The following is a 57671-nucleotide window of genomic DNA, read 5'->3' on the forward strand; positions in this document are numbered from 1 at the left end:
ACACTCCTGGAATTATGTTTCCTAGTCCTAAAAGTGAAGTTAGTGGTTATAGAATTGCAAGTATAGGCTCTATTCGTGATACAGCTATGGACTACGAAGGTACAGCCTATTATCTTATAGACTTTCTCAAACAGAAGAATACAAAAAAATTCTTATCGCGATATAATTTCATATCTGAGCAAGATTTTTTAGAAAAACATCCTCAAGAAATAATTAAAGATATTTCAGCTACAAAAACCAACTATAATGTAAAACAAGCAGCCAAAAATATTGTTCATGACTTTAGAGCCGGGCATTTCGGTAAAATTTCTCTGGAAGATCCTCAAATTATACAACAAGAAAAAGAACAATTTATTATGAACCAACTTGAGCAAGAAGATAATCTCTAATTGTCTTAAAATCAATATAAAGCTATCATATAGCATAGTTAGATACTTTTATTTAGAAACTATAATTAATGTCTGAATTAGAAAACACTTCAACAAAACCAAAAAAAATTGGCCACATTAAGGCTACTAGAAAAAATATTCTTAGTGCTCTACTGATTGTAGCTATGATCAGTGGTGGTGTCTACGGTATAAATAGCTACTTAGATTATAAACATAATAAATTTCTAAAAGAGTATAATGCTGCTATCAAGGATATCAAAAATCATAATAGCAATGGTTATAATAATGCTTTTAGCATTCTCAAAGAGATTGTTGAAGATAACGAGGCTACTGCTCAAGACTTTTTTTATTTAGGGTACTCATATCAATATGGATTTGGTACTGAAAAAAATTACTTTGATGCTTACAAGTACTACAAGAAATCAGCTTCTTTAAATTATCCTCAAGCTTTTTATCAAATAGGTGTTCTTTATGAAGATGGCTTAGGTGTTAATAAAGATAATACAAAGGCTATGGATTACTTCAAAAAATCATATGACTTAGGTTACAAAAATTCAATAGTCGATTTAGCAAATATAATTAGTTCTAATAACAATCTAATATCAACCACCGATCCAGAAATCTTATATGAAATATATCTAGCTTACAAAGATGGTAAACTACCTAATGAAAATGATAAAACCATAGATAAATACATTATAACAGCTGCGGCTAATGGTTATGAACCAGCCATAATTGTTCAAGCACGTAACTTTACAGACAAAGGTGATAACTATAGAGCTCTAATGCTATGGCAAACACTATTATACAGCTCAGATCCTAAGGTAGCTGAACTAGCTAAAAAGGAAACAGTAGAAGTTGAAAATCTAGTTAAACAAGAAAGATTGAAAACTCTAGAAAAAGAAAGACTAAAACGCATTGAAATACAGCAAAATTTGCGTAAAAAACAACTGGATGATACTAGAAGAATCGAACAAGTACAGAAAAAAATTGAATTTGCATTATCAACACCAAAACAAGAAATAACTAATCTAGATGGATTAATTTATTTAAATCTCTCAAGAGTAAATAAAGGTCAATTACAACAGTTTTATTCAGATATACTAAAAGCATCTATCGACATAAAATTATTAAATACCGACAATAATCTGGATTATAGTTATATTGATGATTTCTTAATCTTATCGAAATATATAGACATAAGATCATCTTTACGATTTGACTTCGGCGAAAAAGCTAATAATAACAAGTATGAGGGCATTGTTTATCTTTTCTATAATTATGAGAACAAAATGGTCAAACAAAGTGCCATAGCAGCTCTTAAAAATATAAAGGCTAAAGAGTCATCATTAACTCCAAAGTTAGCTAATGCTCAGGAACAGCCTTTAGATTACTCAAATAAACCTATAAAAGAAAAAGTAAAACAAACAGAAAAATCTAAAACGAATGTTGATAAAGTCCAACTAACCTATGAAGAAAAAATCCAAAGAATGCAAGTATTTGCTCAAAAAGGAGATTTTAGACAATTATATAAGCTAGAGCAGGTAGCAAAAGATGGTGACGTTTATGCCATGTACTATGCTGGGGAATATTACTACAATGTAAAGGAGTATAAAACAGCTCTCGATTACTTCAATGAAGCTGCTGATAAAGGATATGGTCCTGCTTATTATAAGCTAGCATCTTTATATTATAATGAAGAGCAAAACGGAGTACCTTACGATAAAGAAAAAGCTATGTATTACTATAAAAAAGCGGCTCAACTAGGCGTAAGAAATGCTCAACATATATTAATGCTTATTGAATAATAAATTCATACTCAATCATTCCTACATGATTATTGATACTCACCTTTTTTCCAATGTTTACGACAAACTGAAACATATCGAGTATCGATATCTTTTAAAGAATCATCATCAACAACTATTGGATTACCCTCTTTTATAGCTTTACCATTTTGCACCATCATATTAAAACTAGCTTTTTTACCACAGTGACAGATAGTTTTGACCTCTTCTAAAGTGTCTGCAATTGCAAGCAATAAAGCTGCTGTTTCAAAAGGTTGACCTAAATAGTTAGTACGTAGTCCATAACAGATAACAGGTATATCTAACTGATCCGCAATATCAGAAAGTTGCCAAACTTGGGCTTGGGTAAAAAAGTGTATCTCATCAATTAAAACACAATCTACCTTATGTTTTTCGTTATAATCTTTGACAAATTCAAAGATGTTATCTTGATCTGTTAATGAATAAGCATCTTGATCTATACCTATTCGTGATTTAACTTTATTTAAACCCGCTCTTTTATCTATTGCTGAAGTTAAAACTAAAGGTTTTCTGCCTCTATCTTCATAATTATAAGCTACTTTTAAGAGATCCAATGTTTTACCCGCATCCATTGCTGAATATCTAAAATATAATTTTGCCACTATTAAAACCCTTTATATTTTTTTCCTAATAATATTAATCCCATGACGAATAGGTAAAACTAATGTTTCCAGATCATCTCTTTGATTTACATATTTATTAAAATCATCTAATGCTTTTGCTCGTTTATCTTGTGGATCTATCACCTCACCACGCCAAAGTATATCATCTACTATGATAACTCCTTTATCAGATAGCTTCTTAATTAAAATATCAAAATATTGTTGAGTTTGTTTTTTATCGGCATCAATAAATGCAATATCTATATAATTAGGTAAAGTTGGTAATATATCAATAGCATTACCTTGACAATACTCAATATTAGGATACTTAGCTATAAACTCTTTAGCTATCACTTCGCCCGATTGATTAGCTCTATCAATAGTATACACCTTTGTATTAACTGATACTTCTGCCATCGCAATAGCTGACATTCCAGTAAATGTGCCAACATCTACACAAATTTTCGCTTGAGTTGTAAATACAAAAAACTGTAACAATTTAGCTACTATCTTTTCTGATAGCATCTGAGCACCATGAACAGACTCTTTTGTAGAATTATTTAAAAGATTTAGATTAGCTGATAAATCACTCGTATGCTCAATACAGTATTGCCAAATACTATCTTCAGTAAACTGATTTTGTTTCATAACAAATGAGAATATAAAATAATTGACTCCAGGTATTTTGCATTAATGATAATCATTAGTCTAGAGACTTGCCGTGCTTTTAGTTAAATTTTATGATAGAATTTGCGAGCATTTTACTATAAACAACTTTTTAGTATTTAGAGAATAAATTAAATAACAGCATAAAATTATAAAGGTTTCAGATCAATGAAAGAACAAAAAAAAGTTTTTATAAAAACTTTAGGTTGCCAAATGAATGAATATGACTCTCAAAAAATGCATGAGGTATTAGATGAGCATTTTCATACCGTTAAAACTGATGACTACAAAGAAGCAGATATAATATTAATAAATACATGTTCTATTCGAGAAAAAGCCCAAGAAAAAGTATTCCATGAGTTAGGAAGATGGAAAAATCTTAAAAAGAAAAAAGAAGATTTAGTAATCGGTGTTGGTGGTTGTGTTGCATCTCAAGAAGGTGAAAACATTATCAAAAGAGCTCCATTTGTAGATCTAGTATTTGGTCCTCAAACTATTCATAGATTACCTGAGATGATTAAGAGAAAACAAAGCACTCAAGAATCTCAAGTTGATATATCTTTCCCAGAAGTTGAGAAATTTGACTTTTTACCTGAGCCAAAAGCTGAAGGTGCTAAAGCATACGTATCAATTATGGAAGGATGTGATAAGTACTGCTCATACTGTGTAGTACCATATACTCGTGGTCCAGAAGTTAACAGACCATTTGAAGATGTACTTGGAGAATGTGCAGCTCTAGCAGAACAAGGTGTTAAAGAAATTACTTTATTAGGACAAAATGTAAATCACTACTTAGGTCCAATGGAAAATGGCGAAACTGCAGATTTAGCCTTACTAATTCACTTCATAGCTGAAATAGATGGTATCGAAAGAATTAGATTTACAACTTCTCATCCTGTTGAGTTCTCACAAAACCTGATCGATGCTTACGGTAGCGTACCTGAACTAGCTAATCATTTACACTTACCTGTACAACATGGCTCAGATAGAGTTCTAATAAATATGAAAAGAAATCATACAATTCTAGAATTCAAACAAAAGATAAGAAAGTTAAGAGCAATAAGACCAGATATTACTATTTCATCTGATTTCATTGTTGGTTTTCCAGGTGAAACTGAAGAAGATTTCCAAAAGCTTATGGATCTAGTAAAAGATGTGAATTTTGATCAGTCATTTAGCTTCATATATAGTAAGCGTCCTGGTACTCCAGCTGCTGACTTACCTGATGATACTCCAATAGAAGTTAAGAAAGATAGACTAAAAAGACTACAAGATTTATTAAATAGTAATGCGCAAATTATTTCTAGACAAATGGTAGGTACAGAGCAAAGAATCTTAGTTGAAGGTACATCTAAAAAAGATGATAATGTTCTGGCTGGTAGAACAGAAAATAATAGAATTGTTAATTTCATAGGCGATAAGTCTTTGATTGGTCAGTTTGCTATGGTTAAAATAACAGAAAGCTTACCAAACTCTCTTAGAGGAGAACTTATTTAATTTATGAATAAAACTCAATTTGTTCTAGAGCCCTATAATTACGATGCCATGATGCTACTTTGTGGTAACCTTGATGAAAATATTCGCGCGATTGAAAATTATTTTGATGTTGAAATTAAACACCGTACGGATGAATTTGAGATAACAAGTGAATCAAGCGCCAATAATACTCAAGCAAAAAGATTTATCAAATCATGTTATGCTGAAATTTTAGCTGGAAATACTGAGCTTGACCTAGAGCAAATCACAACGATCCTAAATGCTACCGCAAAAGAAAAAGTAGCATCAAGTAATAAAGCTCAAAAAAAAGTTGAAGAAGCTGAAGTTCAATTACGAAGTAAAAAACTAAAAGCACGTACACAAAACCAAGCTATTTACCTTAATAATATCAAAAATAATTTTGTTACATTTGGTGTTGGTCCGGCAGGTACTGGTAAGACATATATGGCAATCGCTTGTGCTGTATCTGCTTATGAAAGAGGTGAAGTTAGAAGAATAGTACTTGTTCGCCCTGCTGTTGAAGCTGGAGAAAAATTGGGTTTCTTACCTGGTGATTTAGCTCAAAAAATTGATCCATACTTACGTCCAATGTATGATGCTTTGTTTGACTTTATGGGTGTCGAAAAAGTTACAAAACTAATAGAAAAACAAGCCATCGAGATAGCGCCTTTGGCATATATGCGTGGTAGAACCATTAATGACTCTTTTATAGTTCTTGATGAAAGTCAAAACACTACTAAGGAACAAATGAAGATGTTTTTAACAAGAATTGGTTTTAATACTACTGCTGTCATAACAGGAGATATAACTCAGGTTGACTTACCTAAGAATGTAACTTCTGGCTTAAGACATGCTCTATCAATTCTTGACAATATTGATGGTGTAGCTATTAGTTATTTAAAATCAGTAGACATTGTACGCCACCAAATAGTTCAAAAAATTGTAAATGCTTATGACAGGCATGAAGAGAACACTAAAAATGGATAGTCTAAATTTAAATGTCATCAACGATGACGAACACCCCATACCTAATCAAGATTTACTAGAAAAATGTTTTGCTCTCGTAGCTGATAAGCATAATATTTCACAAGCTGAAGTTAATCTGAGTATTGTATCAAATCAAGAAATACAGCAAATTAACAAGCAATTCCGTCACAAAGACAAACCGACAAATATTATCTCTTTTGAATTTGAAAAACCTGAAGGGTTACCAGAAGATATAGCTGACAATTTTTGGGGAGATATTGTTATAGCTCCAGAAGTACTCAAGAAAGAAGCCAAAGAGCAAAATAAAAATTTAGATGACCATTGGCAACATATTTTTATCCATGGGTTATTACATTTACTAGGCTATGATCATATTGATGATATAGAAGCTGAGGAAATGGAGAATTTAGAGATTGAGTTACTAGCTGAACTAGGAATTGCTAATCCGTATATTGAACAAGAGAATTAGAATGGCCGAAAATAATCATTTTATAAAAAAACTTACATCAAGCATTTTTAATATTAAAAGTGAAAATGCCCTTATTGATGCTATTAATAGAGCTGCTGATAATGAGGTTATTGATAAAACATCACAGAATATGCTAATTGGTGCTATGAAAATATCATCTTTAGATGTCGGTGACATTATGATTTCTCATACAAAAATAGTTGCTATAGATATGTCAATGTCAATCAGTGAAATCCTAAAAAAGACTATAAACTCAAGCCATACGCGCTTGCCAGTTTATTGTAGAGATAAGTCAGAGGTACTAGGTATTCTGCATTCAAAAGATCTATTAAAACTAATTTTTGAAAAAGAAATTGAATCTTCTGATGATGAAGAACTAAAAGCAGAGGATATAAAGACTATACTTCGCCCTGCTATTTTCATTCCAGAAACAAAAAAACTTAATGCAATGTTAAAAGACTTTAAAAATAGTCAAAATCATATTGCTATTGTTGTTGACGAGTATGGTGCAATTTCTGGACTAATAACTATCGAAGATGTCTTAGAAGAAATTGTTGGTGATATAGAAGATGAGTTTGATATTTCTAGTCAAAATATTGTCAAAATAGCTGATGATAAATTTATAATTGATGCTACAACATCAATTGAAGATTTCAACGAATATTTTGCAACATCGATAGATGATGATGGTGATTATGATACTATCGCTGGGATGATAATTCAGACCTTAGAAAGATTACCTGAAAAAGGCGATAGTATTGTTATTGATGGCTTGAAATTTATAGTACAAGAAGCAGATAATAGAAAAATCATCAAAATTTTAGTAGAAAAATTTAAGAAGTAATGAAAAAGATTATTCTAAAAATCGCTCCACCAATAGTAAGTGGCGCCTTACTAACGTTGGCTTTTGCTCCATTTCGCATCGATGTATTAGCTGTTGTAGCTTTAGTAGCTTTTTTTTATTTATTAAATCGATCAGTTAGAATTCGTGACGCTTTTTTCACATCTACGTTATTTGGAATAGGTTTTTTTGGTACTAGTATATCTTGGGTATATATAAGTATTCATCTATTTACCGAATCAGTAGCTGCTGGACTATCTGCTGCTATTGCATTAGTAATTTTACTTAGCTTCTTACATATAATACCTTTTGGTGTTTTTAGCCATATTCTCACACGTAAAGCTAATAACTTTTCTAAGCTATTAATTTATCCTGCATTATGGACGCTATTTGAGATTGTCAAAGCAAACCTTCTATGGGGAGGATTTCCTTGGGTTTCTCTTGGTTACTCACAGACAGAATCGCCTTTAATTTGGTATGCGAATATTGGTGGTGTCTATTTAGTAAGCTATATAATTGCTTTGATTGCTTCTCTAATAGTCTTTTTCATCTGTGACAACACTTCTACTAAGAAGACAATTAGTGTTGTAGCTATTATAGTAACGTTATATTTAGGTGGTTATCTTATTAAACACAATCAACCTGAAATCCAAACGAATCAACCTCAAAAAGTAGTTTTGATCCAGGGCGATTTTGTCCAAGGGTTTAAATGGGATCGTGATAACTTTGCAAAAATGCAAAAGTACTATCAACAAGCTGCATCTAAATACAAAGATTCCTTAATAATACTATCCGAAAATGCCATCCCTAATTATCGACAGTTTATGAGTGAATATTTTAGAAATCTTACAAAATCTGCAAATAAAAATAATAATGCTATGCTTATAGGATCTTTAAGTGCTGATCAATCAGCTGCTGGAACTAAAATTTATAATAGCTCTATCATTATTGGCAAAGGTGAAGGCGTTTATAATAAACATCACTTAGTCCCATTTGGTGAATATTTTCCAATTAAGTTTTTTGGATATGTAGATAGTGTTGGTCTTAGTAGTTTTAATGCTGGAGATAATATTCAACCCATTATGACAGCCTTTGGCTCGCCTATTGCTAATTTTATTTGCTATGAAGTTGCATATCCTGAACAGGTTCGAGATCAACTACAAGGTGCTAGACTTATTTCTATAATAAGTGATGACTCGTGGTTTGGTGACTCTATAGCACGTGAGCAACAGCTACAGATATCTCAAGTAAGAGCTATAGAGAATAACAAATATGTTCTTACAACTACAAGTAATGGTATTACAGCAGTTATCAATTCAGATGGAGTAATTGTCAAAGAACTACCTAAAGATACTCGTGCATCGCTTGAGCAAACAGTGTATCTCAATGACTATCACTCTATTTGGATGAGAATTGGAATGGCTCTAATTTTTGGACTTATAATACTTAGCTTAGTTGTTGGAATAATACTAAAAGAAATAACAAAGAAAGCTAGTTTATAGAGGTAAGTAATGAATGAAAAATAAGATATTTTTAGTTAGCATTTTTGGACTTGCTCTAAGCTATAGTTTTGCCTCTGAGATATATGAAAAAGATGATAATGGAATACCAACTTTTTCTAACGAACCAACTAAAAACTCTAAAAAGCTAGATCTTGGAGATATAAACGTAGTTGATGAACCTTCAGACTCTGATAAAATTACTATAAACAATAACATCAATATTTCAAATCAAACTAATAGTAGCAGTAATGATAATACTCAATTAGAAAATAATTATTATTCAGGTTACTGTTCTCAATATTATGACAATTACTCATCATATAGCTATATTCCTTATGAGTGTGGATATTTCTTCCATAGACCTTATTATGGGTTAGATAATGCTGCTAACAGAACATGGGACAGTATAGATAGAGAAAAAAATGATCATTATATACAACAAAATATCAATGCTAATAGAATTACGCAAGCAGCAGCGCCAATGGGCATGAGAATGGCTGGAGGAAGAAGATAGATTTTATAATGAAATCCTTTCCTGAATTTACTATGCGACTAAATAGTCGTGACTCTTATCATATTTTTTCAGAAAATAAGATATAGTTATTTTTTTAAGCCTATTGAAAAGTCATAGACTACAAATTTAGGCTTATACTGAGGGTTTAAAGCAGACGTTGCTGAAATAAAGTTGGAGTAATCTAATACATTTAGAACATTCCATCCATTTATAGGCTGATTAAATCTATATGCTCCCGCAAACATATAATCCATATTTTTAACATTGAATACATTCCAATTGCCAATCGGTTGATTAAAACTTCTAGCTCTATAAAACATATGATCCATGTTTTCTACCTTTGAGGTGTTCCAATTACCAATTGGTTGATTGAAGTTTCTAGCATTAGCAAACATATAACTCATATTGTTTACTTTTGATGTATCAAAATCAGTTATATTAGCCTTTATTTCCTCACTACCATCAAATAAATAACTCATATCGGTAACATGCGAAGTACAAATATGATTAATATTATAGTTTTCATAATTAAACGGTATATTTTTTGTTAGTAGATTAGTAACATATCCATCTCTAATAGATATATTACCTACAACAAGAGTATAACTATTCCCAAAACCATTTTTAATTACGCTACCAACTTCATATTTCGAGCAAGTATATGTGGATTTTGAAGTAATGTCAGAACTTCCTGTATTTTGATAATAAGTTTGATAAGCATCTTTAATTGATTGACAAGATGTCAATGAAGCAACTGATGATACAGAAAATAAGTAAAACAATACCCTAGAAAATTTCATTTATAACGAACTTTTTTTTAAACAAAGATTATATAATATATTATATACTAATTAAAGCTTTGTAGCATTTTATAAATGTATCAAAAAGTTAGCTTCTATGATAATTTGATTACATTCTAGTTTTCTAACTTATTCTGATAATTTTAACTTTCTTATCTAGCAAATTTCATATAGCCTGTGATCATTAATCCTAAAAATAGTTATCAATATGAAACGTTTATTATTTACATCTTTATACTTAATTCCAACATTTTTACTAGCAAACACTACTCTAGATGACTCTTTTAAGAATCTGGAAGATGAATATCATGGTAAACTCGGTATATACACCCTCAATACAGATGATAAAACTAATATCAGCTACAATGAAAATTATCACTTCCCAATTTGTAGTGTTTTTAAATTTTTATTAGTTGGTGCAGTTCTAGAATATGATATGCAACACAAAGGTTTTTTAGATAAAAAAATTCTAATAACTCAAGACGATATTGGTACTCTAGGTTATGCTCCAGTAACAGGCAAAAATATTGGTAAAACTTTGACAATATCACAGCTCAATTACGCAGCTATTCTAAGTGATAATCCTGCTGCTAATATCCTTGTTAGAGAGATTGGGGGCTTGGAAAAGCTTAATAAATTAGTAGCAAAACTAGGAGATAAAGATACTATTATCAAAAATGATGAACCTAAAATCAATCATACAAAGCCAGATAGTAATATCAACAAAACAACGCCCAAAGCTATAACTCAAGATATCTATAATCTAGCATTTGGTAATATTTTGGATAAAAAACATCGTGAAATCTTCATAGGATATTTACAAAAAAACAATACTGGTGCAAATAGAATAGCGTATAGTATGCCTAAAAATTGGACAATTGGTGATAAGACAGGAACTTGTGGAGAGTATGCGGCTACTAATGATGTAGCTATAATTTGGCCACAGAATAAACCGCCTTTTGCTCTAAGTATTCTATATACAAACCCTAGTGATGTAAAAGCTCCAAGTAATGAAAAAATTATTCAGCAAGCATCTAAGTTAGTTTCAGAAAGTATAGCTAAGAAAGATTCTTAAAAAACTCAATCTCCTTAGGAAAAAGAGATTCAAAATTTTCTTCTATGTATACTTTTGAAGAATCATCTTTTTTACTGTTATTTACATATATTGGTATCCCAAAATTTTCTCCTACAGAACTATAATTCAACTTGTATAGTTCAGAAATTTTTTCTTCAAGCTTAGTGATTTTTTCCTTATCCAATTTAGCATTCAATTCAAAAAGGTAAATCTCATAATACTCATAATTAAAGTTTTGATTAATATTCTGCTTTTGTAAATATTTCTTAAATTCCTCATCCCATATTTTTAAATCATTTAATTTAAAACTGTCAGATGGACAATCAATACTATTCTTGTCCATATAAAACTGAACTAAAGATAGTACTCTTTGTATATCTGCTATTTGATAAGTGTACCAATTTTTTGTATCTACTCTATTATAGATCTTTATTATTAATGACTCGAAAGATCCATCTGAAGAAAACTGATCTATAATAGATTTCCAAAATTTTTGATTTTTTTGTAAATACTCTATACCTGTGTTGATATTTTCTAAAAATGCACCTGGAAAATAAACATCTGTCTGTAATATGTTTTTAGTTATAATCCATAAAGCCATTTTCTTGCAAAAAGCGTAGGTTTTATCATCTTTTGAAGTAAAATGCTTTTCAATTTCTATACTATTACCTAATACTAAATCTTCAAGTAAGTCATTATTACTTATATCAGATAGTGTATTTATCTCTTTTAAAATATTACCCACATAGGAAAAACTTAATTCTTCTAATTCATTTATTTGCATTTTTTTAAATAAAAAGGCTGCTTTTGAAATATCTTTTGGTTTTATTTTTTCTTTCAACCCTTCTTGATACTCAACTAAAGCTTTAGCTTCACTATAGTCATTATTAGAGCTTTGAATCTTATCAATAAAATATCCTCTTTCCATTTTTCTCTTGTGATCTATATTATCACCTTTACAGCGCTGTACTAGAGTCGCAAAATTTGGATAAGTAAATAACAACTCATAAGCTACTAAATATATTTGTATTTTTTCTTCAACTTTTATGAAGCGATAATAATTTTTTATATTTTCAAAAGTTATATCTCTAGATATATCTTGAGAAACTATATCAACTATAACTTTTATAATTTTATCGGCTTTTTCTTGCTTATAAATCTGACTAAGAACTTTTTTAATATTTCTCAAATTAATAGCATCTGACGAGTTTTTAGCAAATAAATTTGTGAAATTTTTATGATATTTATATGGTTTACTCGCTAATTCCTCTGATAATAATTTAGTAAGCTTCTTAACCTCCTTTTTAAAAGGTTTATTATCATCGATATCTTTAATAGTAAATTCAATTGTTTTAATAATTATAGCCTCTGATTTTATTTGCTTTTCTAAAGTAATTTGATGAGGGAAGTAATCTACTAATTTTTCTAAATATTTACTTATTATCTTTTGTCTAATATCCTGTGGACTACAAGCTATCACAACCCTATTATATTTTTTTAGCTCTTCAACAATCCCTATAAAATCATTAGCCATATATTTATCACATGGTAATCTTTCTAAATCATCGATAAATATCAGCATATTTTTAGGTAACATTTTATGCCAGTTATGCAAAATATATCCTGCTAACAAGCCATTTAGTGATAACCACTTATTCCAAAACTTTATAGTTATTAGCTGTTTTATAAATTCTTCTCTGCTATATGAGAAGCAACTTAGTCTTTCTATCCTAAAAGATTTATATTTTTTAACATAAACACTGTTAAAATAATGAGTTTTACCACTACCCCAATCACCTAATATAATATCAACGCCTGTAGATATCTCTTTTCTTTCTGATAGAATTTTTTAGACTTTTTAAAGTATGTTATAAACTTTCTAATTTTTTTATTTTTTACCTTTAATAACTTCGTAAAAAGTCTATTTATAGTAGGAGTTTTAAAAATAGTAATAAAAATATCTTTGACTAGAAAAAATAAAAAAATAAAAGCTACAATAAAAATTAAAATATTAGAAATATTCTCATAAGAAATTCTGATTATAAAAAGTACAATAACAAAGACTAAAATATTAAGTTTATTTCTAAAAAGAATTTTGATAATTTCTTGAAACATTAAATAGATATCATTTAAAATATATTAGCTTAATCGTACTATATAAAATTTAAAGCATAAAGCTGAAATTAAAAATAAGCAGTCCTCCACATAGAAGAGACATTATTTACAACCGAATCTCTATCTTGAATATTAGTTAAGAAATGTAGTCCTGTACGCTGTTCAATATCCTTTATTGATACTCTATAATTTTCAATCTTTGTCTTCTCAACTCTCGCATTAGGCATTACAAAGGCAATAGCTTGGTTTTTAGAAGGTACATATATTATCTTAAAGAAATAATCAGGCACTGCTATTTTATTATCACCTATTGTTTTATATATCTTCTGTTTCTTATAGATAGGACCTGTATATACATAGATTGAATCATACATATTTGCCCAAATTCGCTCATCTGTCTCTAATCTCTCCCAGCCTTGCCTATTCAAGCCTGCTTTTTGCGGTGACATATTCGACAATAAGAATGACTCATCAGCAGACTTTTTACTAAAATCCATAGAAGCATAAGATGCCAAATGCCCTCTATCATAACCAGAGCGTGAATAATCATCTAATGTAGCTCGATAAACAAAAGGTACATCACTATCCTCTTTAAATTTATCATCTCTTTTTAGTTTATTAGCAACTTTTGACTTTGTAAGTTTAAATGCCACCCAACTCGCCTCTTTAGTTTGATAATTATAGCCAACAACATAACCATCACGACATAGATAGAGATTTGACTGTCCTAATCCTTCTGTCACATCATAGCTAGGATTACCATAAGCCAAAAAACCATGACAATAATCAGTTACAGCAGGCAGTGTTCTAACAGGTGGATACTGCTTTAGGTTCTCGAATTGATTTATTTGCTGTTGTTGATCTTTTGCACTATCACTTTCAGAAAAGAATTTTGCAATTATATTTTGATTATCTTTAGCAGTATATTGCTTTAGTGGATCGCTAGTAAAATAGTTATATATTTTATAACGTAAATCTATAAATTTTTCTTTAATATCAAACTTATCAAATAGAAGTCCTGAAAAACCTCCACTAATAGTTAATACCAAAAATAATACTATCTTTACATAGCGAATTGACTTCTTATTGTCTTTGTTAGAGTTTTTATTTTTTGCTGCCATGTTTACCTGTTTTTTATCACAAAAATATCACTAGAAATTTTCATCTATATTAATTGAAAAATATTAGAAATAAAAAATTATTCAGCTATTTAATATGTCTTGTCTTGAATAATAAGAAATCTTTGACTTCTTGATCTTCGATTAATGGTAATACTTCTTTTCTAATTCTACTGTAGTAATTGTTTATAGTTTTTTTCTCGGTATAAGTTAGCATCCATGTTTCAATCAAATTATATTCATAAGGTACTAATGTCAAATCCTCAAAACAATAAAAAGGTCCATGCCCTGTAGGAGAATCTTGATTACGTTGTTTTACATAACACAAATTTTCAATTCTAATACCAAAGTGGCCTGGAAAATATGCTCCTGGTTCATTGCTTAGAATCATACCAGGCATTAGCTCAACTTTAGAAGCTGAGTTTATACGTTGAGGCCCTTCATGCACACCTAAGAAACTACCCACTCCATGACCAGTTCCATGAGCATAATCTGAACAGAAATGCCATAAATGCTCACGTGCTAATACATCTAAGTGAGATCCTGTAGTTCCTTTTGGAAAGACTGCTCTACCTAAGCCTAGATGACCTTTTAAAACTAATGTATAGTATCTTCTATGCTCATTAGATGGTCTACCGAAGTGCAGTACGCGAGTAATATCAGTTGTTCCTTCTTTATACTGCCCTCCAGAATCGCACAAAAGAGGTGCTTGATCATCAATTTTCTTTAGATTTGCATCTCTCTTAGCTGAATAATGAATAATCGCACCATTAGCAGCATGACCAACAATATATGAGAAACTATCTTCAACATAACCCTTTTGCTTAGCGCGAAACTCTCTGAGTTTTGCCATCGCATCAAGTTCATCTATCCCTTGATAGTTGTTCTCCATCCAATGCCACCACGAAATAAATGCAGCTGCATCTTTTTTATGAGCATCTTTTGATCCATTTATTTCAATAGAGTTTTTTAATGCCTTGCTCAAAATTATTGGACTAGTGTCTTCGATAAGTTTACTATGTTCATTTTCTTTGATTGCTAATTTAACAGCATAACTTGCAACATTACTATCGATAACAAACTTTGCAGCAAACTTTTTCAAATCTGCAAAGAACTCTTTATAATCAAGAATGATCACATTATTTTGCTCAAAATGACTATGAATCTCATCTGTAACTTTATCTTTGTCAATATACAAGAAAGTACTTTCAACTGTAACTACCATATAGCAAATAGCCAATGGTGTATTTTTGATATCTCTGCCTCTTATGTTTAAAGTCCACATAATTGAGTCTAAGCTTGTCTCTATCAGACACTCTGCTTTGATAGATTTTAAATATGTTCTAAGATTTCTTAGCTTTGAATCAACAGATTGACCAGCATATTGAATTTCGTGTACAAAAATATTTTCTTTAGGTATAGCAGTTTCTTGATTAAGCTCTTTTTGAGCTTGAGCTACCAGATTAGTATTATCAAAAACAATTTTACCATCAACTTTTTTTGCTATTGATAATAAATTTTCCGCTCTGGTAATACCAATTTTTTTTGGATCTATTGCAAGTGTTTTACCAGCTAAATTTTCTTCAAGCCACTCTTCTATTTTTGAAGAAAAAGCTGTTTGTTTTAATAATACAAATTCATTTTTATCAAGTTGATATTCGGCTTGAGTGAAATATCTACCATCAGTTGAAAGATAAGATTTATCTAAACCTATAAGGACATCTCCTGCTGAACCATCAAAGCCACTAATCCAGCTACGATATTGCCAGCACTCTGGAACATACTCATTATTATGATCATCTATAGAAGGAACTAAATAAAAATCATAGCCCTTTTCTTTCATTAATCTTCTTAAAACTTGTAATTTTTCAGACATTTTATCCCCATTAGATATATTTAAATTCATTCAAACCATACAAATGTAGCTTGTCTACCTGTAATACCTTCTTTGCGATAAGAGTAAAATCTTTTGTTACTGTAAGTACATAAACCAGAGTCGACTATATCAAAACAGTGATTATCATTTAATATTTGTCGAGCTACCATTTTCATATCAAAAAGATATTTATCTTCACTTTTTGAGCGAAATGCTTGTCCATATGCCTCATGCTGCTCTACAAATTTATCATGAACATCACAACCAACTTCATAGAAATTTCCAGATATACAAGGACCAAACCAAACTACTAGATCTAAGCCAACAAACTCTTTGAGGGTCTGCTCTAATATTCCTTGCAATAAACCTCTCCAACCAGCATGAATAGCAGCCACTTTTGTCATCTTTTTATCAAAAAGTATTATAGGCAGGCAATCTGCTGTCAAAACCACACAAGCCTGCTTAGGCTTATCTGTAACGATAGCATCACAAAAATCACCATTATATTCATCAAAACTTGTGACAATATTGGTATGATTTTGTCTTAACCATTTAATATCTGCGTTAATGTAAGATCTAAATGAATTACGATTTTTTTCTACAGCTAAATGCTTATCACCAACATTATCTGCTAGATTAAATTTAGCATATTTATCTTTACTAAAGCCTTGAGTATTATTTGTATAACCTAGTTTAAGTCTAGCAAAAGGCGTATTTACAAAAACTACTGACATCCTCTTAAACTTACCTATTTTTTAGCGTAACGATTTTTAACATAATTCTCGACAATCTCTATAAACTCTTTTGAGATATTATCACCTCTGAGGGTATGAGCTTTTTTGCCATCTATAAATACTGGTGCTACAGGAGACTCTCCACTGCCTGGCAAACTAATACCAATATCAGCATTTTTTGACTCACCTGGACCATTTACTACACAACCCATCACAGCTACTTTCATGGCTTCAACACCATGATATTGGTCTTTCCATGTATGCATTTTTTCATCTAAATGCTCTTTAACTGTACTAGTTAGCTCTCTAAAAAATGAGCTAGTAGTCCTTCCACAGCCTGGACAAGATGTCACACTTGGAGTGAATGTTCGCATACCGAGGTTTTGCAAAATCTCTCGACACACTCTAACCTCTTCTGTACGTGGAGCATTTGGTGCAGGAGTTAGTGAGACACGTATAGTGTTACCTATACCTTGTTGTAACAATATTCCCAAGCTAACAGCACTAGCAACAATACCTTTTGTACCCATACCTGCTTCAGTCAGCCCTAAGTGTAGAGCATAATCACACTCTTTAGCAAGCTTTTGATACACCGCGACTAAGTCTTGAACTTCACTAACTTTACATGAAATAATGATTTTATCTTTTGCTAAGCCAAGATCTTGCGCATATTTTGCGCTCTCTAATGCTGAAGTAATAAGGGCTTTATGCATTATTTGCTGCAATGTTAACGGATTTTCTTGAAGATTATTCTCATCAATTAGTCTAGCTAATAATGCCTGATCTAAACTTCCCCAGTTAACTCCAATACGAACAGGCTTATCATTTGCAATGGCAATTTTGGTAATCTCAGCAAACTGAGTATCTTTCTTTTTACCGAAACCTACATTACCTGGATTTATGCGATATTTTGCTAATGCCTTTGCACACTCTGGATATTTACTAAGTAGAGTATGGCCATTATAGTGAAAATCACCAACTAAAGGTACATGGCAATCATGCTTTGCTAACTCTTTAACAATCTCTGGCACAGCGGCAGCAGCTGGCTCATCATTAACGGTAATTCTAACTATCTCACTACCTGCTTTATGAAGAGCTAAAATTTGCTTAACTGTCTTTTCAATATCCGCAGTATAGGTATCTGTCATTGATTGGACAACAACTGGATTATTTCCGCCAATTAAAACATCTCCAACTCTTACAACATTTGTTTTACTCATATAAGAACCCAAAAAATTATATTTATATTTTTAAATAATTTCACGAAAAGTATACAATGTAAGATTATATCATTATAAAGATTAATTTTCATAAGCTATGAACTTTAAAGAATTAGAAAATTACTTAAATAACTACTTTGATATTGCTCAATTTAAAGACTATTGCCCAAATGGTCTACAGATTCAAGGAGATAGAGATATCAAAAAGGTTGTCACTGGTGTCACAGCATGTCAGGCACTTATAGACCAAGCTGTAAAAAAGAATGCTGATGCCATTATTGTACATCATGGTTATTTTTGGAAAGGTGAAAGTTACCCTATCGTTGGTATGAAGTATGAGCGTATCTCAAAACTTATAAAAAATGGTATACATCTATTTGGTTATCATTTACCTCTAGATGGACATTCTAAAATAGGTAATAATATCTTATTAGCAAAAAAACTAAATCTTACAAATATAGAATTTTTTGAAACAGGTTCCAAGCCTGATATTTCAGTGATAGGTAACTGTGATTTAGATTTAGATACTTTTAGCAATTTAATAGAAAATAAACTTGATAAAAAGCCAACCGTAATTTCTACAAAACAGCAAAATAAAAAAGTAGCTATTTGTACTGGTGGGGCACAAGACTATATTGAATATGCATATCAAGCAGGAGCTGACACTTTCATATCAGGAGAAATCTCTGAAAGAACAACTCATGCTGCTCGAGAACTAGGTATAAACTATATCGCAGCAGGACATCACGCTACAGAAAAAGAAGGTGTAAAGGCTATTGCTAATTTGCTTAAACAAGAGTTTACTCTAGATGCTAAATTTATAGATATAGATAATCCGGCATAGCCATACTTATTATTTCTTGGGTAATTCTTGGGAGATACCATTAGGGTATCCTCTATAAGAGATAATAGTTTTATCATTATTAGGGTTAATAATTCTATCTATGTATCCCAAAAATTTGGTGTTATCAGTTCCTAGCCTATACACTAAACTATTCCAGTTTATTTTTTTATCTTTGACAATAATATTTGGATCCGTCCATGATGCCTCAGCCAAACCAGTCATTTTTGGAAATGCCATATACCATAAATGATTTGCATTATTAATATTCTCTGACCACAGAGCTCCTTCTAGACCCTTTATATTTTTAGCTTCTTTTGTTGATAAACTGGTGATCGTAGTTTTTGAATCTAAAGCACTATTTAAAGCAGCATGAGTATCTGCATATTCAGTAGCCCAATAAAAACCAGGCTCCCAAAAATCTGGATTATATGATAAATCAAAATATGTATCATCAGCATATGCTAATACCGTAGAGTAACCAGCTTTTGCAAGTTGCTGTGCTTCATTGTATCCAGAGCTATTAAATGCACTCCAAACCCAAATATATCCAGTTTTCTCAGAAGGTATTGAGTTTTTATCAATACCTCCCGCTAAATTTCCATTAGGATCATTTTGGACAGTTTGTTGCCATCCAGATATTCTTAGATTAGTATTTTGTTGCAACTCTTTAAAAAACTTATGCGATTTTTCTAATGCATTTAAATCTTTTTGATTTTCACATGTCGAGTCATTAGTCCAAGCATCAGCAGAAACTTCATCACCACCTACACTAATTTGTGGCTCAAAATATACTGTATTTTGGTTATCAAAAAGTTTATATACCTCAGTTACAATCTGATCAATCTTAGCTGTAAACTTTTCTCCTTGAGTATTTGACTGGTTATATAAACACACTGGTAAAACATCATCATAATACCCTTGTACACTTATATAGTCACTTTTATCAGATTTATTAATAAATATATCAGGTGCTGAGTCAATCAATGATTTAGCATGACCTGGCAAATCTATTTCAGGAATAACTGTTATTTGTCTAGCATTTGCATAACTAATAATCTCTTGAATATCTTTTTTTGAATAATATCCCTCATAAATCGTTGCAGCTGTTGGGTAATTAGGCGATATAATATCGCTATCTTTTATTTTCTGATTAAAGTAATTTGATTTATCTAAATTTGCTTGTTGATACATTTGTGCCGGAATAGTTGAGCTATCATTATATCCTCTTGTACTGGCTCTTTTAACATCTACGCTATCTAGAGCTAACCTAAAACCTTCATCATCAGAAAAATGAATATGTAAAGTATTTAACTTTTGGCTTGCCATAGCATCAATTAGTGTTTTTATTGTCTGAACACTAAAGTAATGTCTAGCGACATCTAGCAATATACCTCTATACTGAAATCTTGGTTGATCTTTGATTGTTACTTGAGGAAGTATCAACATATTACTAGTATTCTTACTACCAACATTATCTTTTTGATAAAGGTTTCTCAGTGTTTGGATAGCATAAAATAAACCAGCACTTGTCTGATATCTAATATAGATCTTATTATCAATTATTTTTAAAATATAGCCTTCTTTATTTTTAATAGATAAGTCTTTTTCAAGAATAATACTCGCATGATTTTTATCAGTAACTGCTTTTAAGTCATTAGTTGTAATCTTATCTGTTTTAAAATATTGATTTAACAATTTGATATTCTGCTTACTATTAGAATCATCCACATATACTCCATTGTCTAAATTTATATTTTGCTTTGAACCAACATTACTAATACTTAGGGGAGTCGGTATCAGATGATATTGATTAGCAAATTCTGAAGAATCTCTGGAAATTGAGTTATCAACATATGATTGTAATTTTTTTTGGATTTCCAAATTAATCTTAGCTGAATCATAGCCTTGAATGCTTGAGATTTCCTTAGTATTTTTAGATATATAAGCATCTAGATTAGCAGTGGAAGTTACTACATTGCCGTTAGAGTCAATCAAAAAGAAGCTTTGAGGAAGAGATGATATATTACCAGGAACCCACAGATCATTATTTTCGAAACTAAATCTATATATATGCCCTGCCTCTAGTTCAAAATCAGTAGTAGCTCTAAACAAATTACTATAACCATCAGCATAAATAGGCATAGTAGTCAGATTGTCAGTTCTTTTAACATAAATCAAATTTGCTGATTTTTTAGTACTTAAATCAGTTACCTTAAGAGTAAGATTTGGATTCACATCTTTAGATGAATTATAAGTTCTTGGCATATAAAAACCAAAAAGCCAATTCCCTGATTGATTTTGATTAACCGTGACATCAATACTCATATCAAAATTCTGCTTATTTTGACTGATATTTTTTATTTGAATTTTTTGTACATCAAAATTAGTTGCAAATCCACTACTAAGTAAACACTGCGAACCAAGTAATACAGCTATTAAATTCTTTTTCATATATACATATACCTTATATCAAATTGAATAAATTTTAATGATAATACTTAATAAAGATATTATCTAAACTATCTGATTATTGAAAATGAAAGATAAGAAATAATATAGAATTAATAAAAATTATTTAATAAAACCTTGTTCGATTTCCTCTAGAGTACGTCCATTTGTTTTTGGTACAAACTTAAACGCTATAAAACTATAGACCAAAGTACATACCCCACATATACCTAAAATCACACCATAATTTCCATTAAAATGTTGAGTAATAGGCATAACAGATGAAGCTAAAATTGCAGATGCCATACTATTTAAGAATAGTGCTACAGCTAAACCTTTACTTCTAATATTTGTAGGTAATAACTCAGACATAATAACCCATATATATGCTCCTGGACCGATGGCAAAGAAGAATATATATAATATGAAACCAATAAGTAATACCATACCTTTTGCTGAAGTATCAGGCATAGCATACATTAGAACTGCCAGAGTAAGTAAAACTATGGAAACCATTAAAGTTCCAAAAGTAATTACAAATTTTCTCTCTATTTTATCAGCTATAACTACTGCTATAATCGTTGTCACAAAGTTAAGACCCGTAATTGCAACGCCACCAACAACAGCGGCATATACAGAACCTAAGCCAGTTTCTTTTAGCATCGTAGGAGCGTATTGTAAGATACTGTTAATCCCAGTCATTTGAGCTAAAATTGCAACAGAGAATACTATAAGCATCGGCATTAAATAATGTCTTTTTGTAAGACTCGATAATAGACTGCCTTCATTTTTAGTTTTCTCAATCAAAGCTTTAACTTCTTGCATTTGCTGTTTTGCTGCATCTACACCTATAGTTTCTGATAAGATTTTTTCCGCCTCTTGCTCTCTATTTTTCATGATTAGCCATCTAGGAGATTTAATCAGTAGAAACCCTCCTATGAACACGATTAGACCAGGAATTAAAGCTGTAAGAAACATATTTCTCCAGTCACCAGTTTCTAAACCAGTTACAGGATCATTTGATATAAATAATAAACTTACTGCAACAGATATTAATATTCCTGCTGTGAGAAATAACTGAAAACATGTAACGGCTAAACCGCGAATCATACTAGGTACAGATTCTGTCAAATATAACGGAACTGTTATAGATATAAAACCAACTGCCACGCCTTGAACTAATCTTGAGAATAATAGAAAATCATAACTTTCAGAGAAATAAATCATAAAAACTGATATCGTAAATATCAGCCCAGATGCTGTGATCATATTTTTCCTACCAAAGATATCCGCTAATATCCCACCTATAAGAATTGCGAAGGCTCCACCAAATAAAACAGAACCTCCTAAGAATGATTCTTGTGCTGCAGTCATACCCAATTCAGATTTGATAAAAGGTAAAGCACCGCCTATTATACCTATATCATATCCATACAACATTCCACCCATTGCTGAGAAGAATATAATCATAAAGACTTTAAGCTTATTAGCTTCTTTCATTCTTTTCTCCTTAAAAAAATAAAGCCATCAGTAAATTATCATTTCAAAATAAATTAAACAGTTTCTGTAACTTTTTTTAGATTACTTGGACTATCAGGGTTATATCCTAATGACAATGCCAATTCATTTACCATTAGGTAGAATTTTTGCAATATAACTACAGTTTCAAGAATTGGATGAGTTTTTACATCAATATGTAAATGAACCTTTGCATCAGATTGATTATCTGTTGTAGCAAATACAGTTCTAACTCCCAACTCTGTCATTCTCTTAACAATCTCACAAGTACCTTGAGCACTTTCATCATGCTGCAAAATAGTAAATGTTGTAAAAGTTTGATTCATAAGAGCAAATGGACCATGTAATACTTCAGCAGAGCTAAATGCTTCAGCATGTATTCCACAAGTTTCTTTAAACTTCAAAGCCATCTCTTGGACTATTGGAAATCCAAAACCTCTTCCGATGACAAACATATTTTTACTTTTTTTAAGCTCTTCTATAGCTGGAGTCCAATCAGAATTTAGACTTTTCTCTAGTGCTTTTGGAAGATTATTTAAACTATCCAATAAAGCTTGATCTTGATTATATTCAGCTACAATATTTACTAGCGCTACTAAAGAAGTTATTACACTCTTAGTCGCTGCAACTGCATTTTCTGCATCAGCTCTTACAGGTAAGACCAAGTCTGCACTATCTGCTAAAGGAGATTCCTCAACATTCACTATCGCTAAAGTAGTACATCCAGCTTTTTTACAACCTTCAAGTGCTAGACGCAAATCCGGACTACCTCCAGATTGTGATATACCTATAGCTAATGTATTTTCATCACCTATATTTTTGTTATAAATAGTTGTTATAGATGGTGGCAAAGACGAAACACTAAATCCAAGCTGCGTTTCAAATAAATACTTTGCATAATTAGCTACACAATCAGAACTGCCTCTCGCTACAGTAATAACTCTTTTAATATTTTTTTCTTTAAGAGTTTTGACTATAGTTTTAACAATATCTTTATTGAGCTTAAGTTGATTAGCGACTTTCTCGAAGCTACTACTAGCCTCTTGGTGCATAAGAGTTTTTGTCATATTAACTGATGAAATAAAAATTATAGGTAATCCATTATAAGCTTGTTTTTTTTATTTTTACAACAAAAAACATCTATCAAATTTAAACCGTCATTATTAATTTTTGATAACTTATCTCTCCGCCATTTACTATGTATACCAAATTAGTAAACTATGTTAAAATCCTTCTCTACAACTTTCTATAATAGGTTTTAAATATGGTAATTTTACTTATAATCTCAATCGCCTTATTAATATACTTACACATTAAGCAGGTTAGTTTTAATTTTAGAACAATATTCGCTCTAGTTACTGGAATAATTATAGGTATTATCTATAACTGGACTAATAGTTATAGTAATAGTTTCATCCAGATTAGCAATATATTGGGAGACGGCTATATTTCTTTACTTAAGATGCTAATTATCCCTATTGTTCTAACATCTATTATCCACTCAATAGTGAATCTAAAAAACTACGAAGGCTCTTACGTTATAAAATTTGCATATAAAACAATAGCAATACTACTTATATTAACTGGGATAAGTGCTGCTATAGGAGCTACTGTTGCTATCATAATGAATTTAGGTCATGGTATAGATATCGCATCTATTACAGGCAATGTTGCTAAAGATATAAAAACATCAAGCATATCTGAGACTGTCTTAGGATTTTTACCTGAAAATATTTTCCATCAGATGGATAATAATAATGTAATGGCCGTAGTTATATTTGCGATACTTCTTGGCTTCTCAATGCTAATAGCTCATCGTGAAGATAGTAAACTAGCAGCTCCTTTCATCAGTTTTGTAGATTCTGCATTTTTCGTAATAAAGAAATTAGCTAGAATGATTATTGCTATCACACCTTATGGTGTACTTGGATTGATGATACAAATGAGCATAGAGCTAGATAACAATAGCATTTCTACAGTTTTATATTTTATCTTCACTTGTTATATAGCATTAGCAATTGTTCTAATAATGCATATTGTTCTATTAGTTATATTTAGAACTAACATTGTCAGATTCTACAAAAGTATTTGGAAAGCTATGTTAGTTGCTGCTACATCTAGATCTAGTATGGGCACTCTACCATTATCAATCGATGGTTTAAACAAATACGGTACTACCAGTAGTATTGCTACATTTGCACCAACTATGGGTACTACCCTAGGCATGAATGGTTGTGCTGGAGTATTTCCTGCAGTGCTAGCAATAATGGCAATGAATGCTACAGGTGTAGATATCACATTTTCAACTGTGATATTGATTTCGCTAATCTGTATGTTGGCTTCACTAGGTGTATCTGGAATTCCAGGTACAGCATTTGTTGCTGCGGGTGTTGTTTTTTCTTACTTTGGATTACCTTGGCAAATGATTGCTTTAATCATCGGTGTTGACGCTATTATCGATAGTTTTAGAACTCCTCTAAATATTCACGGTACTATGACAACAGCTATTATCGTAGATAAAACTACCAAAGCTTCTTAACACAGTAATATTTGATAAACTATTTAAGTACCGCAAAAAGTAAATCTAACTTTCTCTTGTTCTAGAGGTTCTGCCATATATTTCTTAGTGAGAGCATTTAATTCATATGGTGTTTCAAGTGCTGTCACGAGACTTTGAAGAATGCTAAAATTACCATTTTCTGCAAACTTAAGTGCTTTTTCAACTTGATGATTACGCGGGATTATTACTGGATTAGATCTCATCATACTTTCGAAATTGATATCGTAATTGACATATTTATCTAACCAATCTTTTAAGCCTTTATTTCGCAAGTGATCAAAATTATTATAGCTTAGATTATAGAACGTATTTGTATAATCTAACTTATGCTTAAACATATCAATGAGCAAACCGGAAATAAGTTCATCATCGTATTCGCTATTGACACTAAAACCTATTTTACTAAGAAACATTTGTCTCCATTTTTGCTTATAAATCTCTGAATAACTTTGCAGTTTATCTTGAGCTAATTTAATAGCTTCATCCTCATCCTGTGAGATAAGTTTCAATAAACTTTCTGCTAGTCTTGCAATATTCCAGCCAGCAATTGATGCTTGATTAGCAAATGCATATCTTCCATCTCGATCTATTGAACTAAAAACAGTATCAGGATCATAAGTATCTATAAATGCACAAGGTCCATAATCAATAGTTTCGCCTGAAATAGTCATATTATCAGTATTCATAACCCCATGAATAAAACCTACTCTTTCCCATTGTGTTATTAAAGTTGTCTGTTTATCAATGACATAGTCAAGTAAGCTCAAAGTTTTATTATCACTATATGAAATATTATGTCTAACAATCGTATAGTCTAATAATTCTTGGCTATAATTCTCCCCAAGCATAGCTGCATACTGAAAAGTACCTACTCTAATGTGACTACTTGCGACTCTAAGAGCTATTGCTCCTTGTTGTAATTTATTTCTTTGAATATTCTCACCTGTTGATATCACAGCTAAAATTCGGCTAGTAGGTATGCCTAGATTATGCATAGCTTCACTAACTATATATTCTCTAAGCATTGGCGCTAAAGCTGCTTTACCATCACCACCTCGAGAGAACTTAGTTAAGCCAGATCCTTTTAGATGAAAATCAACCAGCTCGCCATTGGATTTTTCATATTCACCAATTAAAATAGCTCGACCATCTCCTAACATTGTAAAATTACCAAACTGATGACCAGCATAAGCTTGTGAAATTGGCTTTTTACTAGTATAACCTAAGAAAATTTTTAATAATTCTTGCTCTGATTTACCTTCTAAATCTAAACCTAAGTTCTTGGCTAAACAATCATTTACAATCAGTAACTTTGCATCAGGATATCTGTATACTTTTTGCGCTGAATAAAACTTATCAGATAAATCCGTATAACCATATTGGAAATCAATCATAAAATCTATACTTTACTATTTTAGTATAATTTTAGCAGAGTATAGATAATATCATAGCTTTTGAGGTAAAATAGATACCATAAGCGCTAGGATAAGGAGTCAAATAGTTATGGAATATCTCAAACTAGCAATAGTTGATTCTGAAAACTATAATAATTTCGCTCATATTTCTGAAGGTAATTTTGACAGAGTAATTGTCTTTACTAATCCACAAGAATTAGAAGCAAACTTCAATAAAACCCAAATCTATCATAACTTTGAACTTGTACCAATAATTTATGGTGAAGGCAACAAAGATAATATGGATGGTTATATCTGTGCTAAAGTTGGTGAGTATGTCGAAAGATATCGTGATTTCCGTACTTACCTTAGCATCACTATTTTTAGTAATGATCGAATTTTTAGAGGTATTGCATCATACTATACACGCAAGGGATTTAATATAGCTACTGCGGCTCCTAACCAATGCGACACTGGTAATAGTAATACTGATCCTAAAATACGTATCAAAAAATTCCTGTCTTGCCATGAAAGCGTTGTTAATAAAACATTCAAAAAACACTTTAATGAAACAAATCAAGATGCCTTCTATAGACTCATTAGAAGACATTTAGACAAAGATATACCTAGACAAATTACAGATCTTTTCGTTGAAAATAATATTGTATTCTTTTCAAATAAATCACGTAAGATTGGTATTGATGAATCTAAGTATAACCTTTTGTAATGTTTTAATAAGGTACTGGATATACGATTTTTATAATGCTAAAATATTGCAACTTTTTATTTACTAATCATTTTTTTAGAGTTAATTATGGAATATAGAAAATACATTTGTATCGTTTGTGGTTTAATTTATGATGAAGCTGAAGGTTGGCCAGAAGATGGTATTGAATCTGGTACTAGATGGGAAGATGTCCCTGAAGACTGGGAATGTCCTGACTGTGGTGTTGGTAAGGATGAGTTTGAACTATTAGAAGAATAATTTCTTAAATGGTCTCCTTGTTTCAAGAAATATCTTTTGAAAATAAAGATTTCATTGTAATGAGAGATGATCTAAATCACCCGATTTTCTCTGGCAATAAAGCTAGAAAATTAGCTTATCTTCTAAAAAATCCAGATAAATACTCTCGCATCAAGACTATTGTATCTTTTGGCGGTAATCAGTCTAATTTCATGCTGGCACTATCACAGCTAGCTAAGATCAAAGGCTGGGATTTCCATTATTGGATAAAACCACTACCAAAATTTCTTAAAAATGCTAAAAATGGTAATCTAAAGATAGCTCTAGAAAATGGCATGCAGTTATTTGAGACTACAAGCTCTCTCAACTTAGAAAGTATAAAAACAAATTACAATATAGGCAATAGCCTTTACTTCTTTGATCAAGGTGGTAGGAATACTCTCGCTGAAGAAGGCATAGCTGACTGTGCTAATGAAATTAAAAAGTACTGTCTAAAAAATGATATCGATAATTATAGTGTTGTTGTGGCATCTGGTACTGGCACAACTGCACTATATCTTGAAAAGTACTTACCAAACAAAGTCTACACTATTGCCTGTGTTGGTGATAATCAATACTTAAAAAAACAATTTAATGATATTGATAATGGTCTCAAACATCCTAAAATTCTCAATTTAAACTTTAAAACTCATTTTGGGCAATTAGATATCCAAAATTATGCAATATACCAAAAGCTTTTAGAGCAGACAGAAATTGAGTTTGAGCTACTATATGACCCTATAGCTTGGCGTGCATTATTAAAAGAACATCACAAACTTACAAAGCCTATTATCTATATTCACTGTGGTGGAACTAGTGGTAACGAAACTATGATGGCTAGGTATACAAGACTAACAAAATAACTTGTTAAATATACTGTGCTACTAATATTTTGTTTAATTGTTTTCTTAATTCAACAATATTTGTCTTCACAGATCTACATAAATTATATGTAGTATTAAGCTTCTCTGTTGTTGAATTACTAAACCTTATGCTACTAAGATTTGCCCTTGGAGAACTTTCAATAGCTGTTAAGACTGTAGATTCTTGTAAATCTAGAGGCTCCTGTAATATTTTTACAATCTGTCGAGCATAGGCTTTGATTTGCTCAGTTTTTGATGAAAAATCATGCTCATAGTTGATATATTCAAACATTTTATAAGCTATAGACATTCTCTTTTGCTCTTCGAGAAATATATAAGCTAATTGATGTTCTATATTTTTGCTCAATTTCTCATCATTACCAAACTCTAAAGATTTCCATTGGTTCAATAGAATATTCATCCTTTTAAGCCGAGTTTTTACTATACTCACTCTTTGGTAAAATCTATTTTTATTTTGCTGTATTAGCTTTTTGATTTCTTTAGGCTGATTTTTTGTAGATAGCTGTTTTATTGATTGCTCTAATTGATTTAGATTGTTTGTTATATCTGGAGCTGTATCAACAACTTCTATCAAATCTAAATCAGGCGCAACTTCAGATACAGCTAAATAACATTGTTTATAAATACCTAGAATATGATTATATTTTTCAAGAACTCCTGTTCTTAACTTCTCTATAGAATTAAATAAATAATCTTTTTTAGCATCTTCAAACTTAGAAACTGCTTTCAAATAATAAATTTTTCTACCTGATAGTAGCTCTATAAAAAGAGTTATAACATTATTCGCATCTTCTAAATCAAATAGATTATACATCCCTGCACTATTATAAACTTTAGATAAAAAGCCAGCTTTTCTGTCAAGACCCCTTTTTAGATCTGAATACTTGCCCACTAAAGCTTGCAAGAACTTCTCCTTTAAATCTTCAGGAATACTTTGACTAGTACTGATCTGTTTATAAAACTTTATTAACTTACGTTTGTTAGCTGGCGTATCAATAGGAAAACCATTATCACGATGTAAATATATAATCTCAGCAAATTCTGCCATTTCTTTATCAAAATGTAGCTCAAAAGCATAAAAGATTTCTTTACTTGTTGGATGAGATTTAGCAAGAATTTCATATGCAATTTTGTTGTCTCTTACTTGATCGGTTAAATTACTGAGAACAATCTTTTTAGACAAATATAAACTTTGATATGACTCCTCAATTACAGATAGAAATTTATCTTGCATCTGTTCTTTATTACGATGCTTAATAGAATCAAAAACAATTTTGCTAATAAAACCCACTAACCCTACAAAGAAAACATAAAAAGAAAAATACGCAACTGTAACTAGTGGAACTTTTTGACCATGACTAAGGTAATAGCCTAAAGTTATAGCTATAATTGTAACGGGTCCAGCTGCCCAAAGTATAGATAGTATCGCAGCTTTGATATCAGCACGATGAATCGATGATATCAACTCACTAACATAAGTATCATTGTATGAGTTTCTACTCTTAAAAAGTGCTTTTACTTTGTTAACTTGTGACAGCATACTCCAACTACATTTATAAGTTATTAATAAGTTCACTTTAAATTTTAACAAAATTATACTAATAACTCCAAATTAGCCATAATTTCAACTTGAGTACTAAACAACACAAAACTTTTTATTATTAAAGATTATTTGCTTTAATATATTTTTAGCACGATAATCTTCTATTGCGTAAATTAAAAATAGAAAACTACTTTCAAACCAAAGTATCTATTTTTTTAGGTACTTTTACACCTTATTAGTCTATAATTGTTGGTGATTTTATAAAAATAGGTATCCCTAATGATTGAAAATTTAAGAAATATTGCAATTATTGCGCACGTTGACCATGGTAAAACAACATTGGTTGATAAATTACTACAACAATCAGGAACACTTAAAAACCGTGGACCTGAAGTTGAAAGAGTTATGGACTCTAACGATATTGAAAAAGAAAGAGGAATCACAATCCTTGCAAAAAATACTGCTTTAAAATGGAATGACTATAGAATTAATATCGTAGACACTCCAGGACATGCTGACTTTGGTGGTGAAGTTGAACGTGTACTATCAATGGTTGACTCTGTACTACTACTAGTTGATGCTGTTGATGGGCCTATGCCTCAAACAAGATTTGTAACAGAAAAAGCTTTTGCTCAAGGTCTAAAACCTATCGTAGTCATCAATAAAATTGATAGAGATGGTGCTCGTCCTGATTGGGTTGTTGATCAAGTATTTGACCTTTTTGACAGATTAGGTGCAACTGATGAGCAATTAGACTTCCCTATTATCTATGCTTCTGCAATTAATGGTTGGGCAACTAATGATCTTGATCAGAAAAAAGAAGATATGACAGATCTTTTCAAGGCTGTTATAGAGAACGTTGAACATCCGGCTGTAGACGAAGATGGACCATTCCAAATGCAGATATCATCTTTAGATTATTCTAGCTTCACAGGAACTATTGGTATTGGTCGTATACAAAGAGGACGTATCAAGACAAATACTCCTGTAACTATCGTGAATGCTAAAGGTGAAAAAAGAAATGGTCGTGTACTGCAAATATTAGGCTATCTTGGTTTAGAAAGAAATGAAGTACCAGAAGCTAGCGCTGGAGATATAGTTTGTGTAACAGGTATGGAAGGACTAAAGATCTCTGATACTCTATGTAATCCTGATCATGTCGAAGCATTACCTGCTCTTTCTGTTGATGAGCCTACTATAAGCATGACTTTCCAAGTAAACAACTCTCCTTTTGCAGGTAAAGAAGGTAAATTTGTAACATCTAGACAAATCAAAGATAGACTAGAAAAAGAGTTAATCCACAACGTAGCATTAAGAGTTGAACAATTAGATGATCCTGATAAGTTCAAAGTTTCAGGTCGTGGGGAACTTCATCTTTCTATTTTACTAGAGAATATGCGTCGTGAAGGTTATGAAATTGCTGTATCTCGTCCGCATGTAATTTTTAAAGATGTTGATGGTGAAAAGCATGAGCCATATGAACAAGCTATTATAGATATTGAAGAAGAACATCAAGGTACTGTAATGGAGCGCATGGGCTTACGTCAAGGTGAGCTTAAAAATATGGAGCCAGATGGAAAAGGTCGAGTAAAACTTGAGTTTATTATTCCATCGCGTGGTTTGATAGGTTTCTATACAGAGTTCCTAACTATTACATCTGGATCAGGTATACTAAACAAAGTGTTCGATCATTACGGACCAATGAAGAAACAAACTCTAGAAACTCGCCAAAATGGTACTCTAGTTTCTATGGTACCTGGTAAAGCATTAGCATATGCTCTTTGGAATCTTCAAGAGCGTGGTAAAATGTTTATCGGTCACGGTACTGAAGTTTATGAAGGTATGATTATAGGTATTCATAGTAGAGATAACGATTTGGCTGTAAACCCTTGTAAAGGTAAGCAGCTAACTAACGTTCGTGCTTCTGGTAAAGATGATGCTCTTACTCTAGTTACTCCAATTAAATTGACTCTTGAATATGCTCTTGAGTTTATCGAAGATGATGAACTTGTAGAAATTACTCCAGTGTCTATTAGATTAAGAAAAAAACATCTAACAGAATCTGATCGTAAAAAAGCATCTCGTGGTGCGCTTTAATTAAATACATTCTTTCAAACTAATTCTTTTCTTACTTTTTATCTAAAGCTCTTATTCATAAGGAATTTAATATGCAAAGATTAAAAAATAAAGTCGCACTAATAACAGGCTCCGCTAGAGGAATAGGTAAGGCAACTGCTGAACTCTTTTCAAATGAGGGAGCAACTGTGATTGTTTCAGATATAAACGACAGTTTAGGTAATCAAACGGTTAAAGATATTAACTCATCAAATTGTGAATATAAACACTTAGATGTTAGTATTGAAGGTAATTGGATAGAAGTTACTAACTATATTGAATCAAAGTTTGGCAGATTAGATATTTTAATTAATAATGCAGGTATTACCGGCTTTATTGAAAGTGCAGGTCCTCATAACCCTGAGGATTTAGATATGGATTCTTGGCAAAAGGTTCATTCTATAAATTCTAATGGTGTAGCCTTAGGATGTAAATATGCTATCAAAATTATGAAAGAAAATGGCGGCAGTATAATCAATATTTCTTCCCGTTCTGGACTTGTAGGAATACCTCAAGCTGTTGCATATGCTTCGAGTAAAGCATCTGTAAGAAATCATACAAAATCTGTTGCCTTATACTGTGCAGATATGGGATATAACATTAGATGTAACTCTATTCATCCTGGTGCAATATTGACGCCAATGTGGGATGAGATGCTACCAAAAGATAAGGATCAAAAACAAGCAGCTATTAAAACTATTGCTCAGGATATACCTTTGAAGAAAATGGGTGAGGCAAAAGATGTTGCTTATGCAGCTTTATATCTAGCATCTGATGAATCAAAATATGTCACAGGGATTGAACTAAATGTAGATGGTGGAATACTTGCAGGAAGCTCTGCTGCACCAAGAGATATAAAGGAATAAGAAAAAATAACTTGATATAAATCAATAGCCTATAGCTAAAGCATTACCTCTACGTGGATCTGCTGCACCATAGACATACTGTCCATCAGACATTACAGACTCTGCAGCACCCATAGCAGCATAAGGAGTTACGGTGTTACCCATTTTCTTAAGTAGATTGATAGTATCCACAGATATACCCTGCTCTACACCAATCTCTTCTGGCCATAATTGACTATGCATACGAGGATTGTTAACTGCTGATTGTAGATTCATATTATAGTCTATGATATTTAAAATCACCTGTAATGTTGTTGTAATAATACGACTTCCACCTGGTGAACCTGTAGCTAAAAACGGCTTACCATCTTTATCAAGAACAATTGTTGGAGTCATTGAGCTTAATGGTCGTTTATTGGGAGCAACTGTATTAGCTTCACCTTGAACTAAACCAAACACATTTGCCACGCCTACTTTTGCTGCAAAATCATCCATTTCGTTATTTAACAAGATACCAGTTCCTGGTACAACAATACCATTCCCATAAGAATAATTAAGCGTATAAGTATTTGATACCATATTGCCATCTTTATCAACTACACTAAACTGAGTAGTCTGAAGTTTTTCACGATCTTCTGGATCAACTGTGCTTATATCTTTACTTGGAATATGCTTATCTGTAGTGATTTTTTGAGCAATCTGTTTTGCATATTTTTTAGACAAGAATTTAGCCAAATCCATCTTAACAAAATCAGGATCTCCTAAATCAGAATTTCTATCATTATAAGCATAGCTCATTGCATTACTCATAAGATTGATGGTTTTAGCACTATTGTTACCATAATCAGCTAATGGGAAATTCTCAAGAATATTTAATAACTCTATCAGAATTACACCGCCTGAGCTTGGTGGCGGCATAGAATATATTGTATAACCTCGATATGTCCCTTTAAGTGGCTTCATCTCTTCTACATTATAATTTTTCAAATCTTGTAATGTTATTAGACCACCATTTTTAGCCATACTATCTGCTATCTTTTGCGCGATCTCTCCTTCATAAAAAGCTTTTTTACCTTGTTTTGCTATTAGCTTAAGACTATTAGCAAGTTCAGGCTGTTTTAAGATTTCTCCAACAGCATAAGCAGAACCATCTTTATGATAAAAAATCTTCATAGCCTCCGGTGATTTTTGTAACCATGGTTTTGCAGTTATAAGCGACTGATTTAGGTCATAGCTAACTGGAATTCCATCTTCAGCAAGCTTGATAGCTGGAGCAATAACTTGTGATAATTTCAATTTACCATATTTTTGTTGCGCATCAACTAAACCTGCTACAGTACCTGGCACACCTGAAGCACTGTATGAACCAGAAACTTTAGCATAATCGACATCTCCTTTATCGTTTAAGAACATATCTTTAGATGCTTTTGCAGGAGCTTTTTCACGGTAGTTTATTGCTATATTCTTATTGCCATCTTGTAAATGGACAATCATAAAACCACCACCGCCGATATTTCCAGCTCTAGGTAATGTAACAGCCAAAGCAAAGCCAACTGCAACAGCTGCATCTACAGCATTACCGCCTTGTTTTAATATATCTAAACCGACTTGACTTGCTAAAGCCTCTTGAGAGGAAACCATACCATGAGTTGCAACAACTGGTTGAGCAATTTGCATCTCTTCCTGGATAGGGATGAAATCATAACCTGTTGGTATTGGAGCAGCAACCAAAGCTAAATTTGGTAAAAAAATTACCAAACACATTAAACTTACAAATAGTTTTTTCACTAATAAACCTCAGTAATTATTTTTCAAACATAATACATATAAGATAACAAAAAACGATATTTTAAAAAAACCTTTTAAGCTAAACAAAAGATATTTTTTTAAGACTTATGTATAACTTAGACTAGACTTCAGCAGCTTTATTTACACTAGTAAGGCTACTTTTTAGGACTGGTGGAGTATCTTGAGATGCCTTAACAAAACTCTCATCACTATAGGCAACCTCTGATTTAGCATTAGTGTTGTTGATACCCAAAACGCTTAATATTGCTTTATCATTTTGAGATCCATCAAGTGAAGGATCTTTTTGTTTGAGAACTTTTGCCATACCATAATCATAATTTTGGATATACGCGTTTCTCATAGCTGTATATGGGTCTACCGATACTTCTTCTAAATTTGAATATGCTGGCAGATATGAAACACCCTGATTTGTATAGTATAAGCCATAGACACTGTAGTTTACAGCATATGCTGTAAATGTACCTACTCCTGGAGCTAAAAACAAATACGAAAGTGGATTAAACATAGCATCAACACCATCACTAACTCCCTCTATAGTACCTGGTCCAAAAATTGGCCAAACAATATATGGTGAAGCATATCCTTTTTTATATACTCCCCACTTATGGAGAGTAACTGCAAAATCTTGATGATATCTCATCGGCAACCCAAACCTACTACCAGCCACATCAAAAATACCTACCACTCCAAGTGTCGTATTTTCCAAAAATCTCATACTATCATCTCCAGCATAACTCCACTCGCCTTGAAAAAGATCATTAGCTACTCGACTGGGCTCAAAAAGATTTTGAAAAAAATTGAATATACCTGTTTGTGCTGCTTCTGGCATAATGAAATTATAGGCTTTTGCTACAGGTGTCAGATCCTCATATAATTCATTATTCCAATGAAACATCTTACGATTATAGTTTTCATAAGGATCTCTATCATTAACTGGTGTCTCCCATTTAATTGAACAACCTGATAATGCTATGATAGTGGCGAGTAACAAAATACTCTTTTTTATTTTTAATTTCATGAACTTATTAAATTGATTTTAAAAAATCTCACAATTATAGCCAATAATTGCTATATATAAATGGTCTGAAGTAATATTTTATGAAAATTTTATACCTTTCTTGAAGCTTCTAGTCCAAAAACGCTCTATAGCAAGTGCTTCTAATAATTTATCCGAGTATTTTTGATTTTGATTTGTTATGTATGCTGTGATAATCTGAGCCGCTAATAATGATGAACATAAACCTTTTGAGCCAAATCCTGAAGATACATATAAACCTTGTTGATATTCAATCTTTGGCATTTTTGATTTTGGATAGCCTTTAGACAGAGGCTTATAAAAAACTTGTTCGAAACTACTATAATCTGCCAACCTACCAACAAGTGGTAAATGATCAGAAGTTACACATCTCGTAGCTACTCTTGAGTTAACAATTTCAACATTGCAATTTTCATCATCAAATATTTGCTTAATTTGATTAATATTAAAATTATTATCTTCTTGCCTTATATCTCCACTAGTATCATTATTATCTCGAAATGTTGCTCCGATAACTTGTAGATTATCTTTATAATTAGGGATTATATACCCTTTATCCATAATATTATTTGAGATATCAAAACATCTTTTAATAACTGTTAACTGACCTTGAGATGGGTATACTGGAATATTTTGTAGCAGAGAAATATTTTTAAATAATGGATATCCTCCAGCAAATACCACAATATCAAAATCTTCAGTAAAATTATTAAATTCTAATTGCCAAGTATTATTCTCTAATTTCTTAATATCCAAGAGCTCATTATCTAATTTTAATTTAGCACTTGATAATTTAAGCCATAGCTGACAAATACTTTTAGGTACCACAGATAAAGCATTAGGGTAATATACAGCTTTGTTAAGAGTATCTTTGCCAAGTAATTGCGAAAGCTCTTGATGAGATATTATTCTAGCTAAATCATCAGCTATCTCTCTTTTTGTAAAAATCTTTTGATATCTATTTAGTTCTTTTTCATCACTTAATATTTGCAAGACACCCTGATTACAAATTTCGATATCATTACGATACTGATTTATAAACTCTAATAATGTAATATATCCTAGTGTATGAAACTGATCTGAAAAATTGTTATCTGAAGTTAAATATGGTTCTAAAATTCCCGCAAAGTTTCCAGAAGCTTCTGTTGCAATATCAGAGTTTTTATCAAATAAAGTTATATCAAAGTTAGGGGTTCTACTTAATTCATAAGCTAATGAACACCCTGCTAGTCCAGCTCCTACAATAGCTATTTTTTTATTTAAAATCATTACCATTTTTCACAAAAAAAAAGTATCTCATATACTACTAGATAATGATATCTCTTTTTTCTATAATCTGTACACAAAAAATCCAAATCAAATTAAGACCTAGATAACTTTAGATCTTAATTTTCTTACTAACTTAGAAATAATTTGTACAAATCATTATTTTTTGCAATTACAACTAAATTCACACTCTTTAGCTGGAGTTACAAAGAATTAAACTTAACAACAATTTACATTTTAAAACAATAAGTAACATTAAAAGATGAATAATATATCCTAAATAACAGAAATCATTTAAATAAGGATTAAAAATGAAAAAAATTACTGGATTTATTATATGTATATCTACAGCAACCTCATTATATGCAAATAATCATTTTTGCGAAGTAAATAATCAGATGGAATTTAGAGAATTACATAGCTGTGCTTTGAATGCATATACCAATGAGAATAATAATAAAGTAGAGGGAAATGAATCACTTATAATATATAATTCTGATACAAATATAGCCTTTAAATTTGATAATAGAGTTTACTTTAAAGAGGTTGGAAGAAAAACTGATGAAAACCTAGATTATGAAGATCTAGCAAGCTACGAATTCCATAAACTAACAAATGAAAACTATGCAAATGTTAGCGGAAAAAATAAAAACTATACTAAAGAAACAATTATGAATAGTTTTATGGCAACAGGTTATTTTAATGGAGCCAATTTTAAATCTGAGTTTGCTGATGAGCACGTAAGAAGTATTGCATTACTGGCAGAAGCAATCAGATTTACATCCTACTATAAAGAACTTGTGTACAATGATGGAAGTGCTACTAAAAATCCATGGAGTCAGTCTTGGGAAGTACTTGCTCACAACTGGGCTAATATAACAAATAATACTTTCAATATTCCTGCTAGCGAATATCAAATAAGAGAGTGGGTAAGGAACAGAGCAACTGAGGATCAAAGAAGTCGTTATATAAAACACTTTGCATCACCAATAATTTGATGGCAGAAATTTGTACTTTACGCACCAAAACCTCTGATGCCTTCTCTTTTACGCTTTTGTTCTGCTCTTAGCATACGGGCTTGTTTTGGATCAATAGTTAGATTTCTGTATATTTCAACCCTATCTTTATCCTCAAGAACATGATCTAAATCGACTATTTGTCCATAGATACCAACTTTAAGATTTTCGATATTGCCTAATTCAGAATAAGCATCTAAGATTTTTGACTGAATAATAGCTTCTCTAACAGTCAGAGAATCATCAGACTCAACATAAAAAGACTTCTGCTCATTAGGTAAAGCATAAATGACTTCTACTTTCACTATTTATAAACCTCTTCTGCACGTTTACAAAATGCGCCCAACATCTTATCTGCAAGCCCACGAAATACAGGACCAAGAGCCATTTCCACAAATTTATTTTCAAAGGTAAACTCCATGTCCAATGATACCTTACACGAATTTTCATCTTGAGGTTCAAATTTCCAATCACCTGTTAAACTTTTAAATGGACCATTCATAAGATTTAAATGAATATGCTGATCTTTTACCATTGTATTATGTGTAGCAAAATCCAATTTCACAAATCCAGATTTGATTTTTAGAGATGCTTTTGCTTCTGTTTCTGTATGCTCAAAAACTTCTATATCATAGCACATTGGTAAAAACTGAGGATAGCTTTCAATATCATTTACAAGATCATACATCTGTGAAGCAGTATAATTAACAATTGCAGATTTATTAACTTTATTCATTTATTTAATCTTTTGTGTTTTGCTGATAATATATAGCGTTACATTGTATATCTTTTACAAAAAATAATAAAGTTATGAGTAAACATAAGGTTTCTCCAGCAACTATTGCTAGAAATAAAAGAGCCTTCCATGATTATACTATTCTAGAGAAATTTGAAGCTGGAATAGTACTACAAGGATGGGAAGTAAAAAGTATCAGGGCTGGTAAAGTACAGATGATAGATAGCCATGTGCATATCAAGCGTGGCGAAGCTTGGCTTTTTAATTGTCTAATAACTCCTCTATTGTCGGCATCTACTCATGTGGTAGCTGATGCTTCAGCAAATCGTAAACTACTACTTAATCGCCGTGAGATAGACAAAATCATGGGACGAATTGAGCAAAAAGGATTTACATGTGTGCCTTTGGCTATGTATTGGAAAGGTCCTCGTGTAAAAGTTGAAATAGCTCTTGCTCAGGGTAAAAAAGTTCACGACAAGCGTCAGGTTCAAAAAGATAAAGATTGGGCTCGCGAAAAGGATAGAATCTTTAAGAAGGCGCATAGATAAAATGACTGAAATAAAAATAAGCAAAACTGAAAAAAAATTACGCCACTATATCACTAAGGCTATAGCTGATTATAAGCTTATCGAAAAAGGTGATAAGGTTATGCTATGTCTATCAGGAGGTAAAGATTCTTTTGGATTATTAAAAGTTTTGCATGGGCTAATCGAAGATAAAACTTATGATATTGATCTTCATGTATATACACTAGATCAATCTCAACCAGGGTGGGATGATAGCAAGCTTAGAGCTTATCTTGATGATTTAGGCGTATCTTATGAGATTGAAACAAAAAATACTTATGGTGTGGTGATAGATAAAGTTCCAGAGGGTAAGACTTATTGTTCGTTATGCTCGAGACTTCGCCGTGGTAACATCTACAGATATGCAAAAGAGCATAAAATGGATAAAATCATTCTAGGACACCATCGCGATGATTTGATCGAATCATTGTTAATGTCGATTCTGTATCAGGGGCAAATTAAATCTATGCCTCCTAAATTTATCACACAAGATGGTGAAAATACTGTAATTCGCCCAATGGTATTAGTACAAGAACGTGATCTCATAGAGTTTGCTAAGGAAGAAAATTTCCCAATAATTCCATGTAACCTATGCGGATCTCAAGAAAATCTTAAAAGAAAAAAAGTTAAAAAGCTAATCCAAGATTTAGCACATGAAAATCCAAAGGTACCAAGTAATATTCTAAACTCTTTATCAAATGTATTACCAAGTCATTTGATGGATAGAAATTTATTAGCATAATTTTAGCTCTCTATTTTCTAAACACAAAAACATTATGATTTATTCACATGTCTGTTTCATGGTCTAGATAAAATTTTTTTCATGGTAAAATACTAAAAATATCGAAAAATAATTAAAGAAATGAAGTACATAGATCGTCTTAAACATAATACTGAACTATATATAGGCTACCCTCCAGCAACAGATTTTAAACTAAGTCAGTATGCTGAGCTTCTTGATTATTCTATGAATAGTTTAGGTAATCCTTATGATTTAAATAATCCTTTTAGTAGTCATGCTCACGAAAAAAGTGTCATTGATTTTTTCATTAATCTTTATAAGCTAGATCATAAAAATTTTTGGGGATATGTTGCAAACTGTAGCTCTGAATCTATTATGTACTGCTTATGGCGTGCAAAAAAACATCTACAAATGACTAATAACAAAAAAATAAAAATAATCTGCAATGAGTTCTCTCATTATGCAATTGATAAAACCGCTGATATATTAGATTTAGAACTGATTAAAATTCAAAGTAATGAATATGGTGAAATCGATTATAATGCTCTAAAATCAAATATAAAATCTGAATATAATTATATCTTTTTTGCAACTATAGGTTCAACAATGACTTCATCTATAGATGATATTAATATTGTAAAAAATATATTAGAAGAATCTAAAACCTCTTTTTATATACATGCTGATGCTGCATTTGATGGAGCTTTTATTCCATTTACAGATGATTTTCATAAATGTCAAAATTTTGATTCAATAAATATAAGTGGTCATAAATTTATTGGTCTACCCATGCCTTGTGGTATAACTATTATCAATAAAGAATATATAAGTGGCAGATATATTGAATACACATCGAACAATGATGTGACAATAGGTGGTAGTAGAAATGGTCTAACTCCTTATCTTCTTTACAAACGGATAAAAGAATTAAATGGTGCTGACGGATTAAAAAATAGATTTAATGAGTGTTTAAAACTAGCTAAAAATTATCAAAAAATACTAGAAGAAAATAATATTAACGTTTTTAGAAACAAAAACTCTCTAACTTTAGCACTAACAGATATTCCAAAAGAGATTATGAAAAAGTGGCACGCTCCAACTAGAAAAAAACTAACTACAATAACTGCTTTACCAAAATTAACAGAAGAAAAACTGCGCTTATTTATAGCAGATATTAAACACTATAATGAAAATTGTTTTGTTACAGATACAATAACCATTATGCCTAGCGATGTAGCAGCCCTATAGACTTTATATTTTTACTTGGCTCATCCGTAAAAATTATGCAGAAAATGCAACTACTTATATGACAGATCATTGATCTGTCAGCTGTTAGATTAGTTAATAGTATGAGAGAAATTAGAAATTTTAAATGTATTTGGACATGTACTTTGGTTAGCATTTGGTGCATTAGCTAGCAAAGCAGACAAATCTTTTTGGCTTGGCTCATCAGCATTTTTAGGTAATGATATATACACATCAACTAGCATACCATCTTTACAATTTAGATATACTTTATTACTAGTACCAGCTCCAAAACTTTGATTAAAAGCATTATCAAACTGTTCAATAGTTATATCTTTACCAATATTTTGGCTAAATAACTGCTCTAATTTTGAATCATTTATTTGGTTTACAAAAGTAGCTGCTTGAGTATAGTATTGGTTTTGATCTTGTAATTGACAAGTTCCATGCTTGTACCATTCATGGCGTTGTAAACATGAAGAGTCATTATATCCCGGCATCACACTATGCAGCAACTCCATAGTTTTATCATCTAAATTTAATGGCGCATAATTACAAAAATCAGATTGTTTCTGAGCACCACAAAAGCCATAATTAGTGCCACAAGTATCTTGATTTGGCCAAAATCCATGTAGCGAAAAACTCTTAGCCGCTGCACTATCTACAGGTAGATTTTTACACTCTTGTTTTCCAGCACTGAAGCCATAAGTCTCACAAAATGCCGGCTGCCAACTTAAAGCTAATACATAGCTATCAGCAAGTCCAGGCTCTTGGACACATTGTTTAGCAGGAGTATCACCTCCTTCTTCAATATCTGCGATACCGCAACTACTACTTACCCAGCGCAACTGGCTTTCACTAGCATTTGAAATAAATACTCTAAACCAATCAGGATTAGTATCTTTATTTTTTTCCTGAATAGAGTAAGTTTGCCCTGCAATTACATAAGTATTATCAGGATTAGTCATTTTGTTTTTTGATATATATGCTTGACACGATGACTCTGCTGTAAATGTACCTTTAGCAGGCACTGCGTATACTGATGTAGTAATTAATGCCAAAAGGACAATCGCTAAGATACGAATTATTATTTTCATATAAGTAAATTTTTGGTTAACTTCAAATAGTAATTATAACTTAATTAGAAGTATTTCGAGAAACTAACTTTTGACAAATTTGTTCTAATGAAATACCTTTCTCTCTCAGTAAAACTAATAAATGAAATAATAAATCTGCTGTCTCAGAAATTAACTCATCTTCTGAATCTTGTTTCATTGCGGCAATTACAACTTCTACACCCTCTTCGCCAACTTTTTGAGCGATTCTAGGTAATCCTTTTTTAAATAAACTAGTCAAATAGCTATTCTCAGGTAAATAGTCTTTTCTTTCAGCAATTAGTTTTTCTAATTTATCTATTATATACAGCGAGCTATTTTCTTCATTTTTAGTAAAACATGATTTACTACCAGTATGACAAGTTGGACCGTACGGTATAGCTTTTATAAGTATAGAGTCATTATCACAATCAACAGCAATATCTTTTAATTCAAGAAAATTACCGCTTTCTTCGCCTTTAGTCCATAAGCGTTTTTTACTACGACTATAGAAAGTCACTTTGCCGATTTCTAAAGTTTTCTCTAAAGATTCTTTACTCATATACCCTAGCATTAAGACACTATTATCAATTGCTGATTGAATAATAGCTGGAACTAAATTATCCATTTTTTGCCAAGCTATAGACTCTATAATTTTGTTATCCATTTTGTATCCTATTTTACTATTCTTGTGGGTATATTGTTTTTAAAAAGCTCTTGTTTTAACTCAGGTATAGCAATAATATCATCATGAAACACACTAGCTGCCAAAGCACCATCAATCTCTGTGTACTTAAATACATCGATAAAATGCTGAATCTCTCCAGCTCCACCAGAGGCAATAACTGGGATTGAGACATTTGATTGAACTTCTCTAAGATGCTCTAGATCATAACCACCTTTGACACCATCATGATTCATACAATTAAGAACTATCTCACCAGCACCACGAGACTCTACCTCTTTTGCCCAACTAACGGGATCTAATAATGTCTGTACAGTTTTATCAGCACTACCTGTATATTGACAAACTTTAAATTCACCATCAATAAATTTGCTATCAATACCAACGACCACACACTGACTACCAAATTCATAAACTAGCTCATCTATCAAATCAGGTCTAGCTAATGCTGCTGAGTTTACAGATATTTTATCTGCCCCTTCATTAAGTATAGCTCGAGCATTTTCTACAGATTTAATTCCACCAGCTACGCAAAATGGGATATTTATCTTTTTGGCTATCTCTTGTATCCATTTGATAGACAGTAACTTATTATCAGGACTAGCACCAATATCATAAAATACTAGCTCATCAGCTCCTGCATCCGAGTATTTCTGAGCTAGCTCAATAATATCGCCAATGACTCTATGATTTCTAAACTTTACACCTTTGACAACTACGCCATCTTTCACATCAAGACATGGAATTATTCTTTTAGTTAACATTCTAAAGCCTCTTGTAGTGTAAATTTATTCTCATATAAAGCTTTACCAATGATGACACCATAAGTATTTTGCTCTTTTAGAATTTCTAAATCTTCTAAGCTACCAACTCCACCAGAAGCCATAAACTGAACATCTGGATATATAGATGAGTAAATTCTATATAGCTCAAAATTTGGACCTTGTAGCATACCATCTCGTGAAATATCAGTACATAAAACATACTCAAGACCATCACCAAGATAAGTTTGCAATATCTCATCTAAAGTTGTTGTACTAGATTCTTGCCAGCCATGCGTTGCGATATAAGGTATTCCTTCTTTGATAAATACATCTAAAGCTAAAACTATCTTCTCAGCTCCATATCTATCAAAAAACTTCTTTGTTAATGCTATGTCCTTAACAGCCAAGCTACCAATAACCACTCTATCAACCCCAATTTCCAGAAGTTTTTCGATAGTCTCAAAATCTTTGACTCCGCCACCAACTTGTAGAGTCATATTACAGTTTTCTCTAATCTTCTGAATAGTCTCAAATTGACAAGTTTGGCCTTTTTTAGCTCCATCTAAATCTACAACATGGATAAACTCTGCACCAGCTTGCTGATATGCTTTTGCAACATCTTTTGGCTCAAGCTCATAAGTAGTAGTTTTATTAAAATCACCCTTTTCTAAACGAACACATTTGCCATTTATGAGATCTATCGCTGGAAATATATTCATTTACAAAGCTCCTTGTATAAAATTCTCTAAAATCTTCATCCCAACATTACCTGACTTCTCAGGATGAAATTGAATGCCATAGAAATTATCTTTATTTACCATCGCAGTGAAATCATTTATATAATCATTAGTAGCTATGCTAAATTGATTAAGCTCCGCATAAAAACTATGTACAAAATATACATAATCATCTTCTGCAATATCTTTAAATAAAAAATGATCCTTATTTATATTTTGTAAAATATTCCAACCCATATGTGGAATGCTAAAACCTTGCGTTTTTTTAAAAGCTTTTACTTTTTCAGGAAAAATACCTAAACAATATGTATCACCTTCTTCAGAAAAACTATACATAATCTGCATTCCTAAGCAGATCCCTAACACTGGTTGTGTCAGCTCTGGAATAAGCTTATCCAAATCATATTTTTTTAGATTTGCCATTGCTGATTTAGCATGTCCTACACCAGGTAAAATTACGCAGTCTGATTTTTTGATAACTTCAGCATCATGTGTTAGGACTATTTCTTGCCCTAATTTCTCAAAGGCATATTTTATCGAAGCAAAATTACTACCACAACAATCTATTATCGCTATCATAACACTCCTTTTGAACTAGGAATCTCATCTATACCATTTTTGGCAATTGCTTGTTTAAGTACTTTTCCTAAGCCTTTAAAACACGCTTCTATCATATGATGAGTATTCTCACCTGTTACTTTAATATGTAGTGTTGCTTTTAGACCTTCAGCAAAAGATACAAAGAAATGCTTCACCAACTCTACTGATAAATCCCCAACCATCTCTCGATCAAAATTCGCTTCAAATGAGCAATAATTTCTGCCACTTAAATCTAGAGCAATCTCAACTAAAGCCTCATCCATAGGTAATAAAAAACCATAACGATTAATACCGTATTTATCGCCAAGAGCTTGAGCAATTGTTTGTGAAAGAGTAATTGCAACATCTTCAACACAGTGATGATCATCTATATGAAGATCACCTTTTGCCTTAATTGTCGCACTTATCCCAGCATGTTTTACAATCTGATCAAGCATATGATCAAAGAAACCAAGACCTGTCTCTATTTCTCTAGTCCCAGGAACATCTAGATTAACTTTTACAATAATATCAGTCTCATTAGTTACACGCTTGATTTCAGCTACTCTAGGCTTATTTAATATAGCTGTAGTAATATCATCCCAAGATTGATAATTTCCAACACCAAATTGAATAGGATTGACTTTAATATTATGAGCCAACTGTACATCCGTTTCTCTATCTCCAATCACATAGCTATCTTTTAGAGAGATTTTTTGCTCAACTAAATAATCCATCAACAAGCCAACTTTAGGTTTACGACAGTTACAATTTTCATGAGCAAAATGTGGACAAATCAATACATCCTTAAACTCGATACCTTGTGATTTAAATATCTTCATCATCAAATCATGTGGTGCATCAAAGTCTGCTTGAGGGAAAGAGTCAGTGCCTAATCCATCTTGATTTGATACCATTACAAGTTTAAAACCTGCTTTTTGTAATTTTTTAAGAGCTTCAAAAACACCATCAAAAAACTCTAATTTTTCGATACTATCAACTTGTTTATCTATAGGTGGCTCAACTATTAAAGTACCATCTCTATCAATGAATAAATATTTATTTTGTTTCATATTCGCTACTTAATTTTTGTAATACTTCGATTAATCTTTTATTTTCAGATACTGTTCCTATGCTAATTCTTAGAACTTTTTCATCATTGAAAAAATGCGCCATAGAACGAACTACTATTTTATTATCTATCAGTTTATTAAAAATACTTTCTCTAAATCTGACTAATATAAAGTTAGCATCTGATGACCACAATTTATCAACAATCTTCATTTGCGATAATGCTTGATATAGATGTTCCCTTTGTTCTTTTACTTCAATAATTTGACTAGCTATATTTGCTAAATTCTCATCATCAAGCATTGCTAATATAGTACTTTCGGTAGTTTTTGGGATTGGATATGGTGCTAAGATTTTTCTCAACCAAACTATTCTATCTGAATTAGTAATTACCACCCCTAGCCTAAGACCTGCCATACCAAAAGATTTTGACAAGGTTCTTAGTACAACTAAATTTTCATATTTATTAATGATGCTAGAAACAGACTTTTCATTACTAAATTCAATATACGCCTCATCAACTACAACTACACAATTGCCAGCTAATTCAGATAGAATTTGCTCAATATCAGCTAAGGGTATAGATTTACCAGTAGGATTATTAGGAGTACATAAAAATAATAACTTACAGTTATCAGGAATATTTGCTAAAAGCTCTGTAACATTAATCTCAAAGTTATTTTCTTCTTTTAGCTTAAGAGTCTTATAATCAACACCCTGTAATTGAGCAGCTATTTTATACATCCCAAAAGTAGGCTCAACTGCAAAAGCAGAATCTGTTTGATACTCACAATATAATCTAAATAATAAATCAATTCCCTCATCACTACCTCTAGTAACTAATAGATTGCTTGCATCAACATCATATATCTTTGCTAGTTTCTCAACCAATCTCTTTGGTTGTGGCTCAGGATAACGATTATATAAATACTCATCATTATATGGTGATTCATTAGCATTTAACCAAATATCTCCATCTACTTTTAAAGAGCGTGCAGATGAGTATGCACTAAATTTTTGTAAATCTTTACGAATAAGACTTTCTGTTGTTTGATTTTGCACAATCTTTTGCATAATGTTATAAACTCTCCAAACGAATAGCTATTGCATTTTCATGAGCTTTGAGACCTTCTATGTCAGCTAATCTCATTGCTATTTGACCTATATTTTTTATGCCTTGTTTTGATACATTTTGGATACTTATAGCTTTCATAAAATCTATAGTTGCTAAACCGCTATAGGCTTTTGCATATCCATAAGTAGGCAACACATGATTAGACCCTGTAATGTAATCGCCTAATGCTTCAGCCGCCCAAGGACCTACAAATACAGCACCTGCATTTTCGATACTATTAATATAATTATCTGCAGTTTCAATATTTAAAATAAGATGCTCAGAAGCATATTCATTAGCTATATTAATTGCTTGGCTAAGTGTATCTACAACAATAATAGAGCTATTTTCTAAAGCTTTTTCAATAATAGCTTTTCTTTGGGCTGTACTAGTTTGCTTAGAAACTTCATCTCTAACCTTATCAGCTAAAATTTGACTAGTTGTAATCAATAAAGCTTGTGAGTCTGTGCCATGCTCAGCCTGAGCTAACAAATCTGCAGCAACAAATATAGGATCAGCAACTTCATCAGCAACTACTAAAACCTCTGAAGGTCCAGCTGGTAGATCAATAGCCGCACCTTGGCTATCATTAGATACTTGTTGTTTTGCCTCTGTAACCCAAGAATTTCCAGGGCCATAAATTTTATTAACTTTGGATACAGTTTCTGTACCATAAGCTAGAGCAGCTATAGCTTGAGCGCCACCTAATTTATAAATCTTTGAAACCTTACAAATATCAGCTGCTATTAAAATTAATGGATGGATATTACCTTCTTTATCACAAGGAGTAGTTACATAAATCTCTTTACAACCTGCAATTTGCGCTGGAGCCGCTAACATTATTAGCGTAGAAACTAAAGGTGCTGAACCACCAGGCACATATAAACCAACCTTTTCGATAGGCTTATAGATTTTTTTACAAACCACACCATCATTAGTATCACAAACAGTTGTTTTTGGTTTCATTACCTCATGATAGTTAGATATACGTGCAATAGAGTTTTTAACTAACTCAATATCATCTTGTGAAACTAATGAGTAAGCTTCTTTAATCTCATCTGCTGATACTTCAATATTTTTTAAGTCAACACCATCAAACTTAGAAGTAAACTCTAAAAGAGCTTTATCACCATTCTGCTTAACAGCGTTTAAAATATTTCTAACACCTGCAACTAAGCTTGCTTTATTAGCAGAAACTGGGCGAGATAGAAGCTCTGCTTGCTTTGCTAGACTAAGTTCTTGCCAATTATATATTTCAATCATTGTAGTTACTTACTCCAACATCTTCTCAATTGGTAAAACCAATATAGAACTAGCACCAGCTGCTTTTAGCTTTTCTAAAGTTCCCCAAAAAACACCTTCTTTGGTAACCAAATGTATCGCAACTTTAGTATCTCCATATATTGGCATTATAGTTTGACCCTCATGTCCTGGTAAAATATGGGTAATTGTATCAACAGCATTTTTATCTATATGGAACATAATATACTTACGCTCTTGAGCATGTTTGACACCCTCAATCCTTCTAAGCAATAATTGGTAATAATCTTCAAGCTCCGCTCCAAAACTCTCATTTGAGCGAATTAAAATAGCTTGGCTTTTCATGATAGTATGAATTTCTTTAAGATTATTCTCTTCTAATGTTCGACCAGTAGAAACCAAGTCACATATTGAGCTAGACATTTGTAAGTTTGGAGCTATCTCAACTGATCCTGAAATAGATAATGGATCTAGATTTAAATTATTTTCATCTGAAAACTTCTGCACTAAATGAGGATATGATGTCGCTATACGAGTATTTTTAAGTGTACTAATATCATCACTTGCATCATTAGGTACTGCTATAGATAATCTACAATAGCCAAATCCTAACTTCTTAGTTTTGATAATGTCATTTTTCTTAGTGGTATTTTTGATACTTAATAAATACTCTTCTAAAACATTCTCACCGACTATTCCAAAATCACAAACATTACCATTAACTAGAGTTGGAATATCATCATCTCTCACAAAAAGAAAATCAATTGGAGCATTTATTGAATGGCATAACAAGTTACTTTTACTTGAGAACTCTACTTTAATACCTATTTTGTTGAATAATTCCATAGAATTGTCATATAGTCTGCCTTTTTTTTGTACAGCTACTCTTAATCTTTCTCTCATTTTAGCTCTCTTTATTGATTTTATTATATATGGTATTGTAACCATTAGTTCCATAACTAAGGCATCTTGCAACTCTGCTAATAGTTGTAAGGCTAACTCCTGTTTCAGCATGTATCTGCCTATAGGGCTTATCTTTTTTTAGCTCTTTGACTACTCTCCAACGCGCAGCCATAGCCATTAAGTCTACAGGAGTACATAAATCCTCTAAAAAAAGCTTGGCCTCTTCAGCAGACTCAAAACTTTTGAATACTTCGTATAAGTTTTGAAGATTTTCTTCATTATTTTTTATTTCAGACATTAGGTGAATTAGAATAAACAAGTTTATTAATGTATTAACATATTAGTACATAAGAACAGCAAATACAAATAAAAATATTGTCTAAATTAATATATTTATTTATAGAAAAAATATTACAGAACTACAAATTTATTCTTCTAACTCAATACCTTTTGTCTCAGGCATAGTTGCTATTATAATAACTATAACCACAGAAGCTATTAGAGCATAAAAACTAGGAGCAACATTACCAAAATACATAACTAATGCTGCTGATACCATTGGTACAGTTCCTCCTAATAAAGCATTACTTATATTATACCCAGTTGCTACACCACTAAATCTTAGATGTGTTGGAAATAGCTCATTGATTGTGACTACAAATGTCGCTGTAGCTGCTGATATTAATAACATTATCACAGTCATAACTAATGTTATAACAATTTGTGAATCTGTATTAGTCATAATATAAAATGCGGGTATTATTAAAACTCCAATCCCAACACAAGATATTAACAATACTTTTTTTCTACCAACTTTATCAGATAAGCCACCCCATATTGGAGCTGTTGCAAAGTAGAAGAATGCTGCAACCATAGACATCAACATAGCTGTATGTACAGAATAGCCTAAATCACTTTTTAGGAATGTTGGTATAAATCCAGAAACCATATAATATACAATTCCCAAATATCCGGCTAAAGCAAATACAATAAAGATTTGATACGGATATTCTTTAACTGCAGATACTACAGGAGTATCATCCAACATCCCATCTTCTTTTGATTTAAGATACTCAGGAGACTCATCTGATGCAAACTGAAGTATCAAAACGATAACAGCAAGTATCGCTCCAATAATAAAGCAAACTCTCCAACCATACGCATGCATCTGATCAGAATTTAAAAAACTTGTTAAGATATAGACTATAAACGTACCTAAAAAAACACCTAAACCTGAGAAAAACGTACCAAAAGCAGTAATCAAACCACGCTTACTATCAGGAGCGCCTTCACTCAGTACTGCAAGTACTCCATTATATTCACCACCTATTGAGAATCCCTGAATCATTCTAGCTAGGAGTATAATTATTACTGAAGCTATTCCCAAGCTACCATAACTAGGAGTAAATGCTATCATAGCTGTAGATATAAACATCAATGCCACAGTAAATATTAATACATGCTTACGCCCTTTTTTGTCACCGAGATTACCAAAGAAAATCCCGCCCAATGGCCTCATCAAATATCCAGCAGCAAACAATCCAAATGTTTTTAATATAGCAACTGAAGAGTTATTATCTGGAAAAAATGTCGCCGATATATAAATAGTTACATAAGTAAATAGAGCAAAATCAAAATACTCTACTGTTGTTGCAAAACCTGCAAATATTATATTTTTTGGGGATACTTTTTTTTGCATTTTATCAATTTTAAATTTATTTTTAACTATTATGATGAATAATAATTTAATTTGCAAAAATACTCTTATATTATTACGTTATAAAAACTTTTTATTTCTTATAAAAATGAAATACTTAAATGTAAAATTTACGATTATTATATTTATCATATTAAGCACGCTAAGTTTAAGTTTCGGTAATAATATTACTCCGAAGAGCATTGCAAGTATTAGTCTAAAGCAAAAAGCTATTGAAAATGTTCAATATAGTATTTTTAACCAACAATCTGCAGATACATACTTGCGTAATGCTATAGATGCTCTTGAATTGGCAATGAAGCAAACTGATCCAGATAGTAAAGAACTTTTACAATTGGGGCTATCATTATTTTCTCTTCAGATAGAAACAAAAGAATATAATCAAGCTGGCGAAACTTTAGATATGCTTGTAGAGAACTTTCCTGATAATCCTATTGTACAAATATATGATTCGGCATACTCATATATTTTTGATTTTAGTAGCTTTAGAAAAGCATTTGCTAAATTAGAAACATCAAAATGGCCCGATATGCCCGTATATGTGAATGCTTTTGATATTATCAAAAGAAGTTTTAACTTACATATAAACACTAGTGCTAATCAGATACAACTTGAGAGAGGCTCTATACCCGTAATTGTAATTTTAGGATCTCCATTAAACTCTAATGCAAGTATGAATGAGTATCTAATCAAAAGACTCTATAAAGGATTAGAAGCTTATTTTAGATTCCCAGAGGCAACTATTATAGTAAGTGGTGGTCGAGTAACAGCTGGCAAAACTGAATCATATCAAATGAGACAATGGTTAGTTAATAGTAGCGTACCTTTGAAAAAAATTATATTAGAAGATCAATCATTTAATATGGTGTGGCAAGGTGTAAATACTTTTATGACTATAAAAAATATGAACCCTAAACCTACTGATATCATTTTAGTTACTTCAACAGCAGATATTAGAAGAGCTAATGCAATATTCAAACAAGAAGCTTTTGATAATAGTATGCTTGATATAAAGATTCATAATTTAGCCTCTGAGACTAAAGGATACAATATAATGTACCCTCTTACAGATTATGAAAAAGTAATGATTATCAAAGATACTCTTAGAGCCGCTGGAATATGGCAAATGCCAGGAATGATTTTTTAAAATTTTATAAAGAGATTTAATTTATAGTAACTTTTTTATATCATCTTATAATACTTGATAACAAAAACATAAATATGAAAATCTCAAAAAAAATTGTCTTAAGTTTACTAATTGTAGCTTTACCTATTTTAACATTTGCAGCTCGATCAAATAATTTCAATCTTGATATCTTAAATAATCAACAAACTGCAATAGCAAATATCCAGTATGATTTGAGTGTTTCAACTGATGATAAAAATGACGGTTCAATTACCCAAAGAGGTGACTTACAAGGTTCAATCAACTCTTTAAAAAATGCTCTTAAAAAATCTAAGCCTAATAGTTATATCAATACACAGCTCACCCTTGCATTAGCATCTTTAGAAATATCTAATAATTCAGTAAATGATGCTAGAAAAACATTAAGCTCACTTGGCACTATAAGGTCTTATAATAACCCAATATTACAAATATTCTTAACCGCATATTCTTTAATTTGGGATCCTAATAATTTTGATCAAAACATTGCAATTCTTAAAGAATCTAAATGGTCAAAAATGCCTCACTTTATACAAGCAATACAAACTGCTAAAACTAACTTCAACTTAGGCATAAACTCAAAATTAGATCAGTTAAAGGATGTTGATCAAAACTCTTTAGCAATAGTTACATTAGGATATTCATTAAATGATGATGGATCCATGAATAATATATTAGTTGATAGACTAAAAATAACCCTAGCAGCACACAAGAAATACCCTAATGCGATAATCATAGTATTAGGTGGAGTTGCTCACGAAGGTGTAACAGAATCATATCAAATGAAACAATGGTTAATTAAGCATGATATTGCTGCACAAAGCATAATACAAGAGGATCAATCAACTAGCACTGTCACCAATGCTATTAATACGATAAATATAATCAAAAAAATAAATAGACCTGTTAAAAATATTCTACTAATAAGCTCTGACTCTCACATCCGTAGAGCAAACTCTATTTTTGAGCAAGAAATTTACAATGCTAAATTACCTATCAAAATGTTTAACATAACTGCTAGAACAAATTATGATATTAATAAACCAGCACAGCAACAAGAAAAAATACTAATAATCAAAGATACTCTTAGAACAGCTGGAATATGGCAAATGCCAGGAATGGTTTTCTAGTCATTACCTTCAAATTCATCTATAAACTTCTGAGCTGCAGCAATTCTTTCTTTACATAACTGATAACTTTTTGAGGCTTGTTCTAGCATTGGTGCTAATTCATCTAACAGAGCAGGATTATCTTGTTGCTCTTGAAGTTTCTCATTAATCTCTTCTAATATTTGATAATTTTTTGCAAATTTTTTACTTTGAGTTGCCATTTTCTTTCACCTCTACTTGTATATGTCCATCGGCATAAACTATCTCTAAATCTGAGTATGCTTGCGCTTGTTTTTGAGTTGTTATATATTTGCCATCTATTGTCTTTGTCAAGCTAAAGCCTCTTTTAAGGGTTGGCTCTATTGATACAGATAATATCTGCTTATAAAGAGATTCGCTTGTTTGATTATAGTATTTTAAAATATTTCGAGCTGTATTGGTTGATTGATTATATGAATTATAAATGTTATTTCCATAACTTCTTATCAATCTTTTTGAGCTTAATAATATATTTTCATACATAGTATTCACAGTTTTATCATATAGTTTAGAAACTCCTCTTGCTATAGAAGTAGATTCTTTATAGTTATGATCAACACTTTGACTCATTTGATAGAGATAATGTTCTATACGTGTTTTAAAGTTATGATATAGATTATCTAATTGATGTTTATTCTGTTTAGCTAAACTTTTAGTGATTCTCACTATCGATTCATAATTATATTTAGCATTTATTGCATTATCAACAATTGTATTAGCTATATAATTTATAATCTTAGATGGTGTATCAAATCTTTTTGTACATATTTCATCTAAAACTGTACTATCTCTCTCATGTCCTATACCAACTAGCACAGGAATTTCACTATTACAAATGCTTTCAGCTAGTAGTATATTATTAAACCAGTCAAGGTCAGCCTGAGAGCCCCCTCCTCGGATTAATACTATCACATCATATTTATCAGCGATTGTTGCTATTTTAGCAAATGCTGTTGAGACACTTTTTGCACATTCTGCACCTTGCATCTTTGCTTCATATATATCAAAGTTACATAAATTTAAATCTTGTAATTTATCAGCCTCTTCGAAGAAATCTCCTTTACCTGCAGCAGTCATACTTGTGATTACTGCAACATTGGTAAAATCATCTGGCATATTAAGAACCTTATTTTTCTCTAGAATGCCGTTTTTAGATAAATTTTGTAGAATCTCAATTTTACGAGCTTGCCTATCACCAAGTGTAAAAGCAGGATCTATATCAATTATATTTAGACTAAGACCAAAGCTAGTATGATAATTTACACTTACCCTAAATAAGACTTTCATATCTGTTTTTAGAGTTTCACCAGTAGCTTGACTAAATTTACTATGAATATGCTCAACTTTATTTGCCCAGCAGTTACATCTAATTTTAGCTATAGGAAACTTACTAACTCCATCATGTTCTATGAGCTCGCCATAGTAATGTTTACCAGATCTACGCCATTCAGATAGTTCTGCAACTACCCAAAAACCTTCATATCCAAAGCTCATTTCTATAGTACTTTTTATAAGCTCAAGAAATTCGCTTAGTTTCAATGATTCTTGCATGATAATATTAACTAAAAATCTTGCTTTGAATAAATTCTACATTTACAGAACGAATATACAACCGTTATTAACATTTAATAATAGAAAGACAGGTTTTATAAAGAATTTGTTTATAGTGCTGATCTTAATGCACCTCTGACTTTAAAACTACATTCCTGAACACTTGATTTTAGTTTTTCATAGTTTTCTTCTGAACAATTATCTGGCTTTTTTGATGGTAAACAAGTTTTTATTTCCCCATGATGTTTTTGTTCCTGTAAACAATTTAAATCACCACTAGTTAATTGTTCATCTGCAGCATATACCGAAGCAGAAAAAATAATAAATACAAAAATAAAAATAAATTTTTTCATAGTAAACATCCTTAAGATTAACTTTAAACATACTTGCGACGAAACTTCAAAAAATCAAATAAATGGAGTTTGATCACATTTTCATTATAACACTTAGTTTGTACTATTTATCTATTTTAATATGTTTCATAAAAAGTTTTAATTTTCATTAGACCTAACTATTTCATAGACATCTACGCTATCGTTATTAGCCACTCCCATGAAATGAGCATCTGGACTAAATATAAACTGAAGAGGCTTATCTTTTAGATATAATGCTTGAGATAATACAAAGCCATCAAATACTTGTATTGATGCCTCACTCATTACAGATGTGAGTTTATCACTATATTCTATATCCACAAGCGAAGCTTCAAAACCTCTTTGTAAAACAAGTTTATCTTCTATTGCATTCGTTTTTCTATTAATTGCTCTAATGTCAAAGCTATACTCATACGCTACCATAAACATTTCTTTCTCATCATACGCTTGTATTTTATATAGCTCTAGTTCTAGATTAACGCTTGATGTTAATCTCACTCCCACACCATTAAGTATATATAGTTTCAAAGCACTTTGGCTAAGGCCAGAGTCACCATTTTTTAAAGCCACCACCATTCGTAGTGTTTTTTTATCACTATCTTTTAGTATTCCAAAGTCCTTAATTGTATTTCCTGGGTAATCTACTAGCTTACTAGAACGATTAATTGTGCCATCATTCAAAATATCATATTTATATATCTGCTCTTTAGATCTAACATAAACATAATCAAAACCTGCATCTTCATAAAATTTAAATCCAGTTGGAGTATAGCTCAAAGACCTAGAGTCTGTCTTATCTAAAACCCCATCATTTCCTATGGTAAATATAATTAAGGAGCCTTTATTGCTATCTTCCTCATGTGTGAGAACATAAATTTTATTTTTAAACATCTCAACAGCTATAATATTTTGGGCTATATGCTCACTTGATATTTGCGAATTAACTTTGTTTGAGATTGGTGACATACTATATTCAGAAATAATATGATTTGAGAATAGATATAAACGATTACCATTTTTAGAGGCAAGTGCTTTTATAACTTTACTTCCAACATTTGTTTCACTATCAAAACAGCTAGAAAACACAGCACTATTATTTATCGAATAGCCCAATTTTATAGCACTAATACAATATTGTGGACCATCACGATATATTGAATATAACCTAGAATTTTTTCCTTCGGATATAGCTAAAGCTTGAATATTTGATTCATTTATTGTGCTTATATATCCAGGTTGTGCCTTATGATTATCTTTGCTCGTACGAACAAAACTCGCTTGAGCATTAATACCAAAAAATATTAATAACATGATTATAGAAAATACTTTTTTTACCGAATTCATAACTTTTAATATTTACATAGTTTTATTAAGTAGTATTTGCAAGTATACATGACTATGAAAAATATTTAAGTTTGTGTAATAATCTAAACTATAACTATATATGATAAAAACAAGATGATTAATATATCTGATAATGCCATTGAAGAGCTTCAAAGAATTCGTCAACACATACATCAGCACCCAGAGCTTGGCTTCGATGTATACAATACAGCTGAGTATATAACTAAAGAACTAGAGAAAATAGGTTTAAAAGTTCAAAAATCAATTGGAAAAACTGGACTAGTTGCTGATCTAATTGTCCCAAATGCAAACAAGACCATCGCTTTTCGAGCTGATATGGATGCCCTACCAATTCATGAGC

54 protein-coding genes and 2 pseudogenes (1 of these 56 running past the window's edge) are annotated in these 57671 nt (G+C 31.4%); 23 read left to right on the forward strand and 33 right to left on the reverse strand.

The window, feature by feature from the left end; genetic code table 11:
- Both FTPG_RS09915 and FTPG_RS07880 read left to right on the forward strand, forming a co-directional pair.
- A pseudogene (locus FTPG_RS09915) lies at positions 1-389 on the forward strand (ribosome biogenesis GTPase YlqF); the annotation flags it as partial.
- Between the two features lie 68 nt (positions 390-457).
- A complete protein-coding gene (locus FTPG_RS07880; protein ID WP_004287913.1) occupies positions 458-2197 on the forward strand; it encodes a tetratricopeptide repeat protein in 1740 nt (579 codons plus the stop codon).
- 29 nt (positions 2198-2226) lie between these two features.
- On the opposite strand, the gene FTPG_RS07885 is transcribed toward FTPG_RS07880, so the two are convergent.
- Both FTPG_RS07885 and FTPG_RS07890 read right to left on the reverse strand, forming a co-directional pair.
- Positions 2227-2820, reverse strand: coding sequence for a thymidine kinase (locus tag FTPG_RS07885; protein WP_004287914.1), 594 nt, complete (start codon positions 2818-2820; stop codon positions 2227-2229).
- Between the two features lie 12 nt (positions 2821-2832).
- Positions 2833-3468 carry an O-methyltransferase gene (locus tag FTPG_RS07890; RefSeq protein ID WP_004287915.1) on the reverse strand — a complete coding sequence of 212 codons (636 nt, stop codon included), beginning with the start codon at positions 3466-3468 and terminating at the stop codon, positions 2833-2835.
- Positions 3469-3654: 186 nt separating this feature from the next.
- Here FTPG_RS07890 and miaB point away from each other — a divergent pair, with 186 nt between their 5' ends.
- The 6 genes from miaB to FTPG_RS07920 are packed head-to-tail and all read left to right on the forward strand — an operon-like array spanning position 3655 to position 9296.
- Positions 3655-4983 carry a tRNA (N6-isopentenyl adenosine(37)-C2)-methylthiotransferase MiaB gene (miaB, locus tag FTPG_RS07895; protein ID WP_004287916.1) on the forward strand — a complete coding sequence of 443 codons (1329 nt, stop codon included), beginning with the start codon at positions 3655-3657 and terminating at the stop codon, positions 4981-4983.
- Positions 4984-4986: 3 nt separating this feature from the next.
- Positions 4987-5970: a PhoH family protein gene (locus FTPG_RS07900; protein WP_004287917.1), complete on the forward strand. Its 984-nt coding sequence runs from the start codon at positions 4987-4989 to the stop codon at positions 5968-5970.
- Positions 5963-6439: an rRNA maturation RNase YbeY gene (ybeY, locus tag FTPG_RS07905; RefSeq protein ID WP_035722612.1), complete on the forward strand. Its 477-nt coding sequence runs from the start codon at positions 5963-5965 to the stop codon at positions 6437-6439. Before FTPG_RS07900 ends, ybeY begins: the two co-directional genes overlap by 8 nt.
- 1 nt (position 6440) lies before the next feature.
- The gene (locus FTPG_RS07910) at positions 6441-7283 is read left to right on the forward strand and encodes an HlyC/CorC family transporter (protein ID WP_004287919.1); all 843 of its coding nucleotides are present in this window, start codon (positions 6441-6443) and stop codon (positions 7281-7283) included.
- Positions 7283-8782 carry an apolipoprotein N-acyltransferase gene (gene lnt / locus FTPG_RS07915; protein ID WP_004287920.1) on the forward strand — a complete coding sequence of 500 codons (1500 nt, stop codon included), beginning with the start codon at positions 7283-7285 and terminating at the stop codon, positions 8780-8782. Before FTPG_RS07910 ends, lnt begins: the two co-directional genes overlap by 1 nt.
- Positions 8783-8795: 13 nt before the next feature.
- Positions 8796-9296 carry a hypothetical protein gene (locus tag FTPG_RS07920; protein WP_004287921.1) on the forward strand — a complete coding sequence of 167 codons (501 nt, stop codon included), beginning with the start codon at positions 8796-8798 and terminating at the stop codon, positions 9294-9296.
- A gap of 86 nt (positions 9297-9382) precedes the next feature.
- Here FTPG_RS07920 and FTPG_RS07925 read toward each other — a convergent pair whose 3' ends face one another.
- Positions 9383-10096: a BspA family leucine-rich repeat surface protein gene (locus FTPG_RS07925; protein ID WP_035722613.1), complete on the reverse strand. Its 714-nt coding sequence runs from the start codon at positions 10094-10096 to the stop codon at positions 9383-9385.
- Between the two features lie 208 nt (positions 10097-10304).
- Between FTPG_RS07925 and FTPG_RS07930 the strand changes: the two genes are divergently transcribed.
- Positions 10305-11171 carry a carbapenem-hydrolyzing class A beta-lactamase FPH-1 gene (locus FTPG_RS07930; RefSeq protein ID WP_004287923.1) on the forward strand — a complete coding sequence of 289 codons (867 nt, stop codon included), beginning with the start codon at positions 10305-10307 and terminating at the stop codon, positions 11169-11171.
- On the opposite strand, the gene FTPG_RS07935 is transcribed toward FTPG_RS07930, so the two are convergent.
- The 5 genes from FTPG_RS07935 to ispG all read right to left on the reverse strand — a co-directional run bounded on the left by FTPG_RS07935 (position 11155) and on the right by ispG (position 18234).
- Positions 11155-12786, reverse strand: coding sequence for a hypothetical protein (locus FTPG_RS07935; RefSeq protein ID WP_155105187.1), 1632 nt, complete (start codon positions 12784-12786; stop codon positions 11155-11157). The genes FTPG_RS07930 and FTPG_RS07935 overlap by 17 nt on opposite strands.
- A 568-nt stretch (positions 12787-13354) precedes the next feature.
- Complete coding sequence (locus tag FTPG_RS07945) at positions 13355-14407, reverse strand: DNA/RNA non-specific endonuclease (protein ID WP_004287926.1); 1053 nt, start codon at positions 14405-14407, stop codon at positions 13355-13357.
- A gap of 85 nt (positions 14408-14492) precedes the next feature.
- The gene (locus tag FTPG_RS07950; RefSeq protein WP_004287927.1) at positions 14493-16280 is read right to left on the reverse strand and encodes an aminopeptidase P family protein; all 1788 of its coding nucleotides are present in this window, start codon (positions 16278-16280) and stop codon (positions 14493-14495) included.
- A 26-nt stretch (positions 16281-16306) separates the two neighbouring features.
- Complete coding sequence (gene pgeF / locus FTPG_RS07955; protein ID WP_004287928.1) at positions 16307-17014, reverse strand: peptidoglycan editing factor PgeF; 708 nt, start codon at positions 17012-17014, stop codon at positions 16307-16309.
- Between the two features lie 14 nt (positions 17015-17028).
- Positions 17029-18234, reverse strand: coding sequence for a flavodoxin-dependent (E)-4-hydroxy-3-methylbut-2-enyl-diphosphate synthase (gene ispG / locus FTPG_RS07960; protein ID WP_035722616.1), 1206 nt, complete (start codon positions 18232-18234; stop codon positions 17029-17031).
- Positions 18235-18331: 97 nt separating this feature from the next.
- On the opposite strand from ispG, the gene FTPG_RS07965 reads away from it, so the two are divergent.
- Positions 18332-19078, forward strand: a complete 747-nt coding sequence (locus FTPG_RS07965) for a Nif3-like dinuclear metal center hexameric protein (RefSeq protein WP_004287930.1) — start codon at positions 18332-18334, stop codon at positions 19076-19078.
- A 249-nt stretch (positions 19079-19327) separates the two neighbouring features.
- Here the strand turns inward: FTPG_RS07965 and FTPG_RS09985 are convergent.
- The 3 genes and pseudogenes from FTPG_RS09985 to FTPG_RS07980 form a co-directional block, all read right to left on the reverse strand.
- Positions 19328-21529: pseudogene (locus FTPG_RS09985) on the reverse strand (family 20 glycosylhydrolase); the annotation flags it as partial.
- Between the two features lie 120 nt (positions 21530-21649).
- Positions 21650-23026, reverse strand: coding sequence for a sugar porter family MFS transporter (locus FTPG_RS07975; protein ID WP_004287932.1), 1377 nt, complete (start codon positions 23024-23026; stop codon positions 21650-21652).
- A 53-nt stretch (positions 23027-23079) separates the two neighbouring features.
- Positions 23080-24111 carry an SIS domain-containing protein gene (locus tag FTPG_RS07980; protein ID WP_004287933.1) on the reverse strand — a complete coding sequence of 344 codons (1032 nt, stop codon included), beginning with the start codon at positions 24109-24111 and terminating at the stop codon, positions 23080-23082.
- A gap of 197 nt (positions 24112-24308) precedes the next feature.
- Between FTPG_RS07980 and FTPG_RS07985 the strand changes: the two genes are divergently transcribed.
- Positions 24309-25583 carry a dicarboxylate/amino acid:cation symporter gene (locus FTPG_RS07985; protein WP_004287934.1) on the forward strand — a complete coding sequence of 425 codons (1275 nt, stop codon included), beginning with the start codon at positions 24309-24311 and terminating at the stop codon, positions 25581-25583.
- Between the two features lie 23 nt (positions 25584-25606).
- Here FTPG_RS07985 and FTPG_RS07990 read toward each other — a convergent pair whose 3' ends face one another.
- Positions 25607-26998, reverse strand: a complete 1392-nt coding sequence (locus FTPG_RS07990; protein WP_004287935.1) for a protein adenylyltransferase SelO — start codon at positions 26996-26998, stop codon at positions 25607-25609.
- A 109-nt stretch (positions 26999-27107) separates the two neighbouring features.
- Between FTPG_RS07990 and FTPG_RS07995 the strand changes: the two genes are divergently transcribed.
- The 3 genes from FTPG_RS07995 (at position 27108) to FTPG_RS08005 (ending at position 28864) form a co-directional block, all read left to right on the forward strand.
- Positions 27108-27725 carry a PIN domain-containing protein gene (locus FTPG_RS07995; RefSeq protein WP_004287936.1) on the forward strand — a complete coding sequence of 206 codons (618 nt, stop codon included), beginning with the start codon at positions 27108-27110 and terminating at the stop codon, positions 27723-27725.
- Positions 27726-27812: 87 nt separating this feature from the next.
- Positions 27813-27983 carry a rubredoxin gene (locus tag FTPG_RS08000; RefSeq protein ID WP_004287937.1) on the forward strand — a complete coding sequence of 57 codons (171 nt, stop codon included), beginning with the start codon at positions 27813-27815 and terminating at the stop codon, positions 27981-27983.
- Between the two features lie 8 nt (positions 27984-27991).
- Entirely contained in the window at positions 27992-28864 is an 873-nt protein-coding gene (locus FTPG_RS08005; protein WP_004287938.1) for a hypothetical protein, read from the forward strand.
- Between the two features lie 4 nt (positions 28865-28868).
- Here the strand turns inward: FTPG_RS08005 and FTPG_RS08010 are convergent, their stop codons facing one another.
- A complete protein-coding gene (locus FTPG_RS08010; RefSeq protein ID WP_004287939.1) occupies positions 28869-30425 on the reverse strand; it encodes a hypothetical protein in 1557 nt (518 codons plus the stop codon).
- 282 nt (positions 30426-30707) lie between these two features.
- Here FTPG_RS08010 and typA point away from each other — a divergent pair, with 282 nt between their 5' ends.
- Positions 30708-32525 (forward strand): translational GTPase TypA, encoded by a 1818-nt coding sequence (typA, locus tag FTPG_RS08015; protein WP_004287940.1) that lies wholly within the window; start codon positions 30708-30710, stop codon positions 32523-32525.
- A 71-nt stretch (positions 32526-32596) separates the two neighbouring features.
- Positions 32597-33409, forward strand: a complete 813-nt coding sequence (locus FTPG_RS08020) for an SDR family oxidoreductase (protein ID WP_004287941.1) — start codon at positions 32597-32599, stop codon at positions 33407-33409.
- Positions 33410-33430: 21 nt separating this feature from the next.
- Here FTPG_RS08020 and ggt read toward each other — a convergent pair whose 3' ends face one another.
- The 3 genes from ggt to mnmC1 all read right to left on the reverse strand — a co-directional run bounded on the left by ggt (position 33431) and on the right by mnmC1 (position 37502).
- Positions 33431-35152 (reverse strand): gamma-glutamyltransferase, encoded by a 1722-nt coding sequence (ggt, locus tag FTPG_RS08025; protein ID WP_234366759.1) that lies wholly within the window; start codon positions 35150-35152, stop codon positions 33431-33433.
- Between the two features lie 145 nt (positions 35153-35297).
- Entirely contained in the window at positions 35298-36215 is a 918-nt protein-coding gene (locus tag FTPG_RS08030; protein WP_035722618.1) for an MlaA family lipoprotein, read from the reverse strand.
- A gap of 78 nt (positions 36216-36293) precedes the next feature.
- Positions 36294-37502: an FAD-dependent 5-carboxymethylaminomethyl-2-thiouridine(34) oxidoreductase MnmC1 gene (gene mnmC1 / locus FTPG_RS08035; RefSeq protein ID WP_004287944.1), complete on the reverse strand. Its 1209-nt coding sequence runs from the start codon at positions 37500-37502 to the stop codon at positions 36294-36296.
- 308 nt (positions 37503-37810) lie between these two features.
- Between mnmC1 and FTPG_RS08040 the strand changes: the two genes are divergently transcribed.
- Positions 37811-38497 (forward strand): hypothetical protein, encoded by a 687-nt coding sequence (locus FTPG_RS08040; RefSeq protein WP_004287945.1) that lies wholly within the window; start codon positions 37811-37813, stop codon positions 38495-38497.
- A 17-nt stretch (positions 38498-38514) separates the two neighbouring features.
- Here the strand turns inward: FTPG_RS08040 and FTPG_RS08045 are convergent, their stop codons facing one another.
- Entirely contained in the window at positions 38515-38820 is a 306-nt protein-coding gene (locus FTPG_RS08045) for an RnfH family protein (RefSeq protein WP_004287946.1), read from the reverse strand.
- Positions 38820-39251 carry a type II toxin-antitoxin system RatA family toxin gene (locus FTPG_RS08050; protein ID WP_004287948.1) on the reverse strand — a complete coding sequence of 144 codons (432 nt, stop codon included), beginning with the start codon at positions 39249-39251 and terminating at the stop codon, positions 38820-38822. The genes FTPG_RS08045 and FTPG_RS08050 overlap by 1 nt, the downstream gene beginning before the upstream one ends.
- A 74-nt stretch (positions 39252-39325) precedes the next feature.
- Between FTPG_RS08050 and smpB the strand changes: the two genes are divergently transcribed.
- The 3 genes from smpB (at position 39326) to FTPG_RS08065 (ending at position 41807) form a co-directional block, all read left to right on the forward strand.
- A complete protein-coding gene (smpB, locus tag FTPG_RS08055; RefSeq protein ID WP_004287949.1) occupies positions 39326-39799 on the forward strand; it encodes an SsrA-binding protein SmpB in 474 nt (157 codons plus the stop codon).
- A gap of 1 nt (position 39800) precedes the next feature.
- Complete coding sequence (ttcA, locus tag FTPG_RS08060) at positions 39801-40559, forward strand: tRNA 2-thiocytidine(32) synthetase TtcA (protein WP_004287950.1); 759 nt, start codon at positions 39801-39803, stop codon at positions 40557-40559.
- Positions 40560-40679: 120 nt separating this feature from the next.
- Complete coding sequence (locus FTPG_RS08065; protein WP_004287951.1) at positions 40680-41807, forward strand: histidine decarboxylase; 1128 nt, start codon at positions 40680-40682, stop codon at positions 41805-41807.
- A gap of 89 nt (positions 41808-41896) precedes the next feature.
- Here FTPG_RS08065 and FTPG_RS08070 read toward each other — a convergent pair whose 3' ends face one another.
- The 11 genes from FTPG_RS08070 to FTPG_RS08120 form a co-directional block, all read right to left on the reverse strand.
- The gene (locus FTPG_RS08070; protein WP_004287952.1) at positions 41897-42901 is read right to left on the reverse strand and encodes a ribonuclease T2 family protein; all 1005 of its coding nucleotides are present in this window, start codon (positions 42899-42901) and stop codon (positions 41897-41899) included.
- A 40-nt stretch (positions 42902-42941) separates the two neighbouring features.
- Positions 42942-43565 carry a bifunctional phosphoribosyl-AMP cyclohydrolase/phosphoribosyl-ATP diphosphatase HisIE gene (hisIE, locus tag FTPG_RS08075; protein WP_004287953.1) on the reverse strand — a complete coding sequence of 208 codons (624 nt, stop codon included), beginning with the start codon at positions 43563-43565 and terminating at the stop codon, positions 42942-42944.
- Between the two features lie 8 nt (positions 43566-43573).
- Positions 43574-44347 (reverse strand): imidazole glycerol phosphate synthase subunit HisF, encoded by a 774-nt coding sequence (gene hisF / locus FTPG_RS08080; protein ID WP_004287954.1) that lies wholly within the window; start codon positions 44345-44347, stop codon positions 43574-43576.
- Entirely contained in the window at positions 44341-45066 is a 726-nt protein-coding gene (hisA, locus tag FTPG_RS08085; protein ID WP_004287955.1) for a 1-(5-phosphoribosyl)-5-[(5-phosphoribosylamino)methylideneamino]imidazole-4-carboxamide isomerase, read from the reverse strand. The genes hisF and hisA overlap by 7 nt, the downstream gene beginning before the upstream one ends.
- The gene (gene hisH, locus FTPG_RS08090; RefSeq protein WP_004287956.1) at positions 45067-45663 is read right to left on the reverse strand and encodes an imidazole glycerol phosphate synthase subunit HisH; all 597 of its coding nucleotides are present in this window, start codon (positions 45661-45663) and stop codon (positions 45067-45069) included.
- The gene (gene hisB, locus FTPG_RS08095; protein ID WP_004287957.1) at positions 45660-46736 is read right to left on the reverse strand and encodes a bifunctional histidinol-phosphatase/imidazoleglycerol-phosphate dehydratase HisB; all 1077 of its coding nucleotides are present in this window, start codon (positions 46734-46736) and stop codon (positions 45660-45662) included. The genes hisH and hisB overlap by 4 nt, the downstream gene beginning before the upstream one ends.
- Positions 46723-47808, reverse strand: coding sequence for a histidinol-phosphate transaminase (hisC, locus tag FTPG_RS08100; protein WP_035722620.1), 1086 nt, complete (start codon positions 47806-47808; stop codon positions 46723-46725). The genes hisB and hisC overlap by 14 nt, the downstream gene beginning before the upstream one ends.
- A gap of 4 nt (positions 47809-47812) precedes the next feature.
- Positions 47813-49111 carry a histidinol dehydrogenase gene (gene hisD / locus FTPG_RS08105; protein ID WP_004287958.1) on the reverse strand — a complete coding sequence of 433 codons (1299 nt, stop codon included), beginning with the start codon at positions 49109-49111 and terminating at the stop codon, positions 47813-47815.
- Between the two features lie 9 nt (positions 49112-49120).
- Positions 49121-50011, reverse strand: a complete 891-nt coding sequence (gene hisG, locus FTPG_RS08110) for an ATP phosphoribosyltransferase (RefSeq protein ID WP_004287959.1) — start codon at positions 50009-50011, stop codon at positions 49121-49123.
- Position 50012: 1 nt separating this feature from the next.
- A complete protein-coding gene (locus tag FTPG_RS08115; RefSeq protein WP_004287960.1) occupies positions 50013-50309 on the reverse strand; it encodes a YerC/YecD family TrpR-related protein in 297 nt (98 codons plus the stop codon).
- 129 nt (positions 50310-50438) lie between these two features.
- The gene (locus FTPG_RS08120) at positions 50439-51710 is read right to left on the reverse strand and encodes an MFS transporter (RefSeq protein ID WP_004287961.1); all 1272 of its coding nucleotides are present in this window, start codon (positions 51708-51710) and stop codon (positions 50439-50441) included.
- A 106-nt stretch (positions 51711-51816) separates the two neighbouring features.
- Between FTPG_RS08120 and FTPG_RS08125 the strand changes: the two genes are divergently transcribed.
- Together FTPG_RS08125 and FTPG_RS08130 are read left to right on the forward strand one after the other, a co-directional pair.
- The gene (locus tag FTPG_RS08125; RefSeq protein ID WP_234367135.1) at positions 51817-52875 is read left to right on the forward strand and encodes an ElyC/SanA/YdcF family protein; all 1059 of its coding nucleotides are present in this window, start codon (positions 51817-51819) and stop codon (positions 52873-52875) included.
- 74 nt (positions 52876-52949) lie between these two features.
- On the forward strand, positions 52950-54023 hold the full coding sequence (locus FTPG_RS08130) for a YdcF family protein (protein WP_004287963.1): 1074 nt from the start codon (positions 52950-52952) through the stop codon (positions 54021-54023).
- On the opposite strand, the gene xseB is transcribed toward FTPG_RS08130, so the two are convergent.
- The 4 genes from xseB to FTPG_RS08150 all read right to left on the reverse strand — a co-directional run bounded on the left by xseB (position 54020) and on the right by FTPG_RS08150 (position 57310).
- Positions 54020-54223, reverse strand: a complete 204-nt coding sequence (xseB, locus tag FTPG_RS08135) for an exodeoxyribonuclease VII small subunit (protein WP_004287964.1) — start codon at positions 54221-54223, stop codon at positions 54020-54022. The two genes, FTPG_RS08130 and xseB, sit on opposite strands and share 4 nt — an antisense overlap.
- Complete coding sequence (gene xseA / locus FTPG_RS08140) at positions 54207-55592, reverse strand: exodeoxyribonuclease VII large subunit (RefSeq protein ID WP_004287965.1); 1386 nt, start codon at positions 55590-55592, stop codon at positions 54207-54209. The genes xseB and xseA overlap by 17 nt, the downstream gene beginning before the upstream one ends.
- 110 nt (positions 55593-55702) lie before the next feature.
- Entirely contained in the window at positions 55703-55945 is a 243-nt protein-coding gene (locus tag FTPG_RS08145) for a hypothetical protein (RefSeq protein ID WP_144402364.1), read from the reverse strand.
- Positions 55946-56083: 138 nt separating this feature from the next.
- Entirely contained in the window at positions 56084-57310 is a 1227-nt protein-coding gene (locus FTPG_RS08150) for a hypothetical protein (protein WP_004287967.1), read from the reverse strand.
- Positions 57311-57424: 114 nt separating this feature from the next.
- Here FTPG_RS08150 and FTPG_RS08155 point away from each other — a divergent pair, with 114 nt between their 5' ends.
- A protein-coding gene (locus FTPG_RS08155; RefSeq protein ID WP_004287968.1) for a M20 metallopeptidase family protein crosses the window boundary here: on the forward strand, positions 57425-57671 show its beginning. Its footprint extends 929 nt past the window's final position; 247 of the gene's 1176 nt are visible here — the first part of the coding sequence; the start codon lies at positions 57425-57427; the stop codon falls past the right edge of the window.

The organism is Francisella philomiragia subsp. philomiragia ATCC 25015 (assembly GCF_000156715.1).
GTDB classification, from domain to species: domain Bacteria; phylum Pseudomonadota; class Gammaproteobacteria; order Francisellales; family Francisellaceae; genus Francisella; species Francisella philomiragia.

Bases quoted from the DNA above. Each gene is read 5' to 3' on its own strand.
- FTPG_RS07880 (WP_004287913.1), top strand. From the start codon at position 458: ATGTCTGAATTAGAAAACACTTCAACAAAACCAAAAAAAATTGGCCAC.
- FTPG_RS07890 (WP_004287915.1), bottom strand. From the start codon at position 3,468: ATGAAACAAAATCAGTTTACTGAAGATAGTATTTGGCAATACTGTATT.
- miaB (WP_004287916.1), top strand. From the start codon at position 3,655: ATGAAAGAACAAAAAAAAGTTTTTATAAAAACTTTAGGTTGCCAAATG.
- FTPG_RS07900 (WP_004287917.1), top strand. From the start codon at position 4,987: ATGAATAAAACTCAATTTGTTCTAGAGCCCTATAATTACGATGCCATG.
- ybeY (WP_035722612.1), top strand. From the start codon at position 5,963: ATGGATAGTCTAAATTTAAATGTCATCAACGATGACGAACACCCCATA.
- FTPG_RS07910 (WP_004287919.1), top strand. From the start codon at position 6,441: ATGGCCGAAAATAATCATTTTATAAAAAAACTTACATCAAGCATTTTT.
- lnt (WP_004287920.1), top strand. From the start codon at position 7,283: ATGAAAAAGATTATTCTAAAAATCGCTCCACCAATAGTAAGTGGCGCC.
- FTPG_RS07920 (WP_004287921.1), top strand. From the start codon at position 8,796: ATGAAAAATAAGATATTTTTAGTTAGCATTTTTGGACTTGCTCTAAGC.
- FTPG_RS07925 (WP_035722613.1), bottom strand. From the start codon at position 10,096: ATGAAATTTTCTAGGGTATTGTTTTACTTATTTTCTGTATCATCAGTT.
- FTPG_RS07930 (WP_004287923.1), top strand. From the start codon at position 10,305: ATGAAACGTTTATTATTTACATCTTTATACTTAATTCCAACATTTTTA.
- FTPG_RS07945 (WP_004287926.1), bottom strand. From the start codon at position 14,407: ATGGCAGCAAAAAATAAAAACTCTAACAAAGACAATAAGAAGTCAATT.
- FTPG_RS07950 (WP_004287927.1), bottom strand. From the start codon at position 16,280: ATGTCTGAAAAATTACAAGTTTTAAGAAGATTAATGAAAGAAAAGGGC.
- pgeF (WP_004287928.1), bottom strand. From the start codon at position 17,014: ATGTCAGTAGTTTTTGTAAATACGCCTTTTGCTAGACTTAAACTAGGT.
- ispG (WP_035722616.1), bottom strand. From the start codon at position 18,234: ATGAGTAAAACAAATGTTGTAAGAGTTGGAGATGTTTTAATTGGCGGA.
- FTPG_RS07965 (WP_004287930.1), top strand. From the start codon at position 18,332: ATGAACTTTAAAGAATTAGAAAATTACTTAAATAACTACTTTGATATT.
- FTPG_RS07975 (WP_004287932.1), bottom strand. From the start codon at position 23,026: ATGAAAGAAGCTAATAAGCTTAAAGTCTTTATGATTATATTCTTCTCA.
- FTPG_RS07980 (WP_004287933.1), bottom strand. From the start codon at position 24,111: ATGACAAAAACTCTTATGCACCAAGAGGCTAGTAGTAGCTTCGAGAAA.
- FTPG_RS07985 (WP_004287934.1), top strand. From the start codon at position 24,309: ATGGTAATTTTACTTATAATCTCAATCGCCTTATTAATATACTTACAC.
- FTPG_RS07990 (WP_004287935.1), bottom strand. From the start codon at position 26,998: ATGATTGATTTCCAATATGGTTATACGGATTTATCTGATAAGTTTTAT.
- FTPG_RS07995 (WP_004287936.1), top strand. From the start codon at position 27,108: ATGGAATATCTCAAACTAGCAATAGTTGATTCTGAAAACTATAATAAT.
- FTPG_RS08000 (WP_004287937.1), top strand. From the start codon at position 27,813: ATGGAATATAGAAAATACATTTGTATCGTTTGTGGTTTAATTTATGAT.
- FTPG_RS08005 (WP_004287938.1), top strand. From the start codon at position 27,992: ATGGTCTCCTTGTTTCAAGAAATATCTTTTGAAAATAAAGATTTCATT.
- FTPG_RS08010 (WP_004287939.1), bottom strand. From the start codon at position 30,425: ATGCTGTCACAAGTTAACAAAGTAAAAGCACTTTTTAAGAGTAGAAAC.
- typA (WP_004287940.1), top strand. From the start codon at position 30,708: ATGATTGAAAATTTAAGAAATATTGCAATTATTGCGCACGTTGACCAT.
- FTPG_RS08020 (WP_004287941.1), top strand. From the start codon at position 32,597: ATGCAAAGATTAAAAAATAAAGTCGCACTAATAACAGGCTCCGCTAGA.
- ggt (WP_234366759.1), bottom strand. From the start codon at position 35,152: ATGTGTTTGGTAATTTTTTTACCAAATTTAGCTTTGGTTGCTGCTCCA.
- FTPG_RS08030 (WP_035722618.1), bottom strand. From the start codon at position 36,215: ATGAAATTAAAAATAAAAAAGAGTATTTTGTTACTCGCCACTATCATA.
- mnmC1 (WP_004287944.1), bottom strand. From the start codon at position 37,502: ATGATTTTAAATAAAAAAATAGCTATTGTAGGAGCTGGACTAGCAGGG.
- FTPG_RS08040 (WP_004287945.1), top strand. From the start codon at position 37,811: ATGAAAAAAATTACTGGATTTATTATATGTATATCTACAGCAACCTCA.
- FTPG_RS08050 (WP_004287948.1), bottom strand. From the start codon at position 39,251: ATGAATAAAGTTAATAAATCTGCAATTGTTAATTATACTGCTTCACAG.
- smpB (WP_004287949.1), top strand. From the start codon at position 39,326: ATGAGTAAACATAAGGTTTCTCCAGCAACTATTGCTAGAAATAAAAGA.
- ttcA (WP_004287950.1), top strand. From the start codon at position 39,801: ATGACTGAAATAAAAATAAGCAAAACTGAAAAAAAATTACGCCACTAT.
- FTPG_RS08065 (WP_004287951.1), top strand. From the start codon at position 40,680: ATGAAGTACATAGATCGTCTTAAACATAATACTGAACTATATATAGGC.
- FTPG_RS08070 (WP_004287952.1), bottom strand. From the start codon at position 42,901: ATGAAAATAATAATTCGTATCTTAGCGATTGTCCTTTTGGCATTAATT.
- hisIE (WP_004287953.1), bottom strand. From the start codon at position 43,565: ATGGATAACAAAATTATAGAGTCTATAGCTTGGCAAAAAATGGATAAT.
- hisF (WP_004287954.1), bottom strand. From the start codon at position 44,347: ATGTTAACTAAAAGAATAATTCCATGTCTTGATGTGAAAGATGGCGTA.
- hisA (WP_004287955.1), bottom strand. From the start codon at position 45,066: ATGAATATATTTCCAGCGATAGATCTCATAAATGGCAAATGTGTTCGT.
- hisH (WP_004287956.1), bottom strand. From the start codon at position 45,663: ATGATAGCGATAATAGATTGTTGTGGTAGTAATTTTGCTTCGATAAAA.
- hisB (WP_004287957.1), bottom strand. From the start codon at position 46,736: ATGAAACAAAATAAATATTTATTCATTGATAGAGATGGTACTTTAATA.
- hisC (WP_035722620.1), bottom strand. From the start codon at position 47,808: ATGCAAAAGATTGTGCAAAATCAAACAACAGAAAGTCTTATTCGTAAA.
- hisD (WP_004287958.1), bottom strand. From the start codon at position 49,111: ATGATTGAAATATATAATTGGCAAGAACTTAGTCTAGCAAAGCAAGCA.
- hisG (WP_004287959.1), bottom strand. From the start codon at position 50,011: ATGAGAGAAAGATTAAGAGTAGCTGTACAAAAAAAAGGCAGACTATAT.
- FTPG_RS08115 (WP_004287960.1), bottom strand. From the start codon at position 50,309: ATGTCTGAAATAAAAAATAATGAAGAAAATCTTCAAAACTTATACGAA.
- FTPG_RS08120 (WP_004287961.1), bottom strand. From the start codon at position 51,710: ATGCAAAAAAAAGTATCCCCAAAAAATATAATATTTGCAGGTTTTGCA.
- FTPG_RS08125 (WP_234367135.1), top strand. From the start codon at position 51,817: ATGAAATACTTAAATGTAAAATTTACGATTATTATATTTATCATATTA.
- FTPG_RS08130 (WP_004287963.1), top strand. From the start codon at position 52,950: ATGAAAATCTCAAAAAAAATTGTCTTAAGTTTACTAATTGTAGCTTTA.
- xseB (WP_004287964.1), bottom strand. From the start codon at position 54,223: ATGGCAACTCAAAGTAAAAAATTTGCAAAAAATTATCAAATATTAGAA.
- xseA (WP_004287965.1), bottom strand. From the start codon at position 55,592: ATGCAAGAATCATTGAAACTAAGCGAATTTCTTGAGCTTATAAAAAGT.
- FTPG_RS08145 (WP_144402364.1), bottom strand. From the start codon at position 55,945: ATGAAAAAATTTATTTTTATTTTTGTATTTATTATTTTTTCTGCTTCG.
- FTPG_RS08150 (WP_004287967.1), bottom strand. From the start codon at position 57,310: ATGAATTCGGTAAAAAAAGTATTTTCTATAATCATGTTATTAATATTT.